We start from the raw sequence: 45,779 nt of genomic DNA on the forward strand, positions 1-45,779 counted from the left end.
CGAACCGGAAGAGCTGGAAGTGCTCACCTGGAAACTGTCGGATCTGGACCGCTTGATCGAGCGGGACGATGTGACAGAAGCCCGGGTGATTGCAGCGCTGCTGATGGCCAAGCGGTTGCTGGAGAAAAGATAGCTACAAGCTTCAAGCTGCAAGCTACAACGCGGTTTAGGGCTTTTCCGTTTCTCGAAGGTCGTGCCCGCGCATCAACAAGGCTCTCAGCGCGGAGCAAGTGCAGCCAGTTTGTTGCCGTGCCAGCCTCGTGTTGCAGCTTGTAGCTTGAGGCTTGTTGCTCCCAATTTTGAACGATAGGAAATCCGAAATGACCGACCTTAATACCCTGCTGGACCCGCTCGCCGAGATTGCCCGTGAAGCGGGTGATGCCATTCTGACGGTGTACGAGCGTGACGACCTGGGGGTGGAAACCAAGGATGACAAGTCGCCGATTACGGAAGCGGATATGGCGGCGCACAAGATCATTGAAGCGCGCCTGCAGGCGCTGACGCCGGAGATTCCGGTGTTCTCTGAAGAATCCGGCGGTATTGCCTATGCCGAGCGCAAGGACTGGCCCCGTTTCTGGCTGGTGGACCCGCTGGATGGCACCAAGGAGTTCATCAAGCGCAACGGCGAGTTCACCGTGAACATTGCCCTGGTGGAAGGGGATACCCCGGTACTGGGTGTGGTGCATGTGCCGGTAACGGCGGTGACCTATCTGGGCGGCCGCGGTGTCGGTGCCTTTAAAGAGGAAAAGGGCGAGCGCAAGCCGATCCAGTGCCGGGCCCGCACCACGCCGGTGGTGATGGTGGCCAGCCGCAGTCACGGCGGGGAAGCGGTGGAAAAACTGGAAGCCTTTATCCGCCAGGAAGTGGGCGAGGTGGAGCGGGCCTCCATGGGATCGTCACTGAAGCTGTGTCTGGTGGCGGAAGGCAGTGCGGACATTTATCCGCGCCTGGCGCCCACCAGCGAATGGGATACGGCCGCCGCCCACGCAGTGGTGACCGCTGCCGGTGGCGTTGTGGTCAATACCGTCTTTGAGCCATTGCAGTACAACAAGGAAGACATTCTCAATCCGCACTTTCTGGTGTTGGGACAGAGCATCGAGGAGTGGCGCTTTATCGCCCCGGCGATCGCCGGGTAAGGGCTGGGATCATTATCGAAATTGCCGGAAACGTCGGGCTTTGTGCCGTGCGGGTGGATGGTGCGATAACCGGAGTATCGAGTGGCGAGAAACGAGTTTCGAAGATCAAATTGCTTAAACCCGGAATGTCAGGGTTTCGCTTCTCGCTTCTCGCAACGGCTTTTCGCGCCGCGAGCGACGCTCCCACAGTGGGTGTGGACAGGTTGGCGATACGGCAAACCAATAAGGAGTTTCCATGAGCACAATGCGTGAACTGCGATTTGTCAGCGATGGCCAGTCCTGTCGCGGGGATCTTTATCTGCCTGAAGGCGACGGTCCCTTCCTGACTGTGGTCATGGGCCACGGTTTTGGTCTTACCAAGGACTGTGGGCTGGCGCCATTCCGGGATGCTTTTTTGAACGCCGGCCATGCGGTGTTTCTGTTCGACTACCGGCACTTCGGTGAGAGTGAGGGCATGCCCCGCCAGGTGTTGTTGCCCAACCGGGAAGTGGCGGACTGGCAGGCGGCGCTGGCCTGTGTGCGTAAGCAAGAGGACGTGGACAACCAGCGTATCGTGTTGTGGGGAACGTCTTTTGCCGGTGGTTTGGTTACGGCCGTGGCGGCCCGGGAGCCGGATGTGGCCGGTATCATTGCCCAGTGTCCGATGATGGATGGTCTGGCCTCGGTGATGGAGGTAATGCGTTATGCGGGGGCAGGGCAGGCCATGAAAATGACGGGCCTGGGCCTCTGGGATGTGGCCAGCAGCATGCTGGGTCTCGGACCGCGCATGTTGCCGTCTGCCGGCAAGCCCGGTGAGTTGGCCGCCATGTCCAGTCATGATGCCTACGACGGCTATACCGCGCTGATGCCGGCGGGGGTTCCCAATGAAGTGGCTGCCCGCATTGGACTGGTTCTGCCCATGTTCCGGCCAGTGACCCAGGCGGCAAAGGTGACTTGCCCGGCGTTGGTGCTGATTTGTGAGACGGACACCGTGGCGCCGGCGTCCGCCGCCGAAAAGGCTGCTGCCGCCATGGCGAACGCGACAGTGAAGCGTTACCCGGTGGGCCATTTCGATATCTATCAGGGTGAGGCCCGGGATATCAGCCTGGCGGATCAGTTGGAATTTCTTCAGGGCCTGTAGGGCAGGCAAGTTGCAAGTTTCAAGTTGCAGCGCGAATTAGTGCCGCTGCTGACCGTAACGCATGAGGCCGCGCCCATTGATTGGAGCGCGGCCTCATGTTTTTAAAATCAAGGATAAGTTTATGGCGCGTTGCAGCTTGAAGCTTGCAACTTGCCACTCTTAAAACGGCAGCAAGGCCACCAGATCCAGCGTCAGTTGATCGGCGGCCACCATGGCGCCGGTGGCAATCATGCTCAGGTTGATGCAGGGCAGGATCAGACCAATGGCGAACAGGTTGACCATGCCGGGCTGGCGGATGCGGCCGCTCCATAGCAGCAGGCTGATAATCACGGCGCAGGAAATCGGTATCCACAGCCAGGTGTGTGAGACGAACATGTCCCCGAAGGCAGTCAGATCAATCATGCCGGTACCCTTATAATTATAGTGTTTCATCCATCCCCATGTGCGCCGTTCCCCTATGGCGCGCAGGCAGTATGCAGAAGTGAGCAGCGCAGCAATGTGTATGACATCACAAATTGGTGATGGCACGATGATATTGGATCTTCCGTACCACTTTATTATGAAAATCGGAGAGTAGAGGCGGTCCCGTCATCGGCATTGCGGTTCTGCCAGCAAACCGGTGTCATGGAAAGTAAACCCGCTGTTTATGCTGCCTGAGCCAGCCCGCCCGTCTCTAGCGGCACTTTTCCCCGTCTCCAGGGCCAATTAACGGCCTGTTTTGGCCTTTTCTCATACCCGCCAGTACGGCTATTCTGTCCGCCAGTTAACCGTGCCATTGATGGATGTCAATGTTTTGCACTGCCAAGACCAGGCAGCCGAAGGGCTGGAGGTAAAAGAAAATGTCTAATAACCACGTTGATGTACTGATTATCGGTGCCGGCCTTTCCGGTATCGGGGCAGCTTGCCATCTGACCCGCAAGAGCCCGAATCGCAGCTATGCCATTCTGGAACGTCGCGAACGCATTGGTGGCACCTGGGACCTGTTCAAGTACCCGGGCATCCGTTCTGATTCCGACATGTTCACCCTGGGCTACAGCTTCCGTCCCTGGACCGATCCCAAGGTGCTGGCGGATGGCCCTTCCATTCGTCAGTACGTGGAAGACACGGCGGACGAATATGACGTCAAGAAGCACATCCGCTTCGGTCGCAAGGTGGTCAAGGCGAACTGGTCCAGTGATGACAATCAATGGGTCGTGGAAACCACCAATGAGAAAACCGGTGAGCAGGAAACCTTTACCGCGAACTTCCTGTTCTCCTGCAGTGGTTATTACAACTACGACGAAGGCTACAAACCGGATTTCCCCGGCGAAAAAGACTTCAAGGGCCAGATTGTTCATCCGCAGCACTGGCCGGAAAATCTGCAGTACAAGGGCAAGAAGGTGGTGGTTATTGGTTCCGGTGCCACCGCGGTAACGCTGGTGCCTGCCATGGCCAAAGAAGGGGCAGAGGTGACCATGCTGCAGCGGTCGCCCACCTATATTGCCACCGTGCCGGAAGTGGACCCGATTTCCGTGGGTATGCGCCGTTTCTTGCCGGATATGCTGGTCTACAAACTGTCCCGTGCCCGGAATATCGGTCTGCAGCGCCTGGTGTACAAGCTGTCCAAGCAGCGTCCCAAACTGGTCCGTCGCGCCTTGCTGGCGGCGGCCAAACGCCAGCTTGGCGATGATGTGGATATGACACATTTCCGCCCCAACTATAACCCCTGGGATCAGCGTCTGTGTGCGGTGCCCAATGGCGACTTGTTCAAGACCGTGCGTCGGGGTGAGGCCGATATCGTTACCGATCATATCGAGCGTTTCACCGAGAACGGTATTCTGCTCAAGTCCGGTCAGGAGCTGGAGGCGGACATCATCATCACCGCCACCGGGCTGAATATTCAGATGCTGGGTGGCGTGGAAGGTACCATCGATGGCAAGGCCGTAGAGCCTCGCGAATCACTGGTCTACAAGGGCATGATGCTGCGTGATGTGCCGAACATGGCGCTGGTATTCGGCTATACCAATTCCTCCTGGACCCTGAAAGCGGATCTGGTTTGCGAGTATGTGTGTCGCCTGCTGAATCACATGGAAAAAATCGGCGCCACAACGGTGATCCCGCGAGACAAGGATAATTGCATTACTGAAGAGAACTTCCTGGGTCTGGAGTCCGGCTATGTCATGCGTGCCGATGATCGTCTGCCACGGCAGGGTTCCAAGCAGCCCTGGATGGTAGTGCAGAACTATCTGGTGGATCTGCCCAAGCTGCGTTACGGCGCCATTGATGATGGTGTGCTGGAGTTCAGCAACTACCAGCCGGTGAAGAAGAAGGGCTTGGTGGCATCCCTGCTTGGGGCGTGATTGACCTTTGCCATTTTCATGCTGAAAGTGGCAAAAGGGTTCCGCCCTTCATAACCTAAAACGCAAGAGGCCGCGCCCGGAACACGGGCGCGGCCTCTTGTGTTTTACCCAACAGCAATACTCATTGCTCAGTGCAACGAACCGGTTATTTCCAGGGCAGCTGATCCATCCGCTGGCGAGCGCTGCTGTACTCCTTTTTGAGTCGTTCAATCAGGTCGCTGGCCGGACCGATCTTCTTGATGGCGCCGATGCCCTGACCACTGCCCCAGATATCCTTCCAGGCCTTGGAGCTGCCATCACCGAAATCCATCTTGGACGGATCGCTCTCCGGCAGGTCGTCCGGATCCAGGCCTGCCGCTTCGATAGAGCTGCGCAGGTAGTTGCCGTGCACCCCGGTGAAGAGGTTGGAATAGATGATGTCACTGGCACTGCTGTCGACGATGGACTGCTTATAACGCTCATCTGCGTTGGCTTCATCGGTGGCGATAAAGGCGGAACCGATATAGGCCAGGTCGGCCCCCATGGCCTGGGCCGCCAGAATGGCATCGCCCTTGGCGATGGAACCGGAGAGCAGCAGTGGGCCGTCAAACCATTCGCGGATTTCCTGTACCAGGGCAAAGGGGGATTGCGTTCCCGCATGACCACCGGCCCCGGCGGCCACGGCGATCAGGCCATCCGCCCCTTTCTCGATGGCTTTTTTGGCGAAGAAATTATTGATGATGTCGTGGAATACCAGGCCGCCATAGCTGTGGATGGCCTCGTTCACGTCTACCCGCGCGCCCAGGGAGGTGATCACGATAGGCACCTTGTACTTCACGCACATTTCCAGATCGTGTTCCAGGCGGTTGTTGGACTTGTGCACGATCTGGTTAACCGCAAACGGTGCCGCCGGTTGATCCGGGTTGGCCTGGTTCCAGGCGTCCAGCTCTTCGGTGATGCGCTTTAGCCAGACTTCCAGCTCTTCCGCGGGCCGGGCATTCAGTGCCGGAAACGAGCCGACGATACCGGCCTTGCACTGGGCAATGACCAGGTCCGGGTTGGAGACAATAAACATGGGTGAGGCAACGGCCGGCAGGCGTAGCCGCTCTTGCAGGGACGCGGGTAGCGACATGGTAACTCCTTGTTCAGGGTGAGGGCGCCATGGCGGGCGCCTGCAGGGAAGAAATTACACATGAAAAGACCGGCAATTGCGATGGTTGGTTGCGACGTTGATGGTGATCTGGAAGTCGTCTAGCGATCGCCCGGTGTTTTCAGAAAAGCCAGCAGCCGGGCGGGAAGGCCTGCGGAACGGAGCAGGGGCCGCACATGCATCAGGTCCTGGTGAATGTCCTGGACATTATCCGTCAGGCGATCCACTTGCCGGGTGATACCGTCCACCCGGTATGACAGATCCCGCACCTGCTCGGGCAGGGCGTCCATGCGCTCAATAATTCGCATAATGCGATGCGCCATGATCAGGTATTCCAGTGCGGCACGCACCACCGCAACAATCACCAGCAGTAGCAGCGGTGAAACCGCCAGGGCGATCAGGCCGATGGGGGTGGATATCCAGAAACAGGCGGCAGCGATTCCGAACACGGCCACGGCCGCCCCTGCCACCAGAAGCAGGTAGAAAAGTGGCAGCAAGCGCATGGTCAGGTAGTGTTCGAAACGCCAATCCGCCAGATTGGGAACGAGTGAGGGTGGCCGTTGTAAGCGCTGGTCAGGTTCCATGATGAATTCCTTTTTTTTGTCATGGAATTCAGTCTAGAACCGATAACGGTTGGCGCAATTACCGCAGCGCCATTGCGCCAGGCTGTACAGAGAGTGCCGTGTTTACTTGTCCCCGTCCTTGCTTTCCCCCTTGCGCAGGGAATCCAGCAGTCGGGCGGGCAAGCCCGCGGATCGCAGCAGGGGACGAAGCTGGATCACGGTGCCATGGATGTCTTCCACCTGGCTGGTAAGCGCCTCTACCCGGCCCTCGACTTTGGCGACCTGGTCGGGAAGCGCTCTCATACTTTCCACGATACTCATGGTGCGATGGGCCATGACCAGATATTCCAGTGCGGCACGGACGATGGCGACAAACACCACAAACAGCAGAGGGGATAGCACGGTGGCGGCAAGCCCAAACCACAAGGAGCTGGAGTAGCTGGCGGCCACCAGAAAACCCACCAGCAGCAGTGCGCCGATAATCATCAGCAGATACAACAGAGGCAGCAGCTGCATGGACAGATAACGATTGAACTGCCAGTCCACCATTTGCAGGATTTTGGATTGGTTCAGTTTTTCCTGGTTGAGCATGGACACCCCCGACGGCCATCAATTTACTTTATTGTTGCCGGCCTCCCAGGCTATTCCTACCCATAGATTGTAATGCTCTGTTATAGATTCCGGCTTGGCAGGCCTGAGATCCGGGGGAAATGCCAGGCAAATCGTGTCCTATCTGCTGACCTAAATCCGAACACGTTTCCCGGTTTTGGCGAGGGAAGACAAATAGTCCCCTCGGAGGGGTGACCAGAGGCTGGCGCCGGCATCGGCGAATGGCAGGTTTGAATGGCGCCGTTTCGGTACTTTTTCCATTTAAATCAGGTTGTTGCTGATTGTTTCTTGGCGCCATTCCGTCCAGTCTTTTATCTGTTAGCCGTCTGGATTCAGCAAGCAGAAGAGGCCGTAGGGGGGCAGGGCGAACCGAATTGAACCCGAACAAGCATTCGCTTTATTGTGTCACCCGTCAATGTAACAGTAGTGCGCGCCGATCTGTTTCCCCGGTGCGCAAGATTATCGGCTTTGCCCCATTGGACAGGTGACCAAATGACCACTGCAACGATTCATTCATATGTGCCGAAAAACGCCAAGCAACGGCCCGAGATGCCGATCCGCCATATGGATTTTCAGTTCGATGGCAAGCAGCTTGACGATACCTTCTTCAGAAACACGGAGCTGGCGTCGGCATACTTCGAAGCCTTGTCCATCTTTCTGACCTTTGGCGAAGATCTGGTGATTGATACCGCCCGCCATCACCGTCAGTTTGTGAAAGATCCGGAGCTCAAGCGTCTGGTAACCGCCCTGATCGGCCAGGAAGCGATTCATTCCAAGATGCACAATGAGTTCAATGATGTGCTGGCCCAACATCGTTTCCCCGTGGGGCTGTATCGTTTTCTTGCCGACAAGGTGTTTGAGCACGGCTTCAAGAAACTGCCCAACCGCATGCAGCTGTCCTTGATGGCGGGCATTGAGCATTTCACCGCGGTGCTGGCGGAATACATGATGAAGCACGAAGACATCTTCTATGAGTCTTTCGACGAGAAGCAGCGGGCCCTGTGGATGTGGCACATGCTGGAAGAGTCAGAGCATAAAGATGTGGCCTACGACGTGTTCCAGGAATTGTCCGGCGACTATTCCCTGCGTATGCAAGGCTTTGCCCTGGCGGCCTTCACCATCGTTTTCCTGATTCCGGTTGCGGCATCCTTGATTCCAATCATGCGCAAGCCGCGCAATCTGTTGAGCCCGCGTTACTGGAAGGATGTGCAGCGCAGTCTGGCAGTCATGGTCGGGCCCAAAGATGGGGTGTATGGCAGCACCATCAAGCATATCCTCGATTACACCCGCCGCGATTTTCATCCCAGTGACCACGACACCAGTGCGTACCTGGAGTACTACAAGGAAAAACTGCTTAACCCGAAAACCGGGCTGTTGGCGCCTTACCTGACAAAGGAATTCGTGCCGGGCAAGCGTGCCTGAACGAACACTGAATACTCGACCTGTGAAAGGGATAACAAAATGATGAATATTCTCAAGTTTCGTTCCAGCAAGCCCAGCTATAACGGTTATGCCGTTGTCACCGGTGCCGGTAGTGGTATCGGGCGAAGTTTTGCCCTGGAACTGGCCAAACGAAACACCGCGGTGGTTTGCGCAGATCTGAAGCTGGAAAGTGCCGAAGAAACGGTGGCACTGATTGAAAAAGCCGGTGGCAAGGCCTATGCAGTGGCCTGCGATGTGGGCAAGGCGGCCCAGGTGAAGAAGCTCTCCGAGCAGGCGGAGAAGCTGCTCGGCAACCCGGTCACCATGGTCATCAACAATGCCGGCGTAGGTATCGGTGGCAAGTTCGAAGAGCTCAGCCTGCAGGACTGGAAATGGGTGATGGATGTGAACCTCTGGGGGGTAGTGCACGGCTGTCACTACTTCGTGCCCGGGTTCAAGAAGCAGGGCCGCGGTGCCATTATCAATGTGGCCTCTGCTGCGTCCTATACCGCTGCACCGGAAATGAGTGCCTACAACGTGACCAAGGCCGGTGTACGGGCCCTGTCCGAAACCCTCTACGCGGAACTCAAGCGCGATAATATCAAGGTCAATGTCCTGTGCCCGACCCTGGTGCCGACCAACATCATCAAGGATGGCCGCATTCCGGATCGTTACTCCAAACTGGCCGACCATGCGCTGATGAACTATGCCATGACCACCAGTGACTCCGTGGCCAAGCTGACCCTGAATCGTCTCGACAAGGGTGAGCTTTACACCACCCCGCAGGTGGACGCCAAGCTGTTCTGGATGATGAAGCGCGCCACCCCCAACCTGTATGCGAACCTGCTGGGCTTCTCCTACCGGTTTGTTAAGAATTAAACGAGGTATTTCCCATGCCAGCGACTGAGAAAAAAACCGCCCCTGAGGCCAGGATTTACGACACCTTTATTGTTGGTGCCGGCATCTCCGGTCTGTGTGCTGCCATCAAGATGAAGAAAGAGGGCTATCACGATTTCAAGATCATCGAGAAAGCCAGCCGTGTCGGCGGGACCTGGCGGGAAAATACCTATCCGGGCTGTGGTTGTGATGTCCCTTCCTCCCTGTATTCGTTTTCCTTTGCCCTGAGCAGCAAGTGGAGCCATCTGTTTGCTCGCCAGCCGGAAATCCTCAGTTACCTGGAAGAGGTCAGTGAGGACTTCGGCATCAACGATCTGATCGAATTCGGCACGGAGCTGGAACACGCCGAGTGGGATGAAAGCCGCCATCTGTGGGTCTTGGATACCAATAAAGGCCAGACTCTGGCGCGCACCGTGGTCTTTGCCACCGGGCCGATTACCGAAGCGCAGATCCCCTCCCTGCCGGGACTGGATAGCTTCAAGGGCGAAATGTTCCATTCCGCCAAATGGAACCATGATTATGATCTGACCGGTAAACGTGTGGCGGTGATTGGCACTGGTGCTTCGGCGATCCAGTTCGTGCCGCAGATCCAGCCCAAGGTGAAAGAGCTGCATGTGTTCCAGCGCACGGCTCCCTGGGTGCTGCCCAAGCCGGATATGGATCTGGGCGACACCAGCAAGCAGCTGATCGACAAGCTGCCGATTATCCAGAAGAGCTGGCGCAAGGCGGTAGCGACATCGTTGAATGTGATCAACTTTGGCCTGCGTAATCCGGCGGCCCTGAAGCCGGTGAGCACGGCAGCCAAACAGTTGTTGCGCGTGCAGGTGAAAGACAAGGCACTGCGCAAAGCGGTGACCCCGGACTTTACGCTGGGCTGCAAGCGTATCCTGTTTGCCAACAACTATTACCCGGCCCTGCAGGCAGACAATGCCAACCTGATTCCCCATGGCCTGGTGGAAGTGGAAGGCAATACCGTGATTGCCGCCAATGGTGAGCGTCACGAAGTGGACGTGATCATCTGGGGGACAGGTTTCGAGGTGTCTCACCCGCCCATTGGTCGCAAGGTGATTGATGCCAACGGCAACCGCCTTTCCGACCTGTGGAAGGACAGCTCACCGGAAGCCTATCTGGGTGCCACCATGAAAGACGTGCCCAATGCTTTCCTGGTACTGGGGCCGAACGTGCTGGTGTACGACTCTTTCATCGGACTGGCGGAAGCCCAGCTGGACTACATCATTGATGGTTTGAAAAAGGTGAAGCAGAAAGGTATCACCCGTTTTGCGATCAAGCCTCAGGTATTGAAAGCCCACAACGATAAAGTCCAGAAGCATCTGAAGACCACGGTGTTCAACAGTGGTGGCTGCAAGAGTTATTACCTGGACCAGAATGGCCGCAACTTTGCTGCCTGGCCCTGGTCGCTGAAAGAGCTGAAGAAGCGCCTGAGCCGTTTCAAGGTCAGTGACTACGAAGTGGCCTATCAAAGCGCGGAGAAAAAGAAAGCCGCCTGACGACGATTAGATGACGGGTCTATTGAATGAGGGGAAGCGAAATGCTTCCCCTCATGCTTTCTACGCCACCGCGGGCGTGAAGGCGGTCAGCCGGCCAATTCCACCTTCTTATCCACATAGCTGGCCAGGATATCCCCGAACACGGTTGTCAGCTCCTCGAAGCTTTGTATCGGGTTGTCCTCGGACAGATGCCTGACCACGGTGAAAATGCCGCCATTGATATAGAAATAGGCCACGGTGGGAATGTTGGGCAGCTTCAGCAGCTCCGGGTGGTGCATCAGGTACTGGGTGAACAGTTCCATGAGGGCGCTGTTGATCGGTGATTGGTAGATCACCATGTCCATGCTGAAGGCGTGGCGGGCACAGCGAAGATAGAGCTGGTTGTTCTCTTCCAGGAAGTCCCGAAAACTGAACAACAATTTCTCGATGGCCTCACGGATGTCCAGACGAACCAGTTCCGGGATCAAGGGTTTGATCAGATCCACGGTGTCACTGACAAAGCGTTTGCTTGCCGCATCAATGATGGCGTCCTTGTCCTCAAAATATTCATACAGCGAACCCACGCCAATACCGGCTTTTTCCGCGATCTGCCTGGCAGTGATAGCACTGGGGCCGTGGCTGGCAATGGAGATCAGGGCGGCCTGGACAATGGCATCCACGGTGGCCTTGGAGCGTTGTTGTTTGGGTTTGCGAGCCATCTGATTATCCGAGTTGAATCCGAACGAGCATTCGCTTTATTGTTACATCAACTACTGTGACAGTAAATATCTTTGTCACCATCAACGGTGCGCCGGGCCCTGCGGCCTTTCGTCACCACAGGCAGAATAATCCGTAAGGAGTGCATCATGGCTTCCATCGATCTGGACAAAATGCTGACCAAAATCAAAAGCACCCAGTGGGCCCTGTCGGACATCGATTGGGACGCTCCCGGTGCCGAACTGATCACGGATGAACAGTGGCCCAAGCTGAAAGAGTTCATGGCCGATCTGATGTGGATCGAGCACGTGGGAGCCCGCGCCTTTGCGGCACTGGCAAAAAAGGCACCGGACGATACCCTGCGTCAGATTTACACCTACTTCCATGCGGAAGAGCAGCGTCACGCCAATGCGGAAATGGCACTGATGAAGCGCTGGGGCATGCTGGAAGGGGATGAGATCCCCGAGCCCAACATCAACCTGCGTATCGTCATCGAGTGGCTGGATCGCTTTGCCGATGAGATGCCGCTGTATGTGCTGGGTACCGTGGTGCCCATGCTGGAAATTGCCCTGGACGGCGCCCTCTGTACCTTCCTGCTGGATACCGTCAAAGATCCGGTTTGCCATCAGGCATTCGAACGAATCAACGACGATGAATCCCGCCACCTGGGCGTGGGCTTTACCGTGATGGAAATGCAGGGTCGCGGAAAAACCTTCATCGGCGCCACCAAAATGCTGGCCCCGTTGATGGACCCGCGGTTGATTCTGGGTATCGCCTCCTATGCGCCTCTGCTGAACAAAATGCGCGACAACGTAATTGCCATGGGCTTGCCGGAAGAAAAACTCTACAAGGCCATGAAGAAGTTTGAGCGTATCGGTGGTCGTACCGAGGATGGCCGTCGCAACCCCTGGTTCCAGATCATCAAATACCATGGCCGCTTTGTGACCAACCGCAGCCAGAAGGCGTATCACGTCCCCGTCGACGGGCTGGTGAAACTCACCAATATGGTGCCCCGTCGGGCCCTGCCGGCAGTGCCTTCCTGGGTGAAGGAACTGACCTGGCAGCCCACAGCGACCCACTGATTCCCCATAGATATGTCATCACCATGGGCCGTTTTGGCCCATGGTGATGCCCTCCGATTTCGTAAGAGCTAGACCGTTATGACTGAACCCACTGCCAAGAAAAAAACGGCACCGCGCAAGGCAGCGACGCGCAAGCGTGCCCCCGCGGCAAAGAAAGCCGCGGCGGCCCGCAAACCCGCCCGTAAGACTCCATCGGTAAAGCCCGTGTCAGTGTTGATTGTTGGTGCCGGCTTCGCGGGTCTGGGCATGGCCATTCGTCTCAAGCAGGCCGGCATCAATGATTTCGTGATTCTGGAACGAGGCAACGCCGTGGGTGGCACCTGGCGGGATAACCAGTATCCCGGGGCCGCCTGTGACATTCCCTCCAACCTGTATTCCTATTCCTTCGCGCCGAACCCGGACTGGTCGCGGAGCTTTTCCGGCAGTCAGGAAATTCTTGGTTATATCCATCATCTGGTGGCCGAGTTCGACCTGGAAAAGCATATTCGCTTCGAGCAAAACGTGGCGGAGCTGAGCTTCGATGACAAAACCGGCGTGTGGACTGCCACCACGGACAAGAAGGCTGTCTTCGCCGGACGTGCTGCGGTCATGGCCCAGGGGCCGTTATCCAACTGCAGTTTCCCTGCCATCACCGGCATTGATGATTTCCAGGGTCACAAGATTCACAGCGCCCGCTGGGACCATGATTATGACTTCAGCGGCAAGCGTGTGGCTGTAATTGGCACCGGTGCCAGCGGCATTCAGATCATTCCTGAACTGGTGAAAACCGCGGCCCATGTCAAGGTCTTCCAGCGCACCCCGGGCTGGGTGCTGCCACGACCGGATTTTGCCACTCCGGCCTGGAACAAGGCCCTGTTTCGCAAGCTGCCAGCCAGCCAGCAGGCCATGCGCAATCTGCTCTACTGGACCCATGAAAGCATGGCCCTGGCGGTGATCTGGAATTCGCCGCTGACGCGGATTGCTGAGCGAGTGGCGCGTCTGCACCTTCGCCGCCAGGTGAAAGACCGCTGGCTGCGCCGCCAGCTGACGCCGGATTTCACCATCGGCTGCAAGCGGGTGCTGGTCTCCAACGACTACTACCCGGCTTTGCAGAAAGACAACGCCAAACTGATTACCTGGCCCATTGCCCGTATCAGCGAAAAGGGCGTGCGGACGGTGGAAGGCATTGAGCATCAGGTGGATTGCATTGTCTTTGCCACCGGTTTCGATGTGAGCCACTCCGGCACGCCGTTCCCGGTGAAGGGCCGAGGCGGCCGGGTGCTCGGGGACGAGTGGCAGGGCGGAGCCCAGGCGTACAAGAGCATCAATGTGTCGGGGTATCCGAACTTGTTCATGACGTTTGGTCCCAACTCGGGACCTGGCCATAATTCGGCGCTGGTCTACATGGAATCCCAGCTCGACTATGCGGTGAAAGGCATCAAAAAAATTCTTCAAGACAATCTGAAAATGCTGGACGTGAAAGAAGACGTCCAGCGTCGCCACAACAAGGAAATGCAAAAGCGCCTGGCCCGGACGAACTGGAATTCCGGCTGCAAAAGCTGGTATCTGACCGAAGATGGTTTCAATGCCACCATGTACCCGGGTTTCGCCACCCAGTACGCGGCTCAGATGGCAGAATTTGAAGAGCGTGATTACGAAACCGTCTGACCCCTTGGTCTGGTTTCTTCCGGTGAACGCGGCCTCTGGCCGCGTTTTTTTTGCGGTGCGTTTCATGTTCTTGGGCCGCGTCCCGCGTTTGCCATAAAAGCATCACGCTTTTGTCGCAGTGGCTTCATCCCGCCCATTTATAAACCCAGGTTCACTGATCATTAAATAACACGAACCGTTGGGGAGTTCACCATGACATCCTGGTATAGCCTGGGGGCCGGCGTACTGCTGGCTGCTGCCTTGACTGCCTGTGGCGGTGACAGCAGCGATGACAATCCTGCTGCTGGTGGCGAGCAAGTGAAAACGCCGGATGGCCTGCGTTTGTCCTTTCTGAGCCGCTACGAATCTGGCAGCTTTGACGCCTCTGCGGCGGAAATTCCTGCGTTTGACAGCGCAAGCCAGCGCCTGTTTGTGGTCAATGCAGAACAGGGCGTACTGGATGTACTGGATTTCAGTGACCCACAACACCCGGAAAAAATAGGGTCCCTGAGTGTCGGGGAAGTGGCGCCGGGTGCGGAAGTGAACGGCGTCGCCGTAAAAAATGGACTGGTGGCTATCGCCATTGAAGCGGATCCGAAAACCGACAACGGTTTCGCTGCCCTGTACCGGGCTGAAGACCTGAGTCTGCTCGGTAGTGTGGAAGTCGGAGCCCAGCCGGACATGATTATCTTTACCCCGGATGGCAGCAAGGTGCTCACCGCCAATGAGGGTGAGCCCAGCGATGATTACCAGATTGATCCTCCGGGCTCCATCAGCATTATCGATATCAGTAATCCGCAGGATCCACAGGTCGATACTGCGGATTTCACAGCCTTCGATGCGGATACGTTACGCAGTATGGGGGTGCGCATCTATGGTCCCGGCGCGGATGTGGCCATGGATCTGGAGCCGGAATACATTGCCGTGTCCACCGATGGCAAAACCGCCTGGGTGACCCTGCAGGAGAATAACGCCCTGGCCAAGGTCAGCATTGATACCGCCACTGTTACCGACATCCTGCCGCTGGGAGAAATTGATCGTAGCGCGGAGGGTTTCGGGCTGGATGTCAGTGATGATGACCAGGAAATCCATATCAAAACCTGGGACGGTGTGGTGGGGCTGTACCTGCCTGACGCCATCCAGGCCTACAGCGCCGGTGGCAGCACCTATCTGGTGACGGCCAACGAAGGCGATGCCCGTGCCTGGGGGGAAGATAACGATGCTTACTGGGGCACCGAAGGCGAGGACTGCATGGGGGATGCCAGCCAGGGTTTCGTGGAAGAATTCCGCGTCAAACATCTGGTACATGCCAGTGGCTTTGATCGCCGCTGTGGCGACGATCTGCCTCCCCAGTTGCGTGAGCTGGGTGCCGGGGCGCTGCTGGATCCCGCCGTGTTCGGTTATTGCGGTGCCAGCGCCGGTGATCCCGGTGACTGCCGTGAAGATGATGTGTTGGGCCGTCTCAACATTACCTGGGCCATGGGCTACAAAACCGATGAGGCGGGCAGTCCGCTGATGTACAACGACGCGGGTGAGCTGGATCAGGCTGGCACCCGCATCATGTATGACACCCTGTACAGCTATGGCGGCCGCTCTTTCTCCATCCGGGATGAAAACGGCAACCTGGTATTCGACAGCGGTGACCAAATCGAACAGTTCCTGGCCAGCGAGGAATGTCGGTTGGGTACCAACCGCAGCATCGCGTGCCAGGATTACTTCAACAGTGGCCATGATGAAATCAACGCCATGGACAGCCGCAGCGATGCCAAAGGTCCGGAGCCGGAGGGGCTCACCATCGGTGCCATCGGTGACAAGACGTTCCTGTTCATGGCTCTGGAGCGGATGGGCGGCATTCTGGTCTATGACATTACCGACCCCCAGCAGCCCCAGCGACTGGACTACCTGAACAGCCGCAATTTCTGGGGTGGCGGTGGTGACGGCGCGGACATCGAAGACCTGATCGATGACGGCCTGCTGGCAGAAAGTGATGTGGGGGCCGTGGTCGGTGACCTGGGTCCGGAAGGGCTGGTATTCATCCCCGCTTCCGACTCTCCCAGTGGGATGCCGTTACTGGTCGTCGGTAATGAAGTCAGCGGCACCACCTCGGTCTATGAAGTGGAAACCCTTTTTGACGAAGAGTAAATGTCGCTTACCCGATCAAGGCGGCCTTCGGGCCGCCTTTTTTATGGCGTATCGCGAGCGCGGAGGTTGAGCCAGGCCAGTCCCGGCAAGGCGTCAGGGGCAAGATAGCGCTTGCGCCCGTTGCTACTCGCTTCCCGGGGCGCAGCGCCGACGATGCCAGAGTCACCTACGTCTTCTTCGCATCAAGCGCTGCCAGCTGCTCCGGCGTGGCCGGTTGCTGGTGTTTTTCCTTCCATTCGGCATAGGGCATGCCGTAGACCCATTCCCGGGCCGCCTCGTAGTCCAGCGTCAGCTCCCGGTCTTCGGCGGCGGCCACCAGCCATTTGGACAGACAGTTACGGCAAAAGTCCGCTAGGATCATCAGGTCGATATTCTGCACGTCCTTGTTTTCGTCCAGGTGCCGCAGCAAGCGGCGAAAGGCGGCGGCTTCGAGTTCGGTGCGTGTTGCCGTATCCAGCGAGCTCATGGGGCTTCTCCAGCAAAAGGGGGGAGGGCCATGATACGGGCGGAAAACGGCAGCCGTCGACGCCGGGCGCGTAGCATGCATACTATGGGGCACAGTAACCCGTATGGAGGAAGGGCGATGTCATTGAAACGAGGCGTAGCAATCGGTGGTCTGTTTGTGGCGGCGGCGTGGCTACTGGTCAGCTGTGGCATGAACAGTGAGGAAAAACGACTGGCGGCGGCCATTGATCAGGCCTTGCAGACCCGGGAGTTGAGCTACTGGCAAGTGGACGATCTGGATATTCAGGATCAGCGAGAGGACCGCACCGGACCTGAGGAAATCATCACCTACAAGGTGGAAGCCGTGCTGGCCCTGGAGAAGCCCTTGCGTGAAGTCCGCTATGTTGATGACATCGGCAAGCGAGTGGTGACCCGTACGGCGCTGGCAGAAGGGGAGGAGCGCGACCTCACTGCCTCGGTACAGATCATCCGCGGTAATGGTGAAGAGAACGTGGTGACCACCCTGGACGAGCAGGACTTGCCGCGCGGCATGGTCGCCGAAGACTTCGAGCAAAGGTTTGACGGTTGGCAGGTCATTGCTGAAGACAGCGATGAATTTGCCGAGCTGGAAAAAGAGCTTCAGGGCAAACTGGACGACAGTCTGTCGGCCCTGGCAGAGGCGGATCACACCCTGCGCCAGATTCAGGTGCAACTGATGGCCTCGCGGGCGGAACTGGCGGTGCTGGAAGAGAATGCGGAAGCCGTGGGTGGCCTCGGCGAACCTATGGAAAAAGCCAGCCAGGATGTGGAGGCCCTGATCGAGCGGGTGGAAGAGCAGGAGGCGGCCCGCGACAGCCTTGGCGAAGAGGTTGAGCGTCGCAAAAACGCCCTGGCCAGCCTGCGGGGTGAATGACACCAGCCTGAGAGTCAATATTCAGGGCCGGGGGCGTCTCGGGTATCATGACGCCCCCGCAGTCCTGATGAGATAACCGCCATGTTTGAGCTCACCGTCACGCCCCGCTTTTACGAAACCGATGCCTTTGGTCATGTGAACAACACCGTGGTCACCGGCTGGTTCGAAACCGGGCGGACGCCCCTGTTTCAATTGTTCGGGGGTGGCAGTGACCCGGCGTCCCTGCCCTTGATTCTGGCCCGGGTGGAAGTGGATTTTGTCGGCCAGATCTACTACGGCAGCGATGTACTGTTGCGCACCGGCATCGAGAAAATTGGCAACAGTTCCTTCGTGGTGGCCCAGCAGGCCTGGCAGAACGGCAAGCTGGTGGCCCGTGGCAAGGCGGTGCAGGTCTACTTCGAGCATGACAAGCAGGCCTCGGCGCCAATCCCCGAGGCGTTTCGCCAGGTGCTCGCCGAGCATCAGGGGCCTCTGGCGGAAACCCTCTAATTTCCGACTTTGATCAGATCGATAGGCATGGCGCGCCTGCTACCTTGACGTTGCCACGCTACACTATCGGCCATACTGATCGCTTAACGTAATGGCAGCGAGGAACGGATGGCTTATCAGGGACAACAGAACTTTGATCACCGCCAGGCGCAGAAGCTGGGGGTGCTGATCACCAACCTGGGGACCCCGGATGCGCCAGAGACCGGCGCCCTGCGCCGCTATCTGCGTGAATTCCTCTCCGATCCGCGGGTGGTGGAAGTGCCCCGCTTGATCTGGTTCTTCATTCTCCACCTGGTGATTCTGGTGATTCGCCCGCCCCGTTCTGCCCATGCTTACAAAAGCGTCTGGACGGAGGCGGGCTCGCCGCTGATGGTGCACACCCAAGCCCAGTGTGCTGGCATCCGCGAGCGGTTGCAGAACAAATTCGGTGACGACATCGACGTCCGCTTTGCCATGCGTTACGGGAATCCTTCCATCGCCAGCCAGTTGCAGGCCATGGAGGAGGCGGGGGTGCGCAAGCTGGTGGTGCTGCCCTTGTACCCGCAGTATTCCGCGTCCACCAATGCCTCCACCTTTGACGCCATTGCCAAGGACTTCATGCAACGACGCTGGTTGCCGGACCTGCGGTTTATCAGCCACTACCCGGATTATCCGCCCTACATCGAGGCCATGGCCAACCACATCGAGGCGTTTCGTGCCGAACACGGTACGGCGGACAAGCTGATCTTCAGCTACCACGGTGTGCCGAAAAAATACCTGCTTAATGGCGACCCCTACTTCTGTGAATGCCACAAGACCTCGCGGCTGCTGGCGGAGCGGCTGGGCCTGGGCGACGACGACTGGCTCACTACCTTCCAGTCCCGCTTTGGCCGTGAGGAATGGCTGAAGCCCTACACCGACCACACCCTGATGGCGCTGCCGGAGCAGGGTGTGAAATCCGTTCAGGTGTTCTGCCCCGGCTTTTCCTCCGACTGCCTGGAAACCCTGGAAGAAATCGATGTGGAAAACCGGGGGTACTTCGAGGAGGCTGGCGGTGAGTCGTTTGCCTACATCCCGGCACTGAATGCAGAGCCCGGCCATATTGATGCGCTGGTCCAGCTGATTGAAGAGAATCTTCAGGGCTGGGAGCTGCCGGAAAATGATGCCGTGGGCCTGGACGAACGCCAACAACGGGCCCGCCAACAAGGCGCTGATCACTAGTTCATGATCCATAACGCAAGAGGCCGCACCCATACATGGGCGCGGCCTCTTGCATTTCAGGACAGGAAAACCCGCCCCGCGAACGGTTCACTATTCACTGTTAACTGTTTTGTTCCAGCCTGCGCACCAGCTCATCGGTAAATTCGCTGGTACTGGCGCGGCCGCCCAGATCCGGGGTGACGATTTCGCCTTCGCCGACTACCTGACGCACGGTGCGGCGCAGCTGTTTGGCCTTGTCATGCAGCTCGATGTAGTCGAGCATCAGGGCCCCGGCCAGCATGATGGCGGTGGGGTTGGCGATGCCCTGGCCGGCGATGTCCGGGGCGCTGCCGTGGACCGCTTCGAACAGACCACCGTGCTCACCGATGTTGGCGCCGGGGGCTACGCCCAGGCCGCCGATCAGGCCGGCACACAGGTCTGAAAGGATATCGCCAAACAGGTTGGTGGTAACGATCACATCGAAGCGATGGGGATTCATGGCCAGCTGCATGGCGCAGGCGTCCACGATCATTTCCTCGTGCTCCAGCTGCGGGTAGTCCTCGCGAACCTTGCGGGCCACGTCAAGAAACAGGCCCGAGGTGGACTTCATGATATTGGCCTTGTGCACCACCGTGACCTTCTTGCGGCCCTGTTTCACCGCTGTTTCGTAGGCAAAGCGCAGCAAACGTTCGGACTCGGTGCGGGTGATGCGGCTGCGCAGTTCGGCGGTTTCGCCATCCTCGCTGACGGTCTGGCCCAGTCCGGAATAGATGCCTTCGATGTTTTCCCGCACGGTCATGATGTCCACGTTGTCATAGCGGGACTTCACCCCGGGAATGGACAGGGCCGGGCGCACGTTGGCGAACAGGTCGAAGGTCTTGCGCAGGGTCACGTTCACCGACGTGAAGCCGCCGCCTACCGGCGTGGTGATCGGGCCTTTCAGGGCCAGGCGGTTGCGGCGGAGCACTGCCAGGGTTTCTTCCGGTACCAGATCCAGCCCTTTGTCCAGGGCGGTCTGACCGGCAATGGCATATTCGAATTCAAGGCCGCAATCCAGGGCTTTCAATACCCGCACCGTGGCATCCACGATATCCGGTCCGATTCCGTCGCCGGGAATCACGGTTACGGTATTCTTGTTCATGCTGCCTCCTGATTGCGAAAGGGGTGTTGCCAGCATCACATTGTGCCCGCTGAAGATGTCAAAATGAATGCCGACCATGGTCGCAAGGCCGCTGTAAGCCTGAGCCTCCCTAGAAATGGGGCCCCGGGCCTTTCTCCGACAGGGAGTCAAAGGGATTGCGCAGCCGGCAGGCCTTGATGGACAGGCAGCCACAGCCGATACATTCGTTGAGCTGGTCGCGCAGTACGGTCAGATCATTGATGCGCTCGTTCAGGTGAATGCGCCATTTGGCGGACATGCGCTTCCAGTCGCGGGCGGTGGGGCTGCGGCCATCGGGCAACTCGGCCAGGGCCTCGGCAATCTCCGCCAGCGGGATGCCGATACGCTGGGCCACCTTGATGACGGCCACCCGGCGTAACACATCGCGATGATAGCGGCGCTGATTGCCGGCACTGCGTGAGCTTTGTATCAGGCCTTTTTTTTCATAAAAATGCAGGGCGGAAACGGCCACGCCGCTACGTTCAGCCACCTCGCCAACGGTGAGAGCCTTGTGAATATCGTCTGCACAGGACAGGGTCATGATGGAAGCCTTTGCTGATGAACGTTGACCTTAACCAAGGTTAAGGTCTTATGCTGCCAAACCGTTATTAGCCTTGCCAGCGGTTGGGCGTTATTTCGGGCATAATATGGCGGCTCAGGGGAGACTCTGAGTCAGCAGGTCCAACAAAGGAGAAAGTGGTGAGTGCTGTTATTTCCGTGAAAGACCTGAACAAGATCTATCAGGGTGGTTTCCAGGCCCTGAAGCACATCAATCTGGATATTCATGCCGGGGAGATCTTCGCCCTGCTGGGGCCCAACGGCGCCGGCAAGACCACCCTGATCAGCATTATTTGCGGTATCGTCAACCCGTCCAGTGGTACCGTGCTGGCGGACGGTTACGATATCGTCCGCGATTATCGCGAAGCCCGCAGCGCCATTGGTCTGGTGCCCCAGGAATTGTCCACCGACGCCTTCGAGACGGTCTGGGATACGGTGAGTTTCAGCCGGGGCCTGTTTGGTAAACCCCGTAACGATGCCCATATCGAGAAGGTCCTGAAGGTGCTGTCCCTGTGGGACAAGCGGGACAACAAGATCATGATGCTGTCCGGTGGCATGAAGCGGCGGGTAATGATCGCCAAGGCACTGTCCCACGAACCCAAGATCCTGTTTCTGGATGAGCCTACTGCCGGGGTGGATGTGGAATTGCGCCGGGAAATGTGGGAGATGGTGCGCCAGCTTCGCGAACAGGGCGTGACGATTATCCTGACTACCCATTACATCGAGGAAGCCGAGGAGATGGCAGACCGGGTGGGTATTATTCGTCAGGGAGAAATTATCCTGGTGGATGACAAGGCCCGTCTGATGCAGAAGCTGGGTCGCAAGCAACTCACCGTACATTTGGCCGAACCCCTGGAAAGTCTGCCAGCCGGTCTGGGCAGCGATGCGCTGGCCTTGTCGGACGACGGCTATGGGCTGATTTATACCTATGATGCCAACCAGGAAAGCACCGGCATTGCCGAGCTGCTGCGGGCATTGAATGCGGCGGGCATCGAGTTCAAGGATCTGCATTCCCGACAGAGTTCCCTGGAAGATATCTTTGTGGACCTGGTCCACAACGGCCAGCCCGCCACGGAAAACGCCACCCCAGCCGGAGAGGCCCGATGAAACTGAATATCTATTCCATTCGCGCCATCTACAAGTTCGAAATGGCGCGCACCTGGCGCACCCTGATGCAGAGCGTGGCCTCCCCGGTGATCTCCACCTCCCTGTACTTTGTGGTGTTCGGCTCCGCCATTGGTTCGCGCATGGTGGAAATTGGCGGCGTCAGTTACGGGGCGTTTATTATCCCCGGCCTGATCATGCTGACCCTGATGACACAGAGCATTTCCAATGCCTCGTTCGGTATCTACATGCCCACGTTTTCGGGAACGATCTATGAGGTGCTGTCGGCGCCGGTCTCCTATGTGGAGATCGTCATCGGTTATGTGGGAGCAGCCGCGACCAAGTCATCGATACTGGGCGTTTTGATATTGATCACGGCGCGCTTCTTTGTGGACTATGAGGTTCAGCATCCCTTCATGATGTTCGGCTTTCTGCTGCTTACCGCGATTACCTTCAGCCTTTTCGGGTTCATTATCGGGATCTGGGCGGATACCTTCGAGAAATTGCAGATCATTCCCCTGATGATCATTACCCCGCTGACCTTCCTGGGCGGCAGCTTCTATTCCATCGACATGCTGCCACCGTTCTGGCAAACCGTGACCCTGTTCAATCCCGTGGTCTATCTGATCAGTGGTTTCCGTTACAGCTTCTTCGGCAGCGCCGACGTACACATCGGCATCAGCATCGGCATGACCCTGTTCTTCCTGGCCATCTGTATCGCGCTGGTGTGGTGGATTTTCCGGACGGGATATCGGCTTAAGAGTTAATAATTAATAATGAATAGTTAATAATTACGCGATAAATTTTTTCGCATCTTTAAGGCATTGGGCCGCGCTCAATCTTTGGGCGCGGCCTCATACATTGGGGAAGGAGAGAAACCAGCTCGCGTAGTTATTAATTATTAACTATTAATTATTCATTGCTGTTAAGCGCTTATCTGCTCCCCCCGCAACTTCAACACATCCGCCTTGGGTGGCGCGCCAAACATGCGGCTGTATTCGCGGCTGAAGTGGGAGGGACTTTCGTAGCCTACCCGGTAGCTGGCGGTGGCCGCTTCCAGGCCCTCGGTGAGCATCAGGCGGCGGGCTTCGTAGAGGCGCAGTTTTTTCTGGAACTGCAGTGGCGACATTCGAGTGACCTGCTTGAAGCTGTGGAACAGGGTGGACTCGCTCATGTTGGCTTCTTCTGCCAGCTCCTTCACTCGCAATGGTTCGGTGTAGCGGCCACGCAGGGTGGAGATCACCCGGGAAATCCGGTTGGCCTGGGAGTCCGCAGCCACGAACTTGCGCATGCGCGGGCCCATCTCGCCGATCAGTGCCCGGTAGATGATTTCCCGCCGTGCCAGCGGTGCCAGCACCTGAATATCTTCGGGGGAATCCAGCAGGCTAAGCAGTCGGTACAGGGCGCCCTGCATGCGTTCGTCCATGTAGGACATGCACAGGCCGCAACTGATTTCCGGGCAAGGACTGTCCGGGTCGAAACTGGCTACCTTGTCACCCAGTTCCAGCACCAGGTCCGTTACCTCCTGCGGATCCACGGTGATCTTGGCAGCGAGATAAGGGCGATCCTTGCAGGCATCGACGATCTGTCCCTGCACCGGCAAATGCACGGAACTGGCCAGGTAGCTCATGGGGCCATAGACAATTTCCCGGTCGCCGAGCTGAATGGTCTTGGTGCCCTGCAGAATAAAAATCAGTGAGGGTTCATAGACGGTGGAACCGCAGGCCGTCAGCCCATCAGAGCGATACAAGTCCACACCTTCGATAGCGGTTTGGCGCATGCCGCTGCCATCGGCCCAGCGACCGACGATATCAGCCAGTTGCTGCTGGGGTCCGGCGCTGAGATTGCGGGGTAACTCCGGGGTTGTCACGGTCATGGCCTGTCCTCCTGTTGCCGGCAGTATACGCAGAGCGCTGCCAGCCCGTGTGCCCATTGAGTCACTTTCTGCAGGATCAGGCAATCACTGCGCAGAAACCGGCAATACGTCATGACTACCCTGGTGGATACGGCAAGCCGGGATACGGCGCCCGGCTTGTCCAAAAGCCTGGCAGCTCAATACGGTGTGCTTGAGGTAATGGCCTTTGTGTAGGGTCATTTGAGAATGCAGCCTGGTCGCTCACCTCTTCCTTTGTTGTTGTCACTTGCCTGAAATTACAATGCAAGGCGGCCTTCATATTGTCGGATCGCCCTTGCCGGGTTTATCACTTTTCGCCTTGCTAACAGAATCGGGCAATCTTCACGCAGTAACCCGCTACCGCCGAACTGGTGCCTCTCCGTATCGTGTCTTCCCTGACTGGCCGATCTGTTGGTGATCGTTTGCTGTTCCGTCTGGCGTTCGGCCAGAGACGGCGCCTATGAGGAAGATAGCAAAAGGCCGAGTCGAACCTGTATTGACCTCAACTTAGCTTGAGGAAATAGAGTGGCTGATCTGTTGGGGGTGATTGGCTTCACCAGAGAACCAGTCATCCCGTTTTTTTTGTGCGCTGTCGATTGTTGTCGTGGGTATTCGATAACTCGGCAGAGCTGGGTGGTGATAACAGGAGTTGCGGAGATGGAAAGTTTGAGTGGCGAAAGCGCCAGTGGTGCCGGTGTCTATTGGGCACTATTGGTGGCATTGATGGCGGCCGTGTTTCTTGCCGGTTGCGATGCCCGTAGTGAAGCCGGACAACAGATGCCGGCGCCGGAGGTGGATGTGGCCCGGGTGATTGCCGAGCCGGTGACGCTGTGGGAGTCCTTTACCGGCCGGGTAGTGGCGCCGCAAACCGTGGAGCTGCGGCCCCGGGTCAGTGGTTATATCGACCAGGTGGCCTTCGAGGAAGGGGAGCTGGTGAAGGCCGGTGACCTGCTGTTCCAGATCGATCCGCGTCCTTACCGGGCACGTTTGCAGGCGGCTCGCGCAGAGCTGGAGCAGGCCAGAAGCCAGCTGGAACTGGCAAAGAGCGAAGCGGGCAGGGCGAAAACCCTGCTGGAAAGTCGCGCCATCTCCCGTGAGGAATATGACCAGCGCAGTGCTGCCCTGCTCAGTGCCAAAGCGCTGGTAAATGCGGCCCGAGCAGCGGTGGATACGGCGGAACTGGATCTGCAATACACCCGCGTTACCGCCCCGGTGGATGGCCGTACCGGCCGTGCCATGGTGACCCGGGGCAATCTGGCCAATGCGGACCAGACCCTGCTGACCACGCTGGTATCGGTGAATCCCATGCATGTCTATTTCGAGGCCGATGAGCAATCCGCGTTCGAAAGCCTGCAGGTGCCTGGCGCGGGGAAGTCCGCCACGGTGCGGATCGGCCTGTCCGGGGAAGCCGGGTATCCGCACCGTGGCACGCTGGATTTTATCGACAACCGTCTCAACAGCGGCACCGGCACCCTGCAGTACCGGGCGGTGCTGGACAACCCGGATGGCATTTTTAAGCCGGGCCAGTTCGCGCGGGTGGAAATGCCGGTGGCCAAACTGGACCGCGCCCTGCTGGTCAGCCGCAAGGCGGTGATGACTGATCAGGACCGTCGTTTTGTCTACGTGGTGGACGACAACAACCAGGTGGTGCGTCGCCAGGTGACACCGGGCCGGTCGGTGGAGGATCTGCTGGTGATTCATCAGGGGCTGGAGAGCGGCGACCGGGTGATCGTCAACGGTATCCAGAAAGTGTTTGGCGATGGCATGCCGGTGCAGCCCAACCAGGTGGCCATGCGTTCTGCCAATGACGAGCAGCCTGCCATCGCGGTAGCGCAACCGTAATCCATCAACGCCGGGTAATCGCCCGGCAAGGGAACGACAAAGCGCGGCTGTGCGTCGGCACGGCTGACAGGAGTCTTTTGCCATGAATTTCTCGTGTTTTTTCGTCGACAGGCCGATCTTTGCCGCGGTGTTGTCGATCATCATTTTTGCGGTGGGCCTGATCTCGCTGCCCAGCCTGCCGGTGAGTGAATACCCGGAAGTGGTGCCGCCGTCGGTGGTGGTACGTACGGTGTACCCCGGCGCCAACCCCAAGGTGATTGCCGAAACCGTGGCCACGCCGCTGGAGGAATCCATCAACGGCGTTGAGGGGATGATGTACCTCAAGTCCGTGGCCGGGTCCGATGGTGTGCTGCAGATGACGGTGACGTTCCGCCCGGATATCGATGCGGACGATGCCACCGTGCGGGTACAGAACCGGGTGAGCCAGGCGCTGGCACGGTTGCCCGAGGATGTGCGGCGGCAAGGGGTCACCACCCAGAAGCAGTCGCCCACCTTCCTGATGGTGGTGCACCTGACTTCCCCGGACGGCCGCTACGATACGCTGTACCTGCGCAACTATGCCCGCCTGCATGTCCGTGATGCGCTGGCGCGGATTCGCGGTGTGGGCGATGCCCAGGTTTTCGGTGGGGGTGACTACGCCATGCGTGCCTGGCTGGACCCGGACAAGATTGCCGCCCGGAGTCTGACCGCGGCGGATGTGGTGGGCGCCATGCGCGAACAGAACGTGCAGGTGTCCGCCGGTCAGCTGGGCGCCGAGCCCATGCCGAGCAGTGATTTTCTGACTCTGATCAATGCCCAGGGCCGTCTGCGCACGGTGGAAGAGTTCGGTGACATCATCATCAAGACGGGCACTGATGGCGAGATCGTTCGTCTTTCCGATGTGGCCCGTCTGGAGTTGGGCGCCGGGGATTACACCCTGCGTGCGCAACTGGACAGCAAGGATGCGGTGGCCATCGGTATTTTCCAGGCCCCTGGCGCCAATGCGCTGGAAATTCGCGATCAGGTGGTCAGCACCATGGACGAAATCGCCACCCGTTTCCCGGCCGGGGTGGATTACGAAACCGTCTATGACACCACCATCTTTGTCAGTGATTCCATCAAGTCAGTCATCAAGACCCTGCTGGAGGCGGTACTGCTTGTCGTGCTCGTGGTGACCCTGTTCCTGCAGACCTGGCGGGCGTCCATCATTCCCTTGCTGGCGGTGCCCATTTCCATCGTCGGGACATTCGCGGCGCTCTATCTGCTCGGCTATTCCATCAACACCCTGACCCTGTTCGGGCTGGTGTTGGCCATCGGTATTGTGGTGGACGATGCCATCGTGGTGGTGGAAAACGTGGAGCGGAATATCGAGGAAGGTCTGACGCCCCTGGCCGCTGCCCACCAGGCCATGAAGGAAGTGTCCGGCCCCATTGTGGCTATCGGCCTGGTGTTGTGTGCGGTGTTTGTGCCCATGGCATTTCTGGATGGGGTTACCGGGCAGTTCTACCGGCAGTTTGCAGTGACCATCGCCATTTCCACGGTGATTTCCACGATCAATTCGTTGACCCTGTCGCCGGCGCTGGCAGCCATGTTGCTCAAGCCTCATAGCGCGCCGAAGGATCGCCTGACCAAAATCATCGATGCCTTGTTTGGCTGGTTGTTCCGGCCGTTCAATCGCTTCTTCAACGCCAGTTCGGAGCGCTATCAGAGTGGTGTGGCCCGTTCCCTGCGACACCGCGGCATGGTGTTTGTGATCTATGCGCTGTTGCTGGCGGGCACCGGGTTGATGTTCAAGGTGGTGCCGCCGGGCTTTATTCCCACCCAGGACAAGATGTATCTGATCGCCGGGGTAAAACTGCCGGAAGGGGCGTCTCTGGAGCGCACGGACCAGTTGCTGCAGCGGGTGGTGGATATCGGCATGGAGACCGAAGGCGTATCCCACGCGGTGGCCTTCCCCGGGCTCAACGCTCTGCAGTTCACCAACACGTCCAATACTGGCCTGGTGTTCTTCCCGCTGGAGCCCTTTGATCAGCGCAGCCGGACTGCCGCGCAGATCAATGAAGAAATCAACGGGCGCATCGCCGGCCTCAAGGAAGGTTTTGCCTTCTCCTTTATGCCGCCGCCGATTCTCGGTCTGGGTAATGGCAATGGTTACCAGATGTTCATCGAGGATCGCGGCAACCTGGGCTATGGCGAGCTGCAGAACGCGGTGAATGCATTCCAGAATGCGATCGCCCAGACACCGGGCATGGGTTTCCCGATCACCAGCTACCAGGCCAATGTGCCGCAGCTGAATGCGGAAGTGGATCGTGAACGGGCCAAGGCCCAGGGCGTGCCGCTCACCGGGCTGTTCGATACCCTGCAGACCTATCTGGGCTCCACCTACGTGAACGACTTCAACCGTTTCGGACGCACCTGGCAGGTGATCGCCCAGGCGGATGCGCCGTTCCGTGACAGCGTGGCTGACATCGCCAACCTGAAGACCCGCAACATCCATGGCGAGATGGTGCCCATCGGCTCCATGGTCACCATCAGCGAGGATTTCGGTCCGGACCCGGTGCTGCGCTACAACGGTTACCCGGCAGCGGACCTGGCCGGTGAGGCGGACCCCACCATGCTGTCCTCCGCCCAGGCCATGGACGTGCTGAGCAACATCGCCGAGGAGGTGTTGCCCGCCGGCATGACGTTCGAATGGACCGACCTGAGCTATCAGCAGGCCACCCAGGGCAATGCCGCGTTGCTGGTGTTCCTGGTGCTGGCCGCCCTCTACGAAAGCTGGACCCTGCCGCTGGCGGTCATCCTGATCGTGCCCATGTGCATGCTCTCGGCACTGCTCGGCGTGTGGTATTTCCAGGGCGACAACAACATCTTCGTGCAGGTGGGCCTGGTGGTGTTGATCGCGCTGGCCTGCAAGAACGCCATCCTGATCGTGGAATTTGCCCGCGAGCTGGAGCTGCAGGGCAGGGGCGTGGTGGACGCGGCGCTGGAAGCCTGCCGCCTGCGGCTGCGGCCCATCATCATGACGTCCATCACCTTTACCGCTGCCGTGGTACCGCTGGTGCTGGGTAGTGGTGCCGGATCGGAAGTGCGTCAGGCACTGGGTGTGGCGCTGTTCTTCGGCATGCTCGGGGTGACCCTGTTCGGCTTGTTCCTGACGCCGGTGTTTTATGTGGCATTGCGCAAGCTGGCCGGCGGCAAGCCCCCGGTGAGCCAGCATGCATCCACCATGGATGGCGATCCCCATGGTCGCCTTGAAGGAGAGAGCCATGCGTAAGTTTTCTGTCGCCGCGGTCACTCTGTTGCTGAGTGCCTGTGCGGTGGGGCCGGATTATCAGGAGCCGCCCACACCGGAGCCGGACGCTTTCCATGCTGCCGAGGCAACGGCGGCATCCCGGGAGCAGGCCGAGCAGCAGTTCTGGGCAGGCTTCGAGGACCCGCTGCTGGGGCAACTGATCGACCAGACCCTGGCCGCCAACCACAGCCTGCAGGCCGGCCTGGCCCGCTACGATCGTGCTGCGGCGTTGCTGTATGGCGCCAAGCGTGAGCAGTGGCCCAGCATTACCGCCAGTGCCAGCGGCGCCGAGCAGCACCTGGCGGACGTGGAGCGCACCCCGCCCGGTGCCGGCCCGGAACGGATGGAGGTGTACCAGGCCGGCCTGGCCGCCAACTGGGAGCTGGATCTGTTCGGTCGATTGCGCCGGGCCACCCAGTCGCAACAGGCGGAGCTGCAAGCCGCCGGTGCCGACCTGGGCGCGTTGCAGGTGGCGCTGGTGGGGCAACTGGCCAGCAGCTACTTCGAGCTGCGCGGGCTGCAACAGCAGTTGCAGGTGGCCGAGCAGAACGTGGCCCTGCAGGAGGAAACGCTGGATATCGTGTCTGCCCGGGTGGATGCCGGTCGCGGCACCGAGTTCGACCGGGTTCGCGCCCGCTCCCAGCTACAGCGCACCCGGGCAGCGTTGCCCACCCTGCGCGCCGGTATCCGTGCAGCCATGCATCGCATCGCCGTGCTCACCGGCCAGCCGCCGGCGGCGTTGATTGCCACACTGGAGAGAGATACGGGTTTGCCGGGAACGCTGCCGGTGATCCCGGTGGACAGCCCCGGCGATGTACTGCGCCGTCGCCCGGATATTGCGGCGGCGGAACGGCGCCTGGCCGCGGCCACCGCCCGCATCGGGGTGGCCACGGCGGACCTGTTCCCGCGCTTTACCCTCAGTGGTCTGCTGGGTTCGGTGGCGGCGGACAGCAGCGATTTGTTCAGCGGCCCGGCGGAAACCCGGCGGGTGGCGCTGGGCATTGACTGGACCTTCCTGGATCACGGCAAGGTCAAGGCGCGTATCGATGCCGCCGATGCGGACAGCCGCGCCGCCCTGGCGGAGTATCAGCAGGCGGTGCTGTCGGCCCTGGAAGACACCGAGACGCGCCTGGTCCGTTACCAGCGCGCCCGCCAGCGGGCCGGGCATCTGGAGCAGGCAGCAGAGAATGCCGAGCAGGCCGCCGAGCTGGCCCGCACCCGCTATGAGCGTGGTTTTATCGGCTACTTTGAGGTGCTTGCCGCAGAGCAGGAACTGACCGCCACCCGGGATGCCCGGGTACGCAGTCAGACCGATGTGGTGCTGGCCATGGTGGCCGTTTACCGCGCCCTGGCCGGCGCCCCGACCCAACAGCAGGATCAATGATGCGCCGGGGTGGAGGATTATCCGGGGGTATCCACCCCATCAGGTTTCCGTTCTGAGAGAATCTCTCTGAGGGAGTTTCCCCGGCCCCAAGGTTGATACCTCATATAGGGGATGTGCCCGTTGCAGCGAGCGCCTAAGCTGATTCACGGATCTCACACAATGAGAACACCAAGGAGAGGGACATCATGAACATTCAGAGTCTGGTTTTGCTGCTATCCCTGGCAATGGCATCCGTCGCCGGAGCGAACGGTGCCCTGGCGATCGATAGCAATCAGGGAGATCAATACGGCTTCAGCTATGACTACGGCACCCTGTCGGAAGCGCAGAGTCGTGCCTTGAGTGAATGCGGTTATGGTTGCCGGGTGGTACAGACCTTTTCGTCCGGCTGTGCGGCCTACGCCGCGGACCAGGCGCGGGGTAGCACGGCCTATGGTTGGGGTACCGCGTCCAATGGTGGGCAGGCGCAGAATACCGCCTTGCAGTATTGCCGTAGCCGGGGAGGTCAGCAATGTATGGTCCGCGCCTGGGGATGTAATTCCCGCTAGCGGTTCCAGCACACAAAAAAAGCGGGCCAGCGGCCCGCTTTTTTATGGTTCCCGGGAAGTAGAGACGTGCCGGTATCAGTCGATCACGGTGAAGGTCATGCCGGCTTTTTCCTGCAGGCGTTTCAGCAGTGAATCACCGAGCAGGGACGATGTGGTCCAGAACCCCCCGGGCGCATCGGCGGGCACATCCTGGGCCAGACAGACGGCGGCTTGCCCCAGCAGCTTGGCGGTGGAGCCGTAGCCCGGGTCCGCATCGCCGGTGACTTTGACGCGGATGCTGTCGTTGTTGTCGGTCACCCCGAAGAAACGGATGTCGTAGAACCCCGCTTTCTGGGCTTCCGGGCTGGGGCCTTCGCCGGGTTGCGGCACCACGAATTTGTTGAGCAGCCAGCGAGTGGGTTTGATGGCGGCGGCAGCAAAGAACAGGCCGGTGCCAGTGCCGATCCCCAGGGCTTTCATGCGCCCGCCCATGCCCGGGCCGGCCAGCATGGCTTCGTTATAGGTGAAGTTGTCCCCGTAGGCGTTGCCGTTAAGCGCGTTGGAGCGATGCACGATGCGGCTGTTGATGGCATCCATTACGAACGGTGCTGCCCAGGCGCCGAAGTCGTCATCCTTGCGCGGCATGCTGATGCTGTCCTGACGGGCGCTGAAGCCATGATTGGGCGGGCACAGCAGGTAGGGGTTGGCCAGCTTCTTGCGCAGAGCCGGGTCTTTGCCGGCCTCTTCGGCAATGTTCATCATGCTCGCTACGGTGCCGCCGGACACGCCACCCTTGGCCACTTTGACGCGCATTTTCACCCGGGTGGCGGGGGCCTTGAAGCGGGCCCGGGCCTGCTGCTGCAGGAAGTAGGTGCCCATGTCCGAGGGAATGGAATCAAAGCCACAGCAATGCACGATGCGCGCGCCACTCTGTTTGGCCTGGTCTTCATATTTTTCCAGCATGGCGGCGATCCACTGCACTTCGCCGGTCAGGTCGCAGTAATCGGTGCCGCTGGACACGCAGGCGCGGATCATGGGTTCGCCATACAACGCATAGGGTCCTACGGTGGAGATCACCACCCGGGTCTGGGCGCAGAGAGTATCCAGGCTGGCGGCATCGTTGGCATCGGCGGTGAGCAAGGGCAGCGCGCTGCCGGCCTGGCCCAGTTGGGCTTTCACCTGCTCCAGTTTGTCTTTGGAGCGGCCCGCCGCGGCCCATTTCAGATCCCCATCCACCCCGTAAGTGTCAGTGAGGTACTGGCAGAGAATCTGGCCGACAAAACTGGTGGCGCCGAACACCACCACGTCAAACTGTGCATCACTCATGGGAACTCCTTGGCAATGAACGCAAAGCGAAATCGGAACGACTGTCCAATGATGGACCTATCCTAAGGGATTGATAGGGGTAAACATAACCGGGAAACAGCTCAGTGCCCCCTCGGTTTTGCAAAACCGCGAATGATCGCGGCAAAAAAAAAGCCCCACCAAGGAGGATGGGGCAAATGCCATACCCGGTTTTACTAAGACGAGGGTTTGATCTGGTACTTGCGAATCAGCGCATCGCGGCGCGCCGGATCAAAGTTGATGTTGGCAGCGTCATACCCGGCGTGTTCCAGCATGCGCCGGTCCATGACCTTGAACCACAGGGGCGGCACATAACTGATCAGGAACATGCCGAAGTAACCGTTGGGCAGTGTCGGCAGACCCTCGAAGTGTCGCAGGCTCTGATAGCGCCGTGCCGGGTGGGCATGGTGATCGGAGTGACGCTGCAAGTGGAAGGACGCCCAGTTGGAGAACATGTGATTGCTGTTCCAGCTGTGGTGGGGCTGGGTGCGCTCGTAGCGACCGGTGTCATCCTTGTGGCGAAGCAGGCCATAGTGCTCCACGTAGTTGGCGGAGGTGAGCTGCAGGTAGGACCACAGGGTCACGGCGGCAATGAAGGGCACCATTTTCCAGCCAAACAGGGCGATGATGCTGCCCCAGATGATCAGGCTGAGCAGGCCGGGCTGCAGGATCTCATTGTGCAGTGACCAGACTGCCTTGCCTTCCTTCTGCAGCCGCCCTTTCTCCAGCTGCCAGGCCCGCTTCATGGTGCCGGGAATCTCCCGCAGGGCGAATTTCCAGATGGACTCCCCCAGCCGTGAGGATGCCGGATCCTCCGGGGTGGCCACATCCCGGTGGTGGCCCTTGTTGTGTTCGATGGGGAAATGGCCATAGCCCAACGGTGCCAGCACCAGCTTTGCCAGCCAGCGTTCGGTGCGGGTTTTCTTGTGGCCCAGTTCGTGACCCAGGTTGATGCCGGCGGCGCCACAGATGGTGCCGGTCAGCAGCACCATGGCGATAATGCCATGCAGCGGCAGTGAGTGGGTGCCAACAAACCACATGCCGAACAGATAGGCACTCAGCAGTATGGGGACCAGTGCATAGGTCATGCGCCGATAGAACGGGTCGGCCTCCAGTTGCGGCACGACCTCTTCCGGCGGGTTGCTTTGATCTTCACCAATCAGCATATCCAGCAGCGGAATGGCCAGGTAATAGAAGGCCAATGGCAGCCACAGCATCCAGGGTTCGCCGGTGGCCATCACCATCAACGGACCCAGGAAAACCGTGCCCGGGACAAAGAGGGAAACAATCCACAGATGCCGCTTGCGATCGCGGTATTCGACGCCGGAGGGGCCGATAAAGACGCCAGCTTGGCTCATGCTATGACCTCGTTGGTTGTTAGTGGTATCCGAGTTTCACCATGGTGTGCCTGCCGCGGCCGCTCCGGCACCCCGTCAGGTGGCAATAAATCGTCATAAAGTGACAGACTAAACAGGCAGTTTAGGGGTAGGCTGGGGCATCATGACGGTCAGGAGTGTGGCGAATGGTGGACAAGCAAATGGATCGGCTCAAACCGGCCATTCATCCCACTTACAGCCGGGTGCTGTGCGCCCATCTGAAGCAGGAAGGCTTCAGCGATGCGGATATTTTTTCCGGTACCCGGCTGGCCTGGCAAGAGCTGCTCAGTGAGCATCGCTATCTGAGTCTGGAGCAGCTGTCCCGCTTGATACGCCGGGCCCAGCAGCTGACTGAAGAGCCCTGGATCGGGCTGAAGATCGGGGCGAATACGCCGGTGACGGCCCACGGCGCCCTGGGTTATGCGGTGGTATCGGCCCCGGATATGCGCACCCTGCTGTCAGTGGTGGCCCGCTTTGTGGGAGTGCGGTTGCAACTGATCCAGCTGCGCTTCGAGGAGCATGATGGCTGGGGCCAGTTATGGTTGCATGAAAACGTGGATCTGGGGGACTGCCGGGAGTTTCTTCTGGGGGCCCTGCTGGGCACTTACTTCCAGATGACCGATGCGGTTTCCGCCGGACGGATTCGGGAAGCCCGGGTCCAGCTGCCTTTCCCGCGTCCCGTCTGGGCGGCGCACTATGAGCGTTTGCTGGGCTGTCCGGTCATTTTCGGTGCGGATAACTTTCTGGTTGAAATGCCGCCGGAGCAGCTGGGATCTCCCTGTCTGACGGCAGACCCGACCATGCATCGCAATGCCACTCGGGATTGTGAACACCAGCTCAAGCAGCTGGAAAAGGGGGGCGCGTTCAGTCAGCAAGTGAGCATGGTGCTGCTGGATTGCCAGGGAGAGCTTCCTTCCCTGGAGGTTATGGCGGAGAAATTTGCCATGTCCACGCGCACCCTGATTCGCAAACTGAAAGCGGAAGATACCCGTTACCAGGAATTACTGGATGATGTTCGAAGTGAACAGGCCGCCTGGTTATTGACGGAAACCACCCTGCCCATAGAGCGCATTGCCGAGCAGCTGGGCTACCAGGATACATCGAACTTCAGTCGTACCTTTCGCCGCTGGTTTCAGACCACGCCTCTCGCCATGCGAAAGGCGTCCCGGGTGTAAAAGACCCCCGGCGCACAGGGGGGGATATTGCTTGCCGGGGTTGCCCTCTCAGTGTTGCTTGAGGACGAAATCCACTTTCTCGCGTACCGCACAATCCGGGCAGGGCCAGTCATTGGGAATCTGCAGCCAGCGGGTGCCCGGAGGAAAGCCTTCATTTTCCTCGCCACGGCTTTCGTCGTAGATGTAACCGCAGTTGGGGCACTGAAACTGGTGAGGGGTATCGAGATCCTGTTCCGCCTGACGGGCAGCCGCCACGGCACCCTCTGCCACATCCGGTTCCGAGTCAGCGCTTTGATAGGTCACGGCGGGCTGCTGCCATTTTTTCAGCAGTTCCTCGCGCTTGTCCGGCTGCAGATTGGCCTGGCTAAGGTCGCCCTTGTAATGCTGATAAACCAGCGGATCCATTTTCTGGTACCAGACAAAGGGGATATAGGCCGGCATCAGCATGGAGGCATAACCGGAAGGCAGCTGCGGGCTGTCGTCGAAATGCCGCAGGGCCTGGAAGCGCCGGGTAGGGTTGGCATGATGATCGGAATGGCGTTGCAGCTGATAGAGAAACAGGTTGGTAACGATATGGTTGCTGTTCCAGGAGTGTCTGGGTTCGCAGCGCTCATAGCGGCCATCGGCCTTCTTCTGGCGAAGCAAGCCATAGTGTTCCATGTAGTTGATCACTTCCAGCAGAGAGGCCCCATAGAAGGCCTGCAGCAGCAGGAAAGGCAATACGATCCAGCCCAGCCACAGGGTCAACAGCCCGAACAGCACCACCGTCATCAGCCAGGCCTGCAGGTTTTCATTTTTCAGTGACCACAGTGGCTCTTCGCAACGTGACAGGCGCTGGGCTTCAATCTGCCATGCGGATTTGACGCTGCCGATCATGGTGCGCGGCAGGAAGCGCCAGAAGGATTCCCCCATGCGGGCACTGGCCGGGTCCTCTGGCGTGGCCACGTTCTTGTGATGGCCCTTGTTGTGCTCCACAAAGAAGTGACCATAGGCCACCGGCGCCAGTGTGATCTTGGCCAGCCAGCGTTCGGTTTTCGATTTCTTGTGTCCCAGCTCGTGGGCAGTGTTGATGGCGATCCCGTTCACCGCGCCGACACTGAAGACAAGACCGACCAGACCCCATAACGGGACTTGTCCCTGGGCCACCAGCCAGGCACCCAGAATCGTGGCCAGGTATTGCATGGGAATATAGGCATAGACGATCAGGCGGTAATACTTGTCGTCTTCCAGTTGTGGGACGGCGGACTCCGGGGGGTTGTTGGTGTCGGTACCGATGAGCCAGTCGGCAAACGGGATCAGGCCATACACCAGGAAGGGACCACCCCATAGCAGACCGGGCCAGTCCCAGATAAACAGGTAAATGAGTAGAAACGAAACAGCCAGCACCGGGATGGCGGGGCTGAGTAACCAAAGGTAACGCTTGCCGTCGTGCCAGTCAGAAAAAGCGGTGGTTTGTTCTGCTGATTTCATCTCTCCACCCTACATGCCAGGTTGTGACTTTTACGCTATACCCAATGTTGCGGGTGGCCAAGCCATGGTTTGTATTAACTTGGCAACCTGCCTGCATTTTTTGCGGCAATAATTTGCATTTTAAGAAAGATCATAAAAGGATTGTTTAAGACATAAAGGTACGATGGGATAGAAAAAACGGTCGCAGCGCCGTTTCCCCAACAAGCCGGTGAAAGATAGCGAATGCATCGCTCAATATTTCGGGAGAGACGATATGGATAAATCCAACGATTCTCGAGAGTATGACGTGCTGATTATTGGTGCCGGATTGTCCGGCATCGGCGCCGCCTGTCATCTCCAGAAAGCGTGCAGCGACAAGACGTTTGCCATTCTGGAACGCCGGCAGGCCATGGGGGGAACCTGGGATCTTTTTCGCTATCCGGGTATCCGTTCCGATTCGGACATGTTCAGTTTCGGTTACGGCTTTCGTCCGTGGAATGAGTTGCAGGTGCTGGCGGATGGCCCTTCCATTCGGAATTATATCAAGGAAACGGCTGACGAATTCGGAGTCAGCCAGCATATTCATTACGGGTTGACGATTACCGGCGCGGACTGGTCTTCCGATAAAAAAATATGGACGGTAACTGCGCGACAGGAACGTCATGGAGAGACAGAAAAATTCCGCTCCCGTTTCCTGATCGGCTGTACCGGTTATTACAATTATGATCAGGGTTATCTGCCGGAATTTCCCGGCATGGAGCGTTTTCAGGGGACCTGTGTGCATCCCCAGCAATGGCCCGAGGATCTGGATTACCGAAACAAGAAAGTGGTGGTGATCGGCAGCGGCGCCACCGCCGTTACGCTGGTTCCCGCCATGGCGGAAGAGACCGCGCATATCACCATGCTGCAACGCTCCCCGTCCTATATTTTTTCGGTGCCCGCCTATGACAAGTTTTCTGAATGGTTGGACCGTGTATTGCCGTCTGGCTGGGTGTATCGCATGGCCCGCTGGCGGAATATCAAACTGCAGCGTTTGATTTATTTGCTGGCAAAAAAGTATCCCGATTTTACCCGCAAGCTTTTGTTGTCCAATGTCCGGCGCCATGTGGGAAAAGATTTCGACATGACCCACTTTCAACCTGTCTATCAACCCTGGGACGAACGACTCTGTGCGGTGCCGGATGCGGATCTTTTCCGGGATTTGCGTGAGGGCAAAGCGGACATCGTCACCGACCACATTGATACCTTTACGGAAAACGGTATCCGTCTGAAATCCGGCCGCGAACTGGAGGCGGATATCATTGTTACCGCCACCGGTCTGAACTTGCAGGTACTGGGGGGCATGGAGCTTTCCATCGATGGCGCTCCCCTGGATGTCAGTGAACGGATGACCTACAAGGGGGTGCTGATGGAGGGGGTGCCGAACATGGCCTGGATTTTCGGGTACACCAATGCCTCCTGGACCCTGAAGGCGGATATTGCGTCGGCCTATATTTGCCGTCTGCTCAATTATATGGATTCGGAGGGCATGGCGGTGGTAACTCCGCAAGGGGACAGCGATCTGACATTGGCGGACAGGTCAATCATGGATGCCCTGGCTTCCGGCTATGTGAAGCGCTCCAGTCATAAGCTGCCGCGCCAGGGACGTCACCATCCCTGGAAGGTTATGAACCATTACAGCAAAGACAAGCACATGCTTCTGGAGGAACCCGTGGAAGATGGCTTGCTGTCCTTTTCCCGCTAATCCCGGGCAAGAGGAATAAACGCGAGTGACGAGTTACGAGAAACGAGAAGCAAATTGACGCTGCCTTTCGCGCCTCGTGACTCGTTTTTCGCTACTTCCCTCACCCACAACACTTCTTGAATTTTTTTCCGCTACCGCAGGGGCAAGGGTCATTTCGGCCGCGCTTTAGCGGGATTACCGAGGGCGTGCCGTCCAGGTAATACCAGTGGCCGTTTTCGCGCACGAAACGGGAGCGTTCCTCGAGCACACTCAAGCCCTGGCGATCCTTGCTGGTAGCGCGAAAGTGGACCCAGCCGGTATCGCCCTCTTCACCGCTGGCGATAATTTCCAGGGCAAGCCACTGCGGGTCATCATCAAGATTCAGTCCAGGGGGGCGCTGGCTCAGGTGCCAGCTCTGGGCGATGTAATCGGTATTTTTCAGCGCAAAGGCGGAAAACCGCGAGCGCATCAGCGCTTCTGGCGATGCGGCGGGTTTGCCCTGGTGAAGGGGCTGACAGCAATGTGCGTAGTCCAGTCCGGACTGGCAGGGGCAAGCGCTCATGGGCTCTCTCCGCGAAAGCAATCGAACAGGGCCAGCAGATCCTGGCGCAGTCTGGGCCGATTGTCGGCCCGGGGATCATTCAGTACCAGCGCATTCATGGCGCCGTTAAGCAGCACGGCCAGGCCTTCGGCACTGCCGGAAAACTGCAGGGCGCCTTCTTCCATGGCTTCACGGATGCCTTCACACAACAGCGGGAAGCTGTAGCGCTCGTCCAGGGCTCGCCAGCGTTCCTGGCCCAGCACGGAGGGAGCTTCGACCACCAGGATGCGTCGCACATCGTCCCGCGCCATGAAGTCTACCCAGGCCAGACTGCCGGCTTTTAACGTGGCCAGGCTGCCGCGCTGCCCGGCCACCGCCTTTTCGATGGCGACCATGGCTTCCCGGCTGAGCAGATCGCAGACCGCTTCGAACAGCTCTGCCTTGTTGCGGAAATGGTGGTACATGGCGCCCCGGGTGACCCCGGCGCCGGTCAGAATGGTCTCGGTGCTGGTGTCCGCGTAGCCCTGTTCGGCAAACAGGTGACGGGCAGCATTGATCAGGCAGCCGCGGGTTTGGGCACGGCGTTGGGCATTGGTGGCCATGAAATCCTCTTCCGGTTGACAAACAGACTATCAGTTTGTTTTTATTTTCTCAAAACAGACTAATAGTCTGTTTTATCCCAAGGAGGTATCCGATGAAGATCCGCGACCGTTACCCCATCGTGGTGACCGAGCATAAAGTGGCCTGCCGGGATTTCTGGCAGCGGTATTTTGGTCTGGATGTGTTGTTCGACAGCGACTGGTTTGTACTGCTGGGAGACGCGGAGCAGGGCAGCGTGGTGGCGTTTATGAGTCCGGATCATCCCTCGGCACCGCCGGGTCCGGACACCTTTAGTGGACTGGGTATGTGTCTGGAGATCGAAGTGGAGGATGCCCGCCAGGCGCTGGCGGATTTCCAGTCCAGAGGGGGGCCGGTGGCGTACCCGCTCAGCGACGAGCCATTCGGTCAGCGCCGCTTCGGCCTGCGTGACCCCTCCGGATTATGGGTGGATGTGGTGGAGCAGATTGCGCCGCAGCAAGGCTATTGGGATCGGTACATGCAGACGGTGTGAGGGTGGTCGTTGCAGCTTTGCGAGCAAAGCTCCAACGGTAGACGGCAAAGCCTACAGGCTCAGCAGGTGCTGCTCGATGGTAAAGACATGCTCATCGTCAGCGTCCAGGGCGCGCAGGGCTTCAGCAAGCTGCAGCAGATAGTCCCGGTTACTGCCGCTGGGACCGTGGCTGGTGGCAATGTGACGGGCAATCAGCAGCTCGTCGCTCTGGCCGAGAAAGGCGGCATTGTCCTCGGTGGCGATGTAGACCAAGCCGTCAGCCTGATCGCCATCGGCGAAGGTCAGCGGGGTGCGAAATCGCAAATAGCCATTTTTCTCCCGGTGGTCCAGATGCTCGAACACATCCGGGGTGATGCGGTAGGCCATCCCGGTGCAGAGGGCGCCCGGTGCTGGTATCAGAGTGACCACACGGCCCGGGTTTTCCGGGGTGCCGCGATGGTCGTGGGATCCTTGCCAAAAGCGGCGCGTCCAGTCGCGGATGGTAGCGGGGCGGCGTTCCAGAAAGGGAAAATCCGCCTTGTAGATCAGCGAGCCATAGCCAAACAGCCACACGGGCTGGTGTGGATCCAGCGGGTGGCGCCGGCGGTTCTCTGCAGAGGTGTCGAGCATACTTTTCTTGATCCCGGTTCGGTGTCTTCACGGTCTCGGCGTTATACTCCGGGCTCAGTCTCACTGCCGGGGAAACCATGAAAGACGTGCGCGAAGAATATCATGCCGAGGGTCTGAACGAAGAGAGCCTCCACACCGATCCGGTGGAGCAGGCCCGGCGCTGGGTGGATGAAGCCATTGAGGCCGGGCTGCCCTTGCCCAACGCCATGACCCTGGCCACGGTCAGTGCTGACGGCCAGCCTTCCAGCCGGGTGGTGTTGCTGAAAGGAATCGAGGGCGGTGGCTTTACCTTTTTCACCCACTACGACAGTCGCAAGGGGGAAGAGATTGCGGCCAACCCCAAGGTATCGTTCACCATGTTCTGGCAGCCCTTCGATCGGCAACTGATCGTGATCGGTGAAGCCCGAAAAGTGGATGAAGAAGAGTCCGACAGTTATTTTGCGTCGCGGCCCTATGCCAGCCAGATCAGCGCCGCCATCTCCCCCCAGAGCCAGCCCGCCAGCCGGGAATGGCTGGAAGCGGAAGTGGAGGCTTTGCAACAGCAGCACCCGGAAGCGCCCGTGCCCCGACCAGCCAACTGGGGTGGCTACCGCATCATGCCCACGGAAATCCAGTTCTGGCATGGCCGCCCCAGTCGATTGCATGATCGCTTTTGCTATCGTAAGCAGGCAGACGGGAGTTGGGTGCGGGAGCGGCTTGCGCCGTGAATTAATAGTTAATAATGAATAATTAATAACGCGCGCAAGAGCACCGGAGCTATCCAAACCAAGAGGCCGCGTCCAAACTCTGGGCGCGGCCTCTTGCCGTTTGAAAGACTCGCAGCGTCAACCCGCGAGCTATTAATTATTCATTATTAACTATTAATTGCCTTTCGCCGCCAAATCGTCGCCAACAACGATCCGGACAGATTGTGCCAGATGCTGAACAGGGCCCCTGGCAGGGCGGCCATGGCGCTGAAGTGTTTTACTGCAAGCGCCACACCCAGACCGGAATTCTGCATGCCCACTTCGATGGCCAGGGTGCGGGCGCGCTTTTTGTCCAGGCGAAGCAGGCGCGCGATGCCATAGCCGCTGGCCAGACCGAGACCGTTATGGGCCACCACGGCAATAAAGATGGCCATGCCGGCCTGGGCAATATGGCCCTGGTTCAGGGCGACGATAATCCCGATCACCACCACAATGGCGGCCACGGATACCAGCGGGAAGACATCCCGTAGCGGTGCCAGCTGGCGGGCAAATCGGGTATTGAGAAAACAGCCCACGGTCACCGGCAATAGTACGATCTGCAGCAGGGAAATCAGCATGCCATCAATGGGCACCGGGATGCGCTCCCCCAGATACACCCAGGTCAGCAAGGGCGTGGCAACCACCGCCACCAGCGTGGAAGCAAAGGTGATCGCCACGGACAGGGCCACATCCGCCCGCGCCAGATAGGCGATCACATTGGAGGCAGTGCCGCCAGGGCAGGCGCCCACCAGCACCAGTCCCACCAGTAATTCCTGGGGAAGCTGCAGGGCGATGCCGATGGCAAAGGCCAGCAGTGGCATCAGGCTGTATTGCAGCAGCAGGCCCAGGCCGATAATCCCCGGCTGGCGCAGCACCCGCTGAAAATCCTCCCAGGTGAGCGACAGGCCCATGCCGAACATGATCATCATATATACTAATAGACCCCTATCAGATGCTATGATCGAGCAATGGCTAGAATCGCATACTCCTATCAGAGATTTTCAAACCAAGAGCAGGCTCGTGGAGACTCCCTTCGGCGTCAGCAGGCCCTTGTAGATCAGTATATCGCTGAGAACGGCCTCATACTGGACAAAACACTAACCGACCGGGGTGTCAGTGCCTACAAGGGTAAAAATGCCCGTCAGGGGGCTTTAAAGACGTTTCTGGACGGTGTTGAGAATGGAGACATTCCATCCAACTCAATCCTGATTTGTGAAAGTCTGGACAGAATCAGCCGTAACAATATCTATGACGCCCTTGATCTGTTTCTGAGCATTACTCGGAAAGGGGTCACGATTGTCACCCTCACTGACGGCCAACCCAAGGAGTATGGCAAGTCAGCAGACCCTATGCAGCTTATGGAATGCCTGTTCATCTTTAGCCGAGCAAACGAGGAAAGTGCTCGAAAAGGTGAGAGGGTCAAAGCTGCTTATGACAACAAGGTTGAACAGGTTAAACGCTGGTCAGAATCTGGATTAGCGGAGCCCGGAAAGCCACCAATTATCATCACAAGCGATACCCCAACTTGGATTGATGTAATTTGGGAAGATAAAAAATCGAGAAAGGGCGAACTAAAGCTGAACGAACGAAAGGTCAAGACAATAAAAAAAATAATTGACATGTATCTTTCTGGTGTAGGGCTTTCAAGTCTTGCGAAAGCGCTGAACGAATCAAAAACCCCGACCATTACCAATACGAAAAACTGGGGTTTCTCATATATCAATACAATCCTCAAGAATAGGGCGCTATATGGCGCTTTGGAAATGTATCAGACTGATACTGTTTTCTCTGAGGAAAAGCAAAAATACGTCAGGAGAAGAGCTCCAACTGGTGCAGTCATTGAAAATTACTTTCCTCCGGTAATTTCAAAAGAGGATTTTGATTACATACAGTCCGTGAAAAAGAACAGAAGCGGAAGAAAGGGAAGGAAAGGAGAGCGATTCTCAAATCTATTTACTGGCCTTGTCGTTTGTGGCGAATGTGGTGGATCGATGCGTTTCGTATCGAAAGGCAAGAAAGGGAAAAGCGGAGACGTGACAAATCTTGTTTGTGCCAATGCTTCAATAGGAGCCGGATGCAAGTACAAGCAAATCCACTATAGCGGTATTGAAGATAAGTTTTTCGATACGTTCAAGGATATACCCATTGAAGATCTGGCAGGCAGAAAATCAGAAGTTACAATTCAGATATCCAAGAAGCAAAAAGAAGTTGAGACCCTAAAAGCGGAACTTAATGATACAGAAGATAAAGCAAGCAATGTGGTTGACGCTATAGCAGAAGGACTTTCATCTACGAAATTAAAGAAAAAACTCTCTGATCTGGAAGTAAAGGCAGACAACCTACAGAGAACAGTAAGAGAGAAAGAAGCAGAGCTAGCCCAAAGAGAAAGGGAAAACCATAACAATAAAGAGAAGTTTCAGGAGATTCTTGATAAAGCAAATGAAGAAGGAAGCACTTACTACAGCCGATCCCAGATCAACGAGGCACTGAAACGTTACATTCACTTCATCGCTTTCTACCCGTTTCATAACTTTGCCATTATTAAATCAAAAGCAGGGAAAGATATTTCTTTCGACTATGCCGAAGATGAAACAATTGTCCTTGCTGATCAAGCTTGGTCAAAACACATGAAAAATGATTACTCTATCTGGAAGGAATTTCTTCCGCCCCCTGAAGATTACTAAAGCACTGCTTTCACTGCTTGCATTTTTTTACTAAAGCAGAGAGAAAGGAGAAATGTGCAAGCAGTATTAAATGGAATACATTTAAAGTTGCAAGCAGTAGTAAATGGGCCACAAGTGTCCATTTACGCTTGCTGTCTCGCTTTGCTTGACATTGTTTATAACCACAAAATCAAAGACTACTGCTTTAATAGATTTTGATTTTTCTTTTCTGGGGATTCCAGAAGGGGCGAAGCCTCTTTGGCTCACTGCATAACTTGTTATGCTTTAGTGAGTAAATCTGGCTCTTGCGATCCAGTTGAAAAATGATAATTTATATCATGAACAACTGGACAAGCATGAGACAGAAAGAAAAGAAAAACTTTGTCGCTGTGAGAACAGCATACTACAAGCAGAGCAAAGCCAGAGGAATACTGGCGCATGGCTACAGGGAACATACCAACTCCCCCAACGTCCACGAAAGATACACACACTTCAACTATGGAATGCGTTACCAGTCGCTAGACGACTGCATAACGCAATACAAAGCCGTGTCCGGTAGAAAACCACAGGATAAGATGAACGTGCTGTTTGAGCATGTTGTCGTGTTTTCCGAGGATCAATTCAAAGAGAGAAGGCCAAGCAAGAAAGAGTTTGACGAATGCATGCAGCGCTATATTAAAGCGATATATGCTGATTTCGGCTTCCAGCCGTTAGGCTATGAGCTTCACCTCGATGAAGGGCATACCGAAGAAAAGACAGGCGAATTCAAGCGAAATATACACGCTCATGTGTATTTCTTTAACTATGACTTTAAGAAGAAAAAAGCGCCATTGCGTGACTTAATGAAGAAAGGTAAAGACGAGAACGGCAAGACCCTACCGCTCAACCATAACTTTGTGAAAATGCAAGACTGCGCAGCATTAGCATTTAAGCCCCTTGGTTTTCGTAGAGGCATAAGCAAAGGGGAAAGGAATAGGAAGCATTTGGACAAAGATACGTATGTTGTTAGCAAGAAATTAAGCGAGATAATCAATAGATACGATAAAGTTAGAAGACTGGTTCACAATCTGGATAAAGATATAACAGCTAAAAAAATCAAGCTGAAAGAGCAAGAAGAACGATTGACTGAATATCAAGAGTTAGAAGCACTATACAACACAAAGATCCAGCCAATGATTTTCGCCTTTGAAAAATTAGAAGTAGCCTTTAAGGCAGGGCAAGACTATGAAGAACAACTCAACAGTTTTAAAAAACTACAATCAGAGATCACAGAAAAGGATCTCAAGAAAGCAGGAAGAAAAATAAAGAAACTTTGATTATTATTAAAGCACTGCACTGTGCGAGCAGTATTGAAATGTGGCTTATTGCTCATTTCAGGGGTGAATATCACTTCGCTCTATTCAATGTGGCTAAAAATGTGGCAAGCAATAATTCATGCCCCAGAAGAAATAATTTGACAAAATAAAAAAATATGAAATTATTTTTCAATAGGAATAAAAAAGAGTCGCATTGAGCGACTCTTGGTATGGTGAGAAGAAGGTCTGTGGAAGGACTGACACCATACAAAAAAGATTAACATTCATTTTTTGTATTTCAAGTCCTCCCACAAACAAACCTTTCAAAAAAATAATTTTTCACCATATCCGTCAATTTTTTGGATTCAAGATGGATTGGGAGATTGTCTATAAGTTTTATTCTTAGCGGTACAAGGGTTGTCTGCGTACCCGCGTATACTGGGGGGCTGTCCCTGCCGAGGTGGAGATCTTGGCTTACACATTGGAGCGAATTGTTCAGTTTGTCGGATCAATTAACGCCAATCACTGGAAAAGGACGTGAGTAACAGTGCAGAAGCTATCCTGACAAGATAGTTAAAGACTCACTAAGCGACGCAAAGCCGGGGTTGACACCCTGAGAGAGCAAACACTCAAAAGTGCTCCGGGCACACCCAAAATTAAGAAAAATAGGGTGGATGTCATTAGGGGGACTTTGCTCTGCAAAGTAGTAAAACGCGCCCACGAGGGAACCGAGTGGCA

The 45,779-nt window shown here is 57.4% G+C and carries 41 protein-coding genes (1 of these 41 running past the window's edge); 25 read left to right on the forward strand and 16 right to left on the reverse strand.

Annotation, left to right across the window (positions count from 1 at the left end):
- The 3 genes from nudE to A0251_RS03505 form a co-directional block, all read left to right on the forward strand.
- On the forward strand, nucleotides 1-133 hold the final stretch of the coding sequence (gene nudE, locus A0251_RS03495; protein ID WP_062815506.1) for an ADP compounds hydrolase NudE. Its footprint begins 413 nt before the window's first position; the window shows 133 of its 546 coding nt (coding positions 414-546); the start codon falls outside the window, past its left edge; the stop codon is at nucleotides 131-133.
- Nucleotides 134-320: 187 nt separating this feature from the next.
- Complete coding sequence (gene cysQ / locus A0251_RS03500) at nucleotides 321-1,136, forward strand: 3'(2'),5'-bisphosphate nucleotidase CysQ (RefSeq protein ID WP_062815419.1); 816 nt, start codon at nucleotides 321-323, stop codon at nucleotides 1,134-1,136.
- A gap of 235 nt (nucleotides 1,137-1,371) precedes the next feature.
- Nucleotides 1,372-2,256 (forward strand): alpha/beta hydrolase, encoded by an 885-nt coding sequence (locus A0251_RS03505; RefSeq protein ID WP_062815420.1) that lies wholly within the window; start codon nucleotides 1,372-1,374, stop codon nucleotides 2,254-2,256.
- 159 nt (nucleotides 2,257-2,415) lie between these two features.
- Here the strand turns inward: A0251_RS03505 and A0251_RS03510 are convergent, their stop codons facing one another.
- Nucleotides 2,416-2,658: a hypothetical protein gene (locus A0251_RS03510; protein WP_156478229.1), complete on the reverse strand. Its 243-nt coding sequence runs from the start codon at nucleotides 2,656-2,658 to the stop codon at nucleotides 2,416-2,418.
- A 437-nt stretch (nucleotides 2,659-3,095) separates the two neighbouring features.
- On the opposite strand from A0251_RS03510, the gene A0251_RS03515 reads away from it, so the two are divergent.
- On the forward strand, nucleotides 3,096-4,595 hold the full coding sequence (locus A0251_RS03515) for an NAD(P)/FAD-dependent oxidoreductase (RefSeq protein ID WP_062815422.1): 1,500 nt from the start codon (nucleotides 3,096-3,098) through the stop codon (nucleotides 4,593-4,595).
- A 145-nt stretch (nucleotides 4,596-4,740) separates the two neighbouring features.
- On the opposite strand, the gene A0251_RS03520 is transcribed toward A0251_RS03515, so the two are convergent.
- The 3 genes from A0251_RS03520 to A0251_RS03530 form a co-directional block, all read right to left on the reverse strand.
- Entirely contained in the window at nucleotides 4,741-5,706 is a 966-nt protein-coding gene (locus A0251_RS03520) for a nitronate monooxygenase family protein (RefSeq protein WP_062815423.1), read from the reverse strand.
- Between the two features lie 119 nt (nucleotides 5,707-5,825).
- Nucleotides 5,826-6,308 (reverse strand): DUF4282 domain-containing protein, encoded by a 483-nt coding sequence (locus A0251_RS03525; RefSeq protein ID WP_062815424.1) that lies wholly within the window; start codon nucleotides 6,306-6,308, stop codon nucleotides 5,826-5,828.
- A 102-nt stretch (nucleotides 6,309-6,410) separates the two neighbouring features.
- Entirely contained in the window at nucleotides 6,411-6,878 is a 468-nt protein-coding gene (locus A0251_RS03530; RefSeq protein ID WP_062815425.1) for a DUF4282 domain-containing protein, read from the reverse strand.
- Nucleotides 6,879-7,388: 510 nt separating this feature from the next.
- Here A0251_RS03530 and A0251_RS03535 point away from each other — a divergent pair.
- Genes A0251_RS03535 through A0251_RS03545 form a run of 3 tightly spaced genes read left to right on the forward strand, consistent with a single transcriptional unit; the run spans nucleotide 7,389 to nucleotide 10,723 of the window.
- Nucleotides 7,389-8,318: a metal-dependent hydrolase gene (locus A0251_RS03535; RefSeq protein ID WP_062815426.1), complete on the forward strand. Its 930-nt coding sequence runs from the start codon at nucleotides 7,389-7,391 to the stop codon at nucleotides 8,316-8,318.
- A gap of 39 nt (nucleotides 8,319-8,357) precedes the next feature.
- A complete protein-coding gene (locus A0251_RS03540) occupies nucleotides 8,358-9,197 on the forward strand; it encodes an SDR family oxidoreductase (protein ID WP_197461837.1) in 840 nt (279 codons plus the stop codon).
- Nucleotides 9,198-9,211: 14 nt separating this feature from the next.
- Nucleotides 9,212-10,723, forward strand: coding sequence for an NAD(P)/FAD-dependent oxidoreductase (locus tag A0251_RS03545; RefSeq protein ID WP_062815427.1), 1,512 nt, complete (start codon nucleotides 9,212-9,214; stop codon nucleotides 10,721-10,723).
- An 86-nt stretch (nucleotides 10,724-10,809) separates the two neighbouring features.
- Here the strand turns inward: A0251_RS03545 and A0251_RS03550 are convergent, their stop codons facing one another.
- A complete protein-coding gene (locus A0251_RS03550; protein WP_062815428.1) occupies nucleotides 10,810-11,421 on the reverse strand; it encodes a TetR/AcrR family transcriptional regulator in 612 nt (203 codons plus the stop codon).
- A 147-nt stretch (nucleotides 11,422-11,568) separates the two neighbouring features.
- On the opposite strand from A0251_RS03550, the gene A0251_RS03555 reads away from it, so the two are divergent.
- The 3 genes from A0251_RS03555 (at nucleotide 11,569) to A0251_RS03565 (ending at nucleotide 16,269) form a co-directional block, all read left to right on the forward strand.
- A complete protein-coding gene (locus A0251_RS03555; protein ID WP_062815429.1) occupies nucleotides 11,569-12,501 on the forward strand; it encodes a ferritin-like domain-containing protein in 933 nt (310 codons plus the stop codon).
- A 78-nt stretch (nucleotides 12,502-12,579) separates the two neighbouring features.
- Nucleotides 12,580-14,148, forward strand: coding sequence for an NAD(P)/FAD-dependent oxidoreductase (locus A0251_RS03560; RefSeq protein ID WP_062815430.1), 1,569 nt, complete (start codon nucleotides 12,580-12,582; stop codon nucleotides 14,146-14,148).
- A 192-nt stretch (nucleotides 14,149-14,340) separates the two neighbouring features.
- Nucleotides 14,341-16,269: a choice-of-anchor I family protein gene (locus A0251_RS03565; RefSeq protein ID WP_062815431.1), complete on the forward strand. Its 1,929-nt coding sequence runs from the start codon at nucleotides 14,341-14,343 to the stop codon at nucleotides 16,267-16,269.
- Between the two features lie 166 nt (nucleotides 16,270-16,435).
- Here the strand turns inward: A0251_RS03565 and A0251_RS03570 are convergent, their stop codons facing one another.
- On the reverse strand, nucleotides 16,436-16,735 hold the full coding sequence (locus tag A0251_RS03570) for a DUF1244 domain-containing protein (protein ID WP_062815432.1): 300 nt from the start codon (nucleotides 16,733-16,735) through the stop codon (nucleotides 16,436-16,438).
- 117 nt (nucleotides 16,736-16,852) lie between these two features.
- Between A0251_RS03570 and A0251_RS03575 the strand changes: the two genes are divergently transcribed.
- From A0251_RS03575 to hemH, 3 genes are all read left to right on the forward strand, one after another.
- Nucleotides 16,853-17,626, forward strand: a complete 774-nt coding sequence (locus A0251_RS03575; protein ID WP_062815433.1) for a hypothetical protein — start codon at nucleotides 16,853-16,855, stop codon at nucleotides 17,624-17,626.
- Between the two features lie 81 nt (nucleotides 17,627-17,707).
- Nucleotides 17,708-18,115: a thioesterase family protein gene (locus A0251_RS03580; RefSeq protein ID WP_062815434.1), complete on the forward strand. Its 408-nt coding sequence runs from the start codon at nucleotides 17,708-17,710 to the stop codon at nucleotides 18,113-18,115.
- Nucleotides 18,116-18,223: 108 nt separating this feature from the next.
- Complete coding sequence (gene hemH, locus A0251_RS03585) at nucleotides 18,224-19,315, forward strand: ferrochelatase (RefSeq protein ID WP_062815435.1); 1,092 nt, start codon at nucleotides 18,224-18,226, stop codon at nucleotides 19,313-19,315.
- Between the two features lie 100 nt (nucleotides 19,316-19,415).
- On the opposite strand, the gene A0251_RS03590 is transcribed toward hemH, so the two are convergent.
- The gene (locus A0251_RS03590; protein WP_062815436.1) at nucleotides 19,416-20,435 is read right to left on the reverse strand and encodes an isocitrate dehydrogenase; all 1,020 of its coding nucleotides are present in this window, start codon (nucleotides 20,433-20,435) and stop codon (nucleotides 19,416-19,418) included.
- A 109-nt stretch (nucleotides 20,436-20,544) separates the two neighbouring features.
- Complete coding sequence (gene soxR, locus A0251_RS03595; protein WP_062815437.1) at nucleotides 20,545-20,994, reverse strand: redox-sensitive transcriptional activator SoxR; 450 nt, start codon at nucleotides 20,992-20,994, stop codon at nucleotides 20,545-20,547.
- Between the two features lie 158 nt (nucleotides 20,995-21,152).
- On the opposite strand from soxR, the gene A0251_RS03600 reads away from it, so the two are divergent.
- The gene (locus tag A0251_RS03600; RefSeq protein WP_062815438.1) at nucleotides 21,153-22,118 is read left to right on the forward strand and encodes an ABC transporter ATP-binding protein; all 966 of its coding nucleotides are present in this window, start codon (nucleotides 21,153-21,155) and stop codon (nucleotides 22,116-22,118) included.
- Nucleotides 22,119-22,120: 2 nt separating this feature from the next.
- Nucleotides 22,121-22,882 (forward strand): ABC transporter permease, encoded by a 762-nt coding sequence (locus A0251_RS03605; RefSeq protein ID WP_062815508.1) that lies wholly within the window; start codon nucleotides 22,121-22,123, stop codon nucleotides 22,880-22,882.
- A 158-nt stretch (nucleotides 22,883-23,040) separates the two neighbouring features.
- Here the strand turns inward: A0251_RS03605 and A0251_RS03610 are convergent, their stop codons facing one another.
- Nucleotides 23,041-23,991, reverse strand: coding sequence for an AraC family transcriptional regulator (locus A0251_RS03610; protein ID WP_062815439.1), 951 nt, complete (start codon nucleotides 23,989-23,991; stop codon nucleotides 23,041-23,043).
- Nucleotides 23,992-24,666: 675 nt separating this feature from the next.
- On the opposite strand from A0251_RS03610, the gene A0251_RS03615 reads away from it, so the two are divergent.
- From A0251_RS03615 to A0251_RS03630, 4 genes are all read left to right on the forward strand, one after another.
- Nucleotides 24,667-25,851 carry an efflux RND transporter periplasmic adaptor subunit gene (locus A0251_RS03615; protein ID WP_062815440.1) on the forward strand — a complete coding sequence of 395 codons (1,185 nt, stop codon included), beginning with the start codon at nucleotides 24,667-24,669 and terminating at the stop codon, nucleotides 25,849-25,851.
- Between the two features lie 82 nt (nucleotides 25,852-25,933).
- The gene (locus A0251_RS03620) at nucleotides 25,934-29,104 is read left to right on the forward strand and encodes an efflux RND transporter permease subunit (protein ID WP_062815441.1); all 3,171 of its coding nucleotides are present in this window, start codon (nucleotides 25,934-25,936) and stop codon (nucleotides 29,102-29,104) included.
- Nucleotides 29,097-30,506: an efflux transporter outer membrane subunit gene (locus A0251_RS03625; RefSeq protein WP_062815442.1), complete on the forward strand. Its 1,410-nt coding sequence runs from the start codon at nucleotides 29,097-29,099 to the stop codon at nucleotides 30,504-30,506. Before A0251_RS03620 ends, A0251_RS03625 begins: the two co-directional genes overlap by 8 nt.
- A gap of 185 nt (nucleotides 30,507-30,691) precedes the next feature.
- The gene (locus tag A0251_RS03630; RefSeq protein ID WP_062815443.1) at nucleotides 30,692-31,051 is read left to right on the forward strand and encodes a DUF4189 domain-containing protein; all 360 of its coding nucleotides are present in this window, start codon (nucleotides 30,692-30,694) and stop codon (nucleotides 31,049-31,051) included.
- 75 nt (nucleotides 31,052-31,126) lie between these two features.
- On the opposite strand, the gene A0251_RS03635 is transcribed toward A0251_RS03630, so the two are convergent.
- Together A0251_RS03635 and A0251_RS03640 are read right to left on the reverse strand one after the other, a co-directional pair.
- Nucleotides 31,127-32,356 (reverse strand): trans-acting enoyl reductase family protein, encoded by a 1,230-nt coding sequence (locus A0251_RS03635; protein WP_062815444.1) that lies wholly within the window; start codon nucleotides 32,354-32,356, stop codon nucleotides 31,127-31,129.
- Between the two features lie 194 nt (nucleotides 32,357-32,550).
- A complete protein-coding gene (locus A0251_RS03640) occupies nucleotides 32,551-33,732 on the reverse strand; it encodes an alkane 1-monooxygenase (RefSeq protein WP_062815445.1) in 1,182 nt (393 codons plus the stop codon).
- 164 nt (nucleotides 33,733-33,896) lie between these two features.
- On the opposite strand from A0251_RS03640, the gene A0251_RS03645 reads away from it, so the two are divergent.
- Entirely contained in the window at nucleotides 33,897-34,925 is a 1,029-nt protein-coding gene (locus A0251_RS03645) for an AraC family transcriptional regulator (protein ID WP_062815446.1), read from the forward strand.
- Between the two features lie 48 nt (nucleotides 34,926-34,973).
- On the opposite strand, the gene A0251_RS17580 is transcribed toward A0251_RS03645, so the two are convergent.
- On the reverse strand, nucleotides 34,974-36,395 hold the full coding sequence (locus A0251_RS17580; protein ID WP_062815447.1) for a fatty acid desaturase: 1,422 nt from the start codon (nucleotides 36,393-36,395) through the stop codon (nucleotides 34,974-34,976).
- A 253-nt stretch (nucleotides 36,396-36,648) separates the two neighbouring features.
- Here A0251_RS17580 and A0251_RS03655 point away from each other — a divergent pair, with 253 nt between their 5' ends.
- On the forward strand, nucleotides 36,649-38,118 hold the full coding sequence (locus tag A0251_RS03655) for an NAD(P)/FAD-dependent oxidoreductase (RefSeq protein WP_062815448.1): 1,470 nt from the start codon (nucleotides 36,649-36,651) through the stop codon (nucleotides 38,116-38,118).
- Nucleotides 38,119-38,218: 100 nt separating this feature from the next.
- On the opposite strand, the gene A0251_RS03660 is transcribed toward A0251_RS03655, so the two are convergent.
- Together A0251_RS03660 and A0251_RS03665 are read right to left on the reverse strand one after the other, a co-directional pair.
- Nucleotides 38,219-38,659, reverse strand: coding sequence for a YchJ family protein (locus A0251_RS03660; protein ID WP_062815449.1), 441 nt, complete (start codon nucleotides 38,657-38,659; stop codon nucleotides 38,219-38,221).
- Nucleotides 38,656-39,240 (reverse strand): TetR/AcrR family transcriptional regulator, encoded by a 585-nt coding sequence (locus A0251_RS03665; RefSeq protein WP_062815450.1) that lies wholly within the window; start codon nucleotides 39,238-39,240, stop codon nucleotides 38,656-38,658. The genes A0251_RS03660 and A0251_RS03665 overlap by 4 nt, the downstream gene beginning before the upstream one ends.
- 92 nt (nucleotides 39,241-39,332) lie before the next feature.
- On the opposite strand from A0251_RS03665, the gene A0251_RS03670 reads away from it, so the two are divergent.
- A complete protein-coding gene (locus A0251_RS03670; protein ID WP_062815451.1) occupies nucleotides 39,333-39,749 on the forward strand; it encodes a VOC family protein in 417 nt (138 codons plus the stop codon).
- 51 nt (nucleotides 39,750-39,800) lie between these two features.
- On the opposite strand, the gene A0251_RS03675 is transcribed toward A0251_RS03670, so the two are convergent.
- On the reverse strand, nucleotides 39,801-40,358 hold the full coding sequence (locus tag A0251_RS03675; protein WP_062815452.1) for a gamma-glutamylcyclotransferase: 558 nt from the start codon (nucleotides 40,356-40,358) through the stop codon (nucleotides 39,801-39,803).
- 77 nt (nucleotides 40,359-40,435) lie between these two features.
- On the opposite strand from A0251_RS03675, the gene pdxH reads away from it, so the two are divergent.
- Complete coding sequence (pdxH, locus tag A0251_RS03680; RefSeq protein ID WP_062815453.1) at nucleotides 40,436-41,065, forward strand: pyridoxamine 5'-phosphate oxidase; 630 nt, start codon at nucleotides 40,436-40,438, stop codon at nucleotides 41,063-41,065.
- Between the two features lie 146 nt (nucleotides 41,066-41,211).
- Here pdxH and A0251_RS03685 read toward each other — a convergent pair whose 3' ends face one another.
- Complete coding sequence (locus A0251_RS03685; RefSeq protein WP_082810738.1) at nucleotides 41,212-42,012, reverse strand: bile acid:sodium symporter family protein; 801 nt, start codon at nucleotides 42,010-42,012, stop codon at nucleotides 41,212-41,214.
- A gap of 39 nt (nucleotides 42,013-42,051) precedes the next feature.
- Between A0251_RS03685 and A0251_RS03690 the strand changes: the two genes are divergently transcribed.
- Nucleotides 42,052-43,767, forward strand: coding sequence for a recombinase family protein (locus A0251_RS03690; RefSeq protein WP_062815455.1), 1,716 nt, complete (start codon nucleotides 42,052-42,054; stop codon nucleotides 43,765-43,767).
- Nucleotides 43,768-44,102: 335 nt separating this feature from the next.
- Complete coding sequence (locus A0251_RS03695; RefSeq protein WP_156478230.1) at nucleotides 44,103-45,062, forward strand: hypothetical protein; 960 nt, start codon at nucleotides 44,103-44,105, stop codon at nucleotides 45,060-45,062.
- Nucleotides 45,063-45,779: the final 717 nt, after the last annotated feature.

The organism is Alcanivorax sp. NBRC 102024, from assembly GCF_001602235.1.
Taxonomy (GTDB): Bacteria; Pseudomonadota; Gammaproteobacteria; order Pseudomonadales; family Alcanivoracaceae; genus Alcanivorax.

Coding starts and splice junctions, on each gene's coding strand:
- cysQ (WP_062815419.1), top strand. CDS start 321: ATGACCGACCTTAATACCCTGCTGGACCCGCTCGCCGAGATTGCCCGT.
- A0251_RS03505 (WP_062815420.1), top strand. CDS start 1,372: ATGAGCACAATGCGTGAACTGCGATTTGTCAGCGATGGCCAGTCCTGT.
- A0251_RS03510 (WP_156478229.1), bottom strand. CDS start 2,658: ATGATTGATCTGACTGCCTTCGGGGACATGTTCGTCTCACACACCTGG.
- A0251_RS03515 (WP_062815422.1), top strand. CDS start 3,096: ATGTCTAATAACCACGTTGATGTACTGATTATCGGTGCCGGCCTTTCC.
- A0251_RS03520 (WP_062815423.1), bottom strand. CDS start 5,706: ATGTCGCTACCCGCGTCCCTGCAAGAGCGGCTACGCCTGCCGGCCGTT.
- A0251_RS03525 (WP_062815424.1), bottom strand. CDS start 6,308: ATGGAACCTGACCAGCGCTTACAACGGCCACCCTCACTCGTTCCCAAT.
- A0251_RS03530 (WP_062815425.1), bottom strand. CDS start 6,878: ATGCTCAACCAGGAAAAACTGAACCAATCCAAAATCCTGCAAATGGTG.
- A0251_RS03535 (WP_062815426.1), top strand. CDS start 7,389: ATGACCACTGCAACGATTCATTCATATGTGCCGAAAAACGCCAAGCAA.
- A0251_RS03540 (WP_197461837.1), top strand. CDS start 8,358: ATGATGAATATTCTCAAGTTTCGTTCCAGCAAGCCCAGCTATAACGGT.
- A0251_RS03545 (WP_062815427.1), top strand. CDS start 9,212: ATGCCAGCGACTGAGAAAAAAACCGCCCCTGAGGCCAGGATTTACGAC.
- A0251_RS03550 (WP_062815428.1), bottom strand. CDS start 11,421: ATGGCTCGCAAACCCAAACAACAACGCTCCAAGGCCACCGTGGATGCC.
- A0251_RS03555 (WP_062815429.1), top strand. CDS start 11,569: ATGGCTTCCATCGATCTGGACAAAATGCTGACCAAAATCAAAAGCACC.
- A0251_RS03560 (WP_062815430.1), top strand. CDS start 12,580: ATGACTGAACCCACTGCCAAGAAAAAAACGGCACCGCGCAAGGCAGCG.
- A0251_RS03565 (WP_062815431.1), top strand. CDS start 14,341: ATGACATCCTGGTATAGCCTGGGGGCCGGCGTACTGCTGGCTGCTGCC.
- A0251_RS03570 (WP_062815432.1), bottom strand. CDS start 16,735: ATGAGCTCGCTGGATACGGCAACACGCACCGAACTCGAAGCCGCCGCC.
- A0251_RS03575 (WP_062815433.1), top strand. CDS start 16,853: ATGTCATTGAAACGAGGCGTAGCAATCGGTGGTCTGTTTGTGGCGGCG.
- A0251_RS03580 (WP_062815434.1), top strand. CDS start 17,708: ATGTTTGAGCTCACCGTCACGCCCCGCTTTTACGAAACCGATGCCTTT.
- hemH (WP_062815435.1), top strand. CDS start 18,224: ATGGCTTATCAGGGACAACAGAACTTTGATCACCGCCAGGCGCAGAAG.
- A0251_RS03590 (WP_062815436.1), bottom strand. CDS start 20,435: ATGAACAAGAATACCGTAACCGTGATTCCCGGCGACGGAATCGGACCG.
- soxR (WP_062815437.1), bottom strand. CDS start 20,994: ATGACCCTGTCCTGTGCAGACGATATTCACAAGGCTCTCACCGTTGGC.
- A0251_RS03610 (WP_062815439.1), bottom strand. CDS start 23,991: ATGACCGTGACAACCCCGGAGTTACCCCGCAATCTCAGCGCCGGACCC.
- A0251_RS03615 (WP_062815440.1), top strand. CDS start 24,667: ATGGAAAGTTTGAGTGGCGAAAGCGCCAGTGGTGCCGGTGTCTATTGG.
- A0251_RS03620 (WP_062815441.1), top strand. CDS start 25,934: ATGAATTTCTCGTGTTTTTTCGTCGACAGGCCGATCTTTGCCGCGGTG.
- A0251_RS03625 (WP_062815442.1), top strand. CDS start 29,097: ATGCGTAAGTTTTCTGTCGCCGCGGTCACTCTGTTGCTGAGTGCCTGT.
- A0251_RS03630 (WP_062815443.1), top strand. CDS start 30,692: ATGAACATTCAGAGTCTGGTTTTGCTGCTATCCCTGGCAATGGCATCC.
- A0251_RS03635 (WP_062815444.1), bottom strand. CDS start 32,356: ATGAGTGATGCACAGTTTGACGTGGTGGTGTTCGGCGCCACCAGTTTT.
- A0251_RS03640 (WP_062815445.1), bottom strand. CDS start 33,732: ATGAGCCAAGCTGGCGTCTTTATCGGCCCCTCCGGCGTCGAATACCGC.
- A0251_RS03645 (WP_062815446.1), top strand. CDS start 33,897: ATGGTGGACAAGCAAATGGATCGGCTCAAACCGGCCATTCATCCCACT.
- A0251_RS17580 (WP_062815447.1), bottom strand. CDS start 36,395: ATGAAATCAGCAGAACAAACCACCGCTTTTTCTGACTGGCACGACGGC.
- A0251_RS03655 (WP_062815448.1), top strand. CDS start 36,649: ATGGATAAATCCAACGATTCTCGAGAGTATGACGTGCTGATTATTGGT.
- A0251_RS03660 (WP_062815449.1), bottom strand. CDS start 38,659: ATGAGCGCTTGCCCCTGCCAGTCCGGACTGGACTACGCACATTGCTGT.
- A0251_RS03665 (WP_062815450.1), bottom strand. CDS start 39,240: ATGGCCACCAATGCCCAACGCCGTGCCCAAACCCGCGGCTGCCTGATC.
- A0251_RS03670 (WP_062815451.1), top strand. CDS start 39,333: ATGAAGATCCGCGACCGTTACCCCATCGTGGTGACCGAGCATAAAGTG.
- A0251_RS03675 (WP_062815452.1), bottom strand. CDS start 40,358: ATGCTCGACACCTCTGCAGAGAACCGCCGGCGCCACCCGCTGGATCCA.
- pdxH (WP_062815453.1), top strand. CDS start 40,436: ATGAAAGACGTGCGCGAAGAATATCATGCCGAGGGTCTGAACGAAGAG.
- A0251_RS03685 (WP_082810738.1), bottom strand. CDS start 42,012: ATGATGATCATGTTCGGCATGGGCCTGTCGCTCACCTGGGAGGATTTT.
- A0251_RS03690 (WP_062815455.1), top strand. CDS start 42,052: ATGGCTAGAATCGCATACTCCTATCAGAGATTTTCAAACCAAGAGCAG.
- A0251_RS03695 (WP_156478230.1), top strand. CDS start 44,103: ATGAGACAGAAAGAAAAGAAAAACTTTGTCGCTGTGAGAACAGCATAC.